50 protein-coding genes, 1 tRNA gene and 1 pseudogene (1 of these 52 running past the window's edge) are annotated in these 57,671 nt (G+C 63.0%); 44 read left to right on the forward strand and 8 right to left on the reverse strand.

Features of this window, described 5'->3' with window-relative positions:
- Positions 1-381: 381 nt before the first annotated feature.
- Positions 382-468: transfer RNA gene (locus HY896_00005), tRNA-Leu, on the reverse strand.
- A 114-nt stretch (positions 469-582) separates the two neighbouring features.
- On the opposite strand from HY896_00005, the gene HY896_00010 reads away from it, so the two are divergent.
- From HY896_00010 to queD, 6 genes are read left to right on the forward strand one after another with little or no spacing between them, the layout of a single operon-like run.
- Positions 583-2,823 carry a VacB/RNase II family 3'-5' exoribonuclease gene (locus tag HY896_00010; GenBank protein MBI5574730.1) on the forward strand — a complete coding sequence of 747 codons (2,241 nt, stop codon included), beginning with the start codon at positions 583-585 and terminating at the stop codon, positions 2,821-2,823.
- 23 nt (positions 2,824-2,846) lie between these two features.
- The gene (locus HY896_00015) at positions 2,847-3,866 is read left to right on the forward strand and encodes a response regulator (GenBank protein MBI5574731.1); all 1,020 of its coding nucleotides are present in this window, start codon (positions 2,847-2,849) and stop codon (positions 3,864-3,866) included.
- A 16-nt stretch (positions 3,867-3,882) separates the two neighbouring features.
- Positions 3,883-6,531 carry a valine--tRNA ligase gene (locus HY896_00020; GenBank protein ID MBI5574732.1) on the forward strand — a complete coding sequence of 883 codons (2,649 nt, stop codon included), beginning with the start codon at positions 3,883-3,885 and terminating at the stop codon, positions 6,529-6,531.
- Entirely contained in the window at positions 6,528-7,352 is an 825-nt protein-coding gene (gene nadC, locus HY896_00025; protein ID MBI5574733.1) for a carboxylating nicotinate-nucleotide diphosphorylase, read from the forward strand. Before HY896_00020 ends, nadC begins: the two co-directional genes overlap by 4 nt.
- Entirely contained in the window at positions 7,349-7,978 is a 630-nt protein-coding gene (locus tag HY896_00030; GenBank protein MBI5574734.1) for a hypothetical protein, read from the forward strand. Before nadC ends, HY896_00030 begins: the two co-directional genes overlap by 4 nt.
- Positions 7,975-8,358, forward strand: coding sequence for a 6-carboxytetrahydropterin synthase QueD (gene queD, locus HY896_00035; protein MBI5574735.1), 384 nt, complete (start codon positions 7,975-7,977; stop codon positions 8,356-8,358). The genes HY896_00030 and queD overlap by 4 nt, the downstream gene beginning before the upstream one ends.
- A gap of 10 nt (positions 8,359-8,368) precedes the next feature.
- Here the strand turns inward: queD and HY896_00040 are convergent, their stop codons facing one another.
- From HY896_00040 to HY896_00065, 6 genes are all read right to left on the reverse strand, one after another.
- Positions 8,369-8,569, reverse strand: coding sequence for a DUF1858 domain-containing protein (locus tag HY896_00040; GenBank protein MBI5574736.1), 201 nt, complete (start codon positions 8,567-8,569; stop codon positions 8,369-8,371).
- A gap of 45 nt (positions 8,570-8,614) precedes the next feature.
- Complete coding sequence (locus tag HY896_00045) at positions 8,615-9,448, reverse strand: menaquinone biosynthesis protein (GenBank protein ID MBI5574737.1); 834 nt, start codon at positions 9,446-9,448, stop codon at positions 8,615-8,617.
- Complete coding sequence (locus HY896_00050; GenBank protein ID MBI5574738.1) at positions 9,445-10,650, reverse strand: ABC transporter permease; 1,206 nt, start codon at positions 10,648-10,650, stop codon at positions 9,445-9,447. The genes HY896_00045 and HY896_00050 overlap by 4 nt, the downstream gene beginning before the upstream one ends.
- The gene (locus HY896_00055) at positions 10,647-11,354 is read right to left on the reverse strand and encodes an ABC transporter ATP-binding protein (protein MBI5574739.1); all 708 of its coding nucleotides are present in this window, start codon (positions 11,352-11,354) and stop codon (positions 10,647-10,649) included. The genes HY896_00050 and HY896_00055 overlap by 4 nt, the downstream gene beginning before the upstream one ends.
- Positions 11,355-11,523: 169 nt before the next feature.
- A complete protein-coding gene (locus HY896_00060) occupies positions 11,524-12,753 on the reverse strand; it encodes an efflux RND transporter periplasmic adaptor subunit (protein ID MBI5574740.1) in 1,230 nt (409 codons plus the stop codon).
- Positions 12,750-14,285, reverse strand: a complete 1,536-nt coding sequence (locus tag HY896_00065; GenBank protein MBI5574741.1) for a TolC family protein — start codon at positions 14,283-14,285, stop codon at positions 12,750-12,752. The genes HY896_00060 and HY896_00065 overlap by 4 nt, the downstream gene beginning before the upstream one ends.
- A gap of 108 nt (positions 14,286-14,393) precedes the next feature.
- On the opposite strand from HY896_00065, the gene HY896_00070 reads away from it, so the two are divergent.
- From HY896_00070 to HY896_00095, 6 genes are all read left to right on the forward strand, one after another.
- Positions 14,394-20,360: an alpha-2-macroglobulin gene (locus tag HY896_00070; protein MBI5574742.1), complete on the forward strand. Its 5,967-nt coding sequence runs from the start codon at positions 14,394-14,396 to the stop codon at positions 20,358-20,360.
- A gap of 38 nt (positions 20,361-20,398) precedes the next feature.
- Entirely contained in the window at positions 20,399-22,594 is a 2,196-nt protein-coding gene (gene pbpC / locus HY896_00075) for a penicillin-binding protein 1C (protein ID MBI5574743.1), read from the forward strand.
- Between the two features lie 121 nt (positions 22,595-22,715).
- Positions 22,716-23,798: a class II fructose-bisphosphate aldolase gene (locus HY896_00080; GenBank protein ID MBI5574744.1), complete on the forward strand. Its 1,083-nt coding sequence runs from the start codon at positions 22,716-22,718 to the stop codon at positions 23,796-23,798.
- A 22-nt stretch (positions 23,799-23,820) separates the two neighbouring features.
- On the forward strand, positions 23,821-24,372 hold the full coding sequence (gene rsmD / locus HY896_00085; protein ID MBI5574745.1) for a 16S rRNA (guanine(966)-N(2))-methyltransferase RsmD: 552 nt from the start codon (positions 23,821-23,823) through the stop codon (positions 24,370-24,372).
- A gap of 40 nt (positions 24,373-24,412) precedes the next feature.
- Positions 24,413-24,904: a pantetheine-phosphate adenylyltransferase gene (coaD, locus tag HY896_00090; GenBank protein MBI5574746.1), complete on the forward strand. Its 492-nt coding sequence runs from the start codon at positions 24,413-24,415 to the stop codon at positions 24,902-24,904.
- Between the two features lie 226 nt (positions 24,905-25,130).
- Positions 25,131-26,327 carry a pyridoxal phosphate-dependent aminotransferase gene (locus HY896_00095; protein MBI5574747.1) on the forward strand — a complete coding sequence of 399 codons (1,197 nt, stop codon included), beginning with the start codon at positions 25,131-25,133 and terminating at the stop codon, positions 26,325-26,327.
- A 251-nt stretch (positions 26,328-26,578) separates the two neighbouring features.
- Here the strand turns inward: HY896_00095 and HY896_00100 are convergent, their stop codons facing one another.
- The gene (locus tag HY896_00100; GenBank protein ID MBI5574748.1) at positions 26,579-26,998 is read right to left on the reverse strand and encodes an NUDIX hydrolase; all 420 of its coding nucleotides are present in this window, start codon (positions 26,996-26,998) and stop codon (positions 26,579-26,581) included.
- A gap of 71 nt (positions 26,999-27,069) precedes the next feature.
- Between HY896_00100 and HY896_00105 the strand changes: the two genes are divergently transcribed.
- The 32 genes and pseudogenes from HY896_00105 to pnp all read left to right on the forward strand — a co-directional run.
- Positions 27,070-27,744 carry a LysE family transporter gene (locus HY896_00105; GenBank protein ID MBI5574749.1) on the forward strand — a complete coding sequence of 225 codons (675 nt, stop codon included), beginning with the start codon at positions 27,070-27,072 and terminating at the stop codon, positions 27,742-27,744.
- A gap of 29 nt (positions 27,745-27,773) precedes the next feature.
- On the forward strand, positions 27,774-30,272 hold the full coding sequence (locus HY896_00110) for a nucleotidyltransferase (GenBank protein MBI5574750.1): 2,499 nt from the start codon (positions 27,774-27,776) through the stop codon (positions 30,270-30,272).
- On the forward strand, positions 30,269-30,916 hold the full coding sequence (locus HY896_00115) for an MBL fold metallo-hydrolase (GenBank protein ID MBI5574751.1): 648 nt from the start codon (positions 30,269-30,271) through the stop codon (positions 30,914-30,916). Before HY896_00110 ends, HY896_00115 begins: the two co-directional genes overlap by 4 nt.
- Positions 30,917-30,924: 8 nt before the next feature.
- Positions 30,925-32,121: a bifunctional phosphopantothenoylcysteine decarboxylase/phosphopantothenate--cysteine ligase CoaBC gene (coaBC, locus tag HY896_00120; GenBank protein ID MBI5574752.1), complete on the forward strand. Its 1,197-nt coding sequence runs from the start codon at positions 30,925-30,927 to the stop codon at positions 32,119-32,121.
- The gene (locus HY896_00125; GenBank protein ID MBI5574753.1) at positions 32,118-32,828 is read left to right on the forward strand and encodes a uracil-DNA glycosylase; all 711 of its coding nucleotides are present in this window, start codon (positions 32,118-32,120) and stop codon (positions 32,826-32,828) included. Before coaBC ends, HY896_00125 begins: the two co-directional genes overlap by 4 nt.
- A gap of 1 nt (position 32,829) precedes the next feature.
- Entirely contained in the window at positions 32,830-34,023 is a 1,194-nt protein-coding gene (locus tag HY896_00130; GenBank protein MBI5574754.1) for a class I SAM-dependent rRNA methyltransferase, read from the forward strand.
- Positions 34,020-35,339, forward strand: a complete 1,320-nt coding sequence (locus HY896_00135) for a nodulation protein NfeD (GenBank protein ID MBI5574755.1) — start codon at positions 34,020-34,022, stop codon at positions 35,337-35,339. Before HY896_00130 ends, HY896_00135 begins: the two co-directional genes overlap by 4 nt.
- 65 nt (positions 35,340-35,404) lie before the next feature.
- Positions 35,405-36,205 (forward strand): slipin family protein, encoded by an 801-nt coding sequence (locus HY896_00140; protein MBI5574756.1) that lies wholly within the window; start codon positions 35,405-35,407, stop codon positions 36,203-36,205.
- Positions 36,206-36,221: 16 nt separating this feature from the next.
- On the forward strand, positions 36,222-37,493 hold the full coding sequence (locus HY896_00145) for a SpoIID/LytB domain-containing protein (protein MBI5574757.1): 1,272 nt from the start codon (positions 36,222-36,224) through the stop codon (positions 37,491-37,493).
- A complete protein-coding gene (gene queA / locus HY896_00150; protein ID MBI5574758.1) occupies positions 37,490-38,542 on the forward strand; it encodes a tRNA preQ1(34) S-adenosylmethionine ribosyltransferase-isomerase QueA in 1,053 nt (350 codons plus the stop codon). Before HY896_00145 ends, queA begins: the two co-directional genes overlap by 4 nt.
- Positions 38,543-38,729: 187 nt before the next feature.
- A complete protein-coding gene (gene tgt, locus HY896_00155) occupies positions 38,730-39,839 on the forward strand; it encodes a tRNA guanosine(34) transglycosylase Tgt (GenBank protein ID MBI5574759.1) in 1,110 nt (369 codons plus the stop codon).
- 18 nt (positions 39,840-39,857) lie between these two features.
- Positions 39,858-40,202 (forward strand): preprotein translocase subunit YajC, encoded by a 345-nt coding sequence (gene yajC, locus HY896_00160; protein ID MBI5574760.1) that lies wholly within the window; start codon positions 39,858-39,860, stop codon positions 40,200-40,202.
- Between the two features lie 62 nt (positions 40,203-40,264).
- The gene (secD, locus tag HY896_00165) at positions 40,265-41,860 is read left to right on the forward strand and encodes a protein translocase subunit SecD (protein ID MBI5574761.1); all 1,596 of its coding nucleotides are present in this window, start codon (positions 40,265-40,267) and stop codon (positions 41,858-41,860) included.
- 27 nt (positions 41,861-41,887) lie between these two features.
- On the forward strand, positions 41,888-42,802 hold the full coding sequence (gene secF / locus HY896_00170; protein ID MBI5574762.1) for a protein translocase subunit SecF: 915 nt from the start codon (positions 41,888-41,890) through the stop codon (positions 42,800-42,802).
- A 3-nt stretch (positions 42,803-42,805) separates the two neighbouring features.
- Positions 42,806-44,560: a single-stranded-DNA-specific exonuclease RecJ gene (recJ, locus tag HY896_00175; protein ID MBI5574763.1), complete on the forward strand. Its 1,755-nt coding sequence runs from the start codon at positions 42,806-42,808 to the stop codon at positions 44,558-44,560.
- Between the two features lie 21 nt (positions 44,561-44,581).
- Positions 44,582-45,058, forward strand: coding sequence for a DUF2062 domain-containing protein (locus HY896_00180; protein MBI5574764.1), 477 nt, complete (start codon positions 44,582-44,584; stop codon positions 45,056-45,058).
- Positions 45,055-45,945 (forward strand): agmatinase, encoded by an 891-nt coding sequence (gene speB, locus HY896_00185; protein MBI5574765.1) that lies wholly within the window; start codon positions 45,055-45,057, stop codon positions 45,943-45,945. Before HY896_00180 ends, speB begins: the two co-directional genes overlap by 4 nt.
- Before the next feature lie 30 nt (positions 45,946-45,975).
- Positions 45,976-46,515: an arginine decarboxylase, pyruvoyl-dependent gene (locus HY896_00190; protein MBI5574766.1), complete on the forward strand. Its 540-nt coding sequence runs from the start codon at positions 45,976-45,978 to the stop codon at positions 46,513-46,515.
- 14 nt (positions 46,516-46,529) lie between these two features.
- Complete coding sequence (locus HY896_00195) at positions 46,530-47,522, forward strand: ketoacyl-ACP synthase III (GenBank protein ID MBI5574767.1); 993 nt, start codon at positions 46,530-46,532, stop codon at positions 47,520-47,522.
- Between the two features lie 29 nt (positions 47,523-47,551).
- A complete protein-coding gene (gene rimI / locus HY896_00200) occupies positions 47,552-48,010 on the forward strand; it encodes a ribosomal protein S18-alanine N-acetyltransferase (protein ID MBI5574768.1) in 459 nt (152 codons plus the stop codon).
- Entirely contained in the window at positions 48,003-48,833 is an 831-nt protein-coding gene (locus HY896_00205) for a dihydroorotate dehydrogenase electron transfer subunit (protein ID MBI5574769.1), read from the forward strand. The genes rimI and HY896_00205 overlap by 8 nt, the downstream gene beginning before the upstream one ends.
- Entirely contained in the window at positions 48,827-49,744 is a 918-nt protein-coding gene (locus HY896_00210; protein MBI5574770.1) for a dihydroorotate dehydrogenase, read from the forward strand. The genes HY896_00205 and HY896_00210 overlap by 7 nt, the downstream gene beginning before the upstream one ends.
- A 284-nt stretch (positions 49,745-50,028) precedes the next feature.
- Positions 50,029-50,517 (forward strand): ribosome maturation factor RimP, encoded by a 489-nt coding sequence (locus HY896_00215; GenBank protein MBI5574771.1) that lies wholly within the window; start codon positions 50,029-50,031, stop codon positions 50,515-50,517.
- Between the two features lie 2 nt (positions 50,518-50,519).
- Positions 50,520-51,545: pseudogene (gene nusA / locus HY896_00220) on the forward strand (transcription termination/antitermination protein NusA).
- A 241-nt stretch (positions 51,546-51,786) separates the two neighbouring features.
- On the forward strand, positions 51,787-52,089 hold the full coding sequence (locus HY896_00225; GenBank protein ID MBI5574772.1) for a YlxR family protein: 303 nt from the start codon (positions 51,787-51,789) through the stop codon (positions 52,087-52,089).
- On the forward strand, positions 52,089-54,620 hold the full coding sequence (infB, locus tag HY896_00230) for a translation initiation factor IF-2 (protein ID MBI5574773.1): 2,532 nt from the start codon (positions 52,089-52,091) through the stop codon (positions 54,618-54,620). Before HY896_00225 ends, infB begins: the two co-directional genes overlap by 1 nt.
- 48 nt (positions 54,621-54,668) lie before the next feature.
- Positions 54,669-54,965 carry a DUF503 domain-containing protein gene (locus HY896_00235; GenBank protein ID MBI5574774.1) on the forward strand — a complete coding sequence of 99 codons (297 nt, stop codon included), beginning with the start codon at positions 54,669-54,671 and terminating at the stop codon, positions 54,963-54,965.
- Position 54,966: 1 nt separating this feature from the next.
- Positions 54,967-55,332, forward strand: a complete 366-nt coding sequence (rbfA, locus tag HY896_00240) for a 30S ribosome-binding factor RbfA (protein ID MBI5574775.1) — start codon at positions 54,967-54,969, stop codon at positions 55,330-55,332.
- The gene (locus tag HY896_00245; GenBank protein MBI5574776.1) at positions 55,322-56,284 is read left to right on the forward strand and encodes a bifunctional oligoribonuclease/PAP phosphatase NrnA; all 963 of its coding nucleotides are present in this window, start codon (positions 55,322-55,324) and stop codon (positions 56,282-56,284) included. Before rbfA ends, HY896_00245 begins: the two co-directional genes overlap by 11 nt.
- On the forward strand, positions 56,281-57,171 hold the full coding sequence (gene truB / locus HY896_00250; protein MBI5574777.1) for a tRNA pseudouridine(55) synthase TruB: 891 nt from the start codon (positions 56,281-56,283) through the stop codon (positions 57,169-57,171). Before HY896_00245 ends, truB begins: the two co-directional genes overlap by 4 nt.
- 89 nt (positions 57,172-57,260) lie before the next feature.
- Positions 57,261-57,530: a 30S ribosomal protein S15 gene (gene rpsO, locus HY896_00255; protein MBI5574778.1), complete on the forward strand. Its 270-nt coding sequence runs from the start codon at positions 57,261-57,263 to the stop codon at positions 57,528-57,530.
- A 68-nt stretch (positions 57,531-57,598) separates the two neighbouring features.
- Positions 57,599-57,671, forward strand: partial view of a polyribonucleotide nucleotidyltransferase gene (gene pnp, locus HY896_00260; protein ID MBI5574779.1) — the 5' portion only. The gene runs 2,144 nt beyond the window's last position; only the first 73 of its 2,217 coding nucleotides appear in the window; the start codon lies at positions 57,599-57,601; the stop codon falls past the right edge of the window.

The following is a 57,671-nucleotide window of genomic DNA, read 5'->3' on the forward strand; positions in this document are numbered from 1 at the left end:
GCGTCGGTGATCGCAAGTAAATCTATCCGATCCTGGAACGAATGAAGAATCGGTGATGATCAGGGCAAGCGGCTCTTCCTCGCTATTCGCTCGGCGGCCCCTTGGAGTTCGACTCCCTGACGGGCACCAGAAAATAAAATAGGGAGCATCGGTGTTATCCGTGCTCCCTGTGGCTTTTCTGGTGCCGAAGAGGGGAGTCGACCGGCTCGCGCTCGGCCATCCATGGCCTCCGTCCGCCGGCGGCCGCGGGGCCTGACGCCGCCATCCATGGCGGCTCTTCCTCGCTATTCGCTCGGCGGCCCCTTGGAGTTCGACTCCCTGCAGGGCACCATGAAACGAAAAAGGGAGCGCAGGCAAACGCCGACGCTCCCGGATGTTTCATGGTGCCGAAGAGGGGAGTCGAACCCCTACACCCTTGCGGGCACTAGACCCTGAATCTAGCGCGTCTGCCAGTTCCGCCACTTCGGCACTTCACCGGATACGAGGAAATAGGATTATAGCAAAGCGCGCGCGGCAGGCAACACGGAAAGTGGTGGCGGAAATTGGCGGCGAAAAGGGTAGGATGAGTTCGAGGAGGACAGTGTGAGAGGCAGGGAATACTGGGAGGAATGGCTCCGCCGGAACGCCGACGCATTCCGCTCGAAGGCGGAAAGCATCCGGGACTGGTACCGGCTTGCGGGCGTATCGAAGGGTGAGCGGCGGATGTTCCGTGCCGCGATGAAGAGCGTGGGCGAAGCGGGAGGCAGGCGCGGAAAGGGAAGGCACGGGCCCCGAAGGCCGGGGGGCGAAGCCGCGCACCCGGAAACGCCGTACGCAGGCGCTGACAGACACCGCAGAGAAGAAAACGCCGGGCCGGTGCGGGAAGGACGGCTGCGGTTTACGCGGGAAGGGAGGCCGCTCGTCATTCCGGATTCCCGGGATGAGCCTGCAATCCGCATTCCCGGCCATGCGCTCTCCGGCGCCTGGCCGAAGGACCGCGTCCGCGTCCGGCTGGAACGGCGCAGGGGAGGCATGCCCCCGTCCGGACGCATCGTCCAGGTCGTGGAACGCGGGATCCGTCTCTTCGTGGGCCGTTATTCCCCGATCGGAGCGCGCGATTTCGTGAGGTTCCGCGACCGGGAGGCGGACCTGCACCTGCCGGTGACGGTCCCGGAAGACCTGGAACCACAGGCGAACGACCTCGTGCTGGCGGAAGTCGACCGGTATCCGCGCGGCGGGGAAGAGGGACACGCTCAGATCATCAGGGTTCTCGGCAAGGATTACGACATGGGTACGATCTTCCTCGCGGTCGTCTGCGCCAGGGACGTACCCGTCGAATTTTCCGATGGAGCGATAAATGAAGCAAAGGATATCCCTCATGTCGTACGTTTCCCCATTGCGCGGTTGAGGGATAGCGATGCGCACGAAACGGTTGAGCGTGTCGACCTTCGCGATTATCCTTTCGTGACCATCGACGGCGACGATGCGCGCGATTTCGACGACGCCGTCTGCCTGGTGCAGGAACACGGCCGTGCAAGGATCCTCGTGGCGATCGCCGACGTATCACGCTACGTTGCCTTGGGGTCCCGGCTCGACCGGGATGCCTTTGAGCGTGGCACCAGCGTATACTTTCCGGACCGTGCCGTACCGATGCTTCCCCCGGCCCTTTCGGAGGGCGTGTGCAGTCTGAAGCCGGGCGTGAACCGGCTGACGATGACGGTGGATATCCCGCTCGACGCGTACGGCCGCCCCGGACGCGCATCATTCTATCCCTCGGTGATTCGAAGCCGCGCACGTCTGACCTATGGAGAGGTGCATGCGTTCCTGACCGGCGGAGGAGCGGGCGCCGTCAAGGGAGCGATCCCGCCGGAAATCGGGAAAATGCTGAGGTCGATGGAGGCGGCGGCCGGACGCCTTACGCTTGCGCGCTCGGACCGCGGGGCGCTCGACTTCGACCTTCCCGAGGCGAAGATCGTCGTGGAGAACGATTTCCCGGCGAGGGTCGAGGCGTATCCACGATGGGAGGCGCACAGGCTCATCGAGGAGTTCATGCTGCTGGCGAACACGGCGGTTGCGGAATTCCTCTCCGAAAAGGGTTTCACGTTCCTGTCCCGCATTCACGAACCGCCGGCGGAGGACCGGATGGAAGAATTCGAGGACGCCGCGGCGAGGCTCCTGCGGCGCGCGAAGGTCACCGAGCGCAGGGACGTTTCATCCCGCCTCCAGGCGTGGACCGAGGCTGCCCGCGGCGGTAAATACGAAAGATACATCAACGTGCTTATGTTGCGCAGCCTCATGCTGGCCCGTTACGGGCCCGAGCAGGCGGGGCATTTCGGGCTTGCGCTCTCCCAATATACTCACTTCACATCGCCGATCAGGCGTTATCCGGACCTTGTCGTCCACCGCGTCCTCAAGGCGGCGCTTGGTGAAAAGAGTCTCTCGGCCTACGCGTCCGGTCTAAAGGAGAGCGCGGGCGAGATCGGACGGCACTTGAGCGCGCGCGAAAGGGCCGCGATGGACGCCGAGCGCGACGTCGAGCAGCGGGCCAAGGCGCTGCATCTTTCGAAAAGGACGGGAGAGACGTTCACCGGCGTCATCTCTTCTATCGTCGGTTACGGATTCTTCGTGGAACTTGCCGAATGCTTTGCGGAGGGGTTCGTCCACATATCGAGCCTGCGAGACGACGATTACCGCTATTCGGCGGAACGGGGTGAGTGGTTCGGGACCCTTCGGAAGACGCGATTCTCGCTGGGCGACCGCCTGCGCGTGCGGTTGCGCCGCGCCGACGTGGAACGTGGCGAAATCGATCTCGTTTACGTTGAAAAGCTGCCGGATACCGCCTAAAATGGAGCGGTTCGGGAGGGTCCATGGGAAAGAAAATACTTCTCGCCGAAGACAGCTCGACGATCCGTAAGGTATTCGAGCTGGCTTTTGCCCGGTCGGACATTTCCCTGACGATGGTCGAAAACGGGAACGACGCGGTGCGGCTTGCCCGCGAAACGGCCCCCGATCTCGTCGTGGCCGATGTGACGCTCCCGGATCGGGACGGCTTCCAGGTGGCCGAAGAACTCGGCGCGTCCGGTAAAGGATGCCGGTGCCCCGTGCTGATCCTTTCCGGTACGCTCTTTCCTTTCGATGAGGAAAAATTCAGGAAATGCGGCGCCCGCGGCGTTCTCTTCAAGCCGTTCGAGTCCCGGGAACTTGCCGAGAAGGTGCTGGAGATGCTGGAATTCGGTGAGGAAGAAGCCGCCGCCGCGAAGGAGAAGGCCGAGCCCCCTCCCGGCGAGCCGTGGGATTTCAGCGACGTCATGGAGGAAGTGGACAAGGAAGGCGGGGCTCCGGCCGAGGTCCCACAACACGTGGAAGATTTCCTTCCGGGTTCGCCGCGCGGCACGCAGGTGCCCCAGGGAGGGCTTTCCCTCGGAGAGTTCGACGTTTCCATCGAAGATATCGAAAAATCGCCCTCGGGGGAGCCGGCGGCGGACATCGAAGGGAATCCCTTGGCGGATGCCCCGCCCGCGGTCACCGACATCGAGACCGCTCTCGAAGCGGCGGAGGAGCTCGAGGAATTGGAGAACCTCGAAGAGGTGGACCTGCTCGATAAGGAAGCCGCCAAACCCGCGCCGCCCGAACCCGGCCCCGGGGCGGAGAGCGGGCCGAGAGCGCAATTTTCCGGCCGTGCCCAGGAAATCTTCGAGAAGGTGGCGGCGGAAGCGGTGGAGAAGGTGATGTGGGAGTTCATGGAGCGTTTCTCCGCGGAGTTTTCCCAAAGGATCCGGGAGTCCGTCGAAGCGGTGGCATGGGAGGTCATCCCCCCGACGGCGGAAGCGCTGATTCGCGAGGAAATCGCACGGATCCGCGAGCGGACCGAAAAAAAATCCTCCTGAAAGTCCTCTAAAGGAAATGGCAGGCAAGGAAACGGACAAGGCCTACGACCCGAAAGGGATCGAGGAAAAATGGTACGCCTTCTGGGTCGGGAAGGGGTTGTTTCACGCCGATCCCTCCCGGCCAGGGGATGCCTATACGATCGTCATCCCTCCTCCCAACGTAACCGGCTCCCTCCACATGGGGCATGCGCTGAACGTGACGCTACAGGACGTCCTGATACGCTACCGGATCATGACGGGATGCAACGCCCTGTGGCTGCCGGGGACCGACCATGCGGGGATCGCCACGCAGAACGTCGTGGAGCGGCTTCTCGCGAAAGAGGGGATCGGCAGGCAGGATCTCGGCAGGGAGGCGTTCGTCGAGCGGGTTTGGAAATGGAAGGAGGAGAGCGGCGGCGTCATCCTCCGGCAACTGAAGCGGCTGGGCGCCTCCTGCGACTGGGAGCGGGAGCGGTTCACGATGGACGAAGGCCTGTCGCGCGCCGTCCGCGAGGCCTTCACCCGCCTTTACAGGAAGGGGCTGATCTACCGGGGGCGCTACATCATCAACTGGTGCCCGCGCTGCCGCACGGCCCTTTCCGACCTCGAGGTTACCTACGAGGAAACGAAGGGGGCCCTTTACTACATAAGGTATCCGGAGATGTCCGGCCGCCGCAGCGTGGTGGTGGCGACGACACGCCCCGAGACGATGCTCGGCGACACGGCTGTCGCCGTGAACCCGAAGGATGAACGGTTCGAAGGGCGCGTCGGATCGACGCTCCGGCTTCCGCTCATGGGCCGCCCCATCCCGCTGATCGCCGACGAGATGGTGGACAGGGAGTTCGGGACGGGCGCGGTGAAAATCACTCCATCGCATGATCCCAACGACTTCGAGGTGGCGAAACGCCATGAGCTTCCTTCGGTGCGCGTCATCGACGAATCGGGGAAAATGACCCCGGAAGCGGGGGCCTTCGCGGGGATGGACCGGTTCGCCTGCCGCCAGGCGGTCGTGGACAAGCTTGGCGAGGAAGGGCTCCTGGAAAAGGTCGAGCCGTACCTCCACAATGTGGGACATTGCTACCGATGCCGCACGATCGTGGAGCCCGCCGAGAGCATCCAGTGGTTCGTCAGAACCAAGCCGTTGGCGGAACCGGCGATCCGCGCCGTGAAAACGGGGGAGACTCGAATCGTTCCGTCCCAGTGGGAGAAGACCTATTTCGAATGGATGGAAAACATCCGCGACTGGTGCATATCCCGCCAGATCTGGTGGGGACACCGGATCCCCGCCTGGCATTGCGCCGGCTGCGGACAGACGACCGTCGCGGCCGACGCTCCGGACAGATGCTCCTTCTGCGGGTCCGCGAGCCTCCGGCAGGAGGACGACGTGCTGGACACGTGGTTCTCCTCCGCGCTGTGGCCGTTTTCGACGCTTGGATGGCCGGACGAAACCGAAGACATGGCCCGCTACTACCCGACGTCCGCGCTCGTCACCGGGTTCGACATCCTCTTCTTCTGGGTCGCCCGGATGATGATGATGGGGATCGCGTTCACGGGGAAGGCGCCTTTCCGCGACGTCGTGATCCACGCCCTTGTGAGGGACGTCAAGGGCGAAAAGATGAGCAAGACGCGCGGAAACGTAATCGACCCGCTCGAGGTGATGGACCGCTACGGGACGGACGCCTTCCGTTTCACGCTGGTGGCGCTGGCCGCGCAGGGCCGCGACATCCGGATGTCCGACGACCGCGTGGAAGGGTACCGCAACTTCATGAACAAGATCTTCCAGGCGGCGAGGTTCGTGGGGATGCACGTCGACGGGGAGACGCCGCGGGAACTTCCGGCGGAGCTTTCCGTCGTGGACCGCTGGATCCTGTCGCGCCTCCAGCGCGCCGCCGACGGGATTCGCCGGGGGATCGAGGAGTACCGCTTCAACGACGCGGGCTCGGCGTTCTACCAGTTCACGTGGCACGAGTTCTGCGACTGGTACGTGGAGATGATCAAGCCGTCGCTGTCCCCGGATGCCGACCCGGCGGTGCGCCGCGACCAGCGCGCTGTCCTTCTCAGGGCGTTCGAAACGATCCTCGCCCTCGGGCACCCGTTCATCCCCTTCCTGACGGAGGAACTCTGGCACGCCCTGCCCGGGGAGCGGGACAGCATCCTGCGGCGGGGATACCCGGCGGCCGACACGTCGAGGATAGACGTCGACGTCGAAGAGGACATGGGAAAGCTGATGGAAGTCATCCGGGCCGTGCGCAACATCCGCAGCGAGCTTAACGTTCCTCCGGCCAGGAAAGTGGAAGTCCGGCTGAAGGGCCAGGTTGAGGAGCAGGCTTTCCTGCGAGAGCACGAGGAGATACTGCGGCGGCTCGCCCGCGCGGAGAAGATCGTCTACAAGGATCCCGAGTACATACCGGTGCAGGACGCGACCGCTGTCGTCAACGACATCGAAGTTTGCCTCCCGCTTGCGGGCCTTATCGACTTCGATCAGGAAGCTAAACGGCTCCGGAAGGAGATCGACAAGGCCGAGGCCGAGCGCGTCCTTGTGACGAAGAAGCTCGCGAACGAAAAGTTCACGGCGAGCGCACCGCAGGACATCGTCGAAGCCCACCGCGTCCGCAAGACAGATCTCGAGGAGAAGCTTTCCAAGCTGTCCAGGAACCTGGACCTGGTCACCCGCTACCTGTCATGATTCACCCGCTGGAGTACGAGGAGCTGGTCCGCATGGCGCTGCGGGAAGATGCGCCGTTCGGCGATCCTTTCGGCGAATCCCTGAAAGGCGAGGCGGCCGGAAACTTCATTGCGGGGGGAGTCGGCGTGTTCTGCGGAGGGCCGGTGGCCGTCGAGGTCTTCCGGCAAGTCGACCCTTCCGTGTCGGCGGCTTTCGTCGAGGAGGGGAAGCGCCTGCAGCCGGGCGAACGGGTCGGCGAGGCGCGCGGGCCTGCGGGGTCGCTGCTGCGCGGGGAACGCGTGGCGCTGAATTTTCTCCAGAAGCTCTCGGGCGTGGCGACCTGTACGGCCCGGTACGTTGAGAGGGCCGCCGCCTATGGCACTCGCATCCTCGACACACGCAAAACCACGCCCCTTTTTCGGGCGCTGGAAAAGTACGCAGTCCGCACCGGAGGGGGCGCAAACCACCGGTTTTCCCTTTCCGACGGAATCCTGATCAAGGAGAACGGGATCCGGGCGGCGGGAGGGATCGCCGAAGCGGTCGAGGCCGCACGCCGGGCCGTTCCGCACCTTGCCCGCGTGGAAGTGGAAGTGGAAACGCTGGAGGACGCGGAAACCGCGATCGCCGCCGGGGCGGACGCGATTCTCCTGGACAACATGCCGCCCGAGAAGGTTGGAGAAGCGGTTCGCCGTTTCGGCGGAAGCGTCTTCCTGGAAGCCTCCGGCGGAATCCGTCTGGAGAACGTGGAACTGTACGCGCGGACCGGTGTCGACGCCGTCTCCATAGGCGCGCTTACCCATTCCGCTCCTGCGCTCGACATATCCTTCGAGTTGCTTCCGTGAGAAGAACGCTCCTCTTCGCCGCGGTCTTCCTTGCGATCGCGGAGACCTGCATCGCGGCCCCTCCCGGTTACCGGCTGATCGAAGCGGCGGCCGCCTCCGTAAACGGCGAGGTTATCTTCCTGTCGGATGTCGAGAGAGAGGCCTGTTTCAGCCGGTGCGGCGCGGTCCCCGGCCAGCCGGCCGTGGAGCTCGCGTTTGCCGACGCCCGCCAACGGCTCGTCTCAGACACCCTGGTGCTGCAGGAGCAGAAAAAACTGGGCCTGGGGGGAGTGGACAACGCCGCGATCGCAGCTGCCGCCTCGGAAATCGAAGCAAGGATGAAACGATGCGCCTCCCCTTGCGCGGCGTCGGTTTCGGAAAAGGATGCCCGTGAGCTCGCGTCGCGAAGGCTTATGGTGCGTGACTTCCTGGAAAGGAGCGTCGCCGTCTTCATCGATGTGAACGAGGAAGAGGTGCAGCGGGAAATCGAAAGGAGGTCCCGCGCCGGCGCGCAACCCGGAGATCTTGCGCCGGAAAAGGTGCGCAAATCGCTCTATGAGGCGAAGGCCGCCGACGAGATCCGAAACTGGTTCGGCCGGGCCGCATCGAAATCCAGGATCGTATTATCCCCCCAGGTGGAGCGATGAAAAAGGAGCTGTACACACTTGCCGTCCGCTCATCGTTCGCGGCGGCACATCGGTTGCGGGACTACGAAGGGAACTGCGAACGCCTGCACGGCCACAACTGGCAGGTCGAGGCGCTCGTGGAGTCGGAGGAGCTGGACGCCAGGGGAATGGCGCTCGATTTCCGCGAGATGAAAGGCGCGCTGAACGACATCATTTCGCGGCTGGATCACAAGTATCTGAACGAAATCCCGCCGTTCGACGCGCAGAACCCGTCGTCCGAATCAATCGCCAAATACATATTCGATGAAATGGAACGGAAGATCCCCGGACCGGCCCGGCTCGCCCGCGTCATCGTGTGGGAATCCGACGACGCCCGCGCGGAGTTCTCCCGCCGGTCTTGAGGGCTTTTCCCTAAGCTTTTTCCTTCAGCGCGTCGTTCAAGCCCCTCAACAGCATTTCCAGGTTGATGCCGTGGACCTTGGCTCCGTGTTCGAGGTTCTCGAATTCGGAGAGCTGGCAGCCGGCGCAGTCTATCCCGAAACGCTCGAAGACGGGAATCGTCTGCGGGAATTTCCGCAGGACGTCCTCGATTTTCATGTCCTTGTGGATCATCGCGGTCCTCCCGGCGGGAATAGAATATTTTATCACGGCCGGATGTCAGGCCAATTCGAGGAATCGCAAGGGGGGGACGGAAGGTATCCTGCCGAATTTCTTCGCGAGCCGGTAGAACCGAAGGAGACCCTCCGCCTCCTCGTCCAGGTCGTAGGAAAGGTTCCGCCAGTATGCGGTGCGCAGTTCCTTCGGCATCCAGTCCGGGCCTATGCGGAGATGCTCGGGCCGGGTAAGGGACTCCCTCGCGATCCGCTTTGCGCTGAGCAGCGTCCGGGCGAAATTGCGCAAGGGCTCCATGCGGAGGGGAAGCGATTCCCTGGAAACGATCCAGAGCGCGAAGACGAACGGCAGGCCCGTTTCCCGGCGCCACCATTCCCCGAGGTCCGTCATGTGTTTCGCGGTGCCGTCGAGGCTTGCTCGGATCGCCTCGTCGCCGATGGCGAGATAAGCCGGGTATCGGCGCAAGGCCTCCCTCGGCGTGGAATGGGAGCGGACGAGGCGGTTCCGCTTGCCCAGGGACTCCCGCAGCAGGATCTCAAGTAGTGCGACGGAGGTGTCGGAGGCGCCCGAGACGGCGATAGGATCGTCGGGGAGTCTCTTCAACGGCCCGTTGGAGAGCAGCAGGATGCTCATCACCTTCGCGCGGGAAGAGATGGAGATGCCCGGGCACAGGAGATACCGCGCCGGGTGCTTCCCGTATTCGATCGAGGAGCAAGGGGAGATGTCGAGTCGCCCCGCCCGAAGCTTCCGGTTGAGCTCCGAGGGGGTTCCGGACACGAACCGCACCCCATCCAGCGAAAAGTGGGTGGTGAGGGCGTGGAAGATCGGGAGCAGGTTCGCGTAGGGGATGCGCCCCACGCGTAGCGTGCGATTCGTCATTCGTACCTCAAGGCTTCTATCGGGTGCAGCGCGGCAGCTTTCCGCGCGGGATAGACTCCGAAGAAGATACCGACGAACACGGAAAAGGTAAAGGCGAGAACGATCGACCAGGGGGGGATCGCCACCGGGAGCTTCGGCACCGCGATCCGGATAAGCCCCGCCCCCAGCGTTCCCGCGAGCACCCCGCCGATTCCGCCTGCCGCGGAGAGCGCGGTCGACTCGAGAAGGAACTGGAGGAGTATGTCCCGGTCCTTCGCGCCCACGGCCTTGCGGATCCCGATTTCGTTCGTCCGCTCCTTGACGGTCACCAGCATGATGTTCATGATGCCGATCCCGCCGACCAGCAGCGAGATGGCCGCGATCCCGCCGAGCACGTAGGTGAGCGTGTCGAGGATCGTGAACAGGGAGGAAAGCATCGCCGCCTGGTTGGTGATCGTGAAGTCCTCGTGCCGGTTGTGGTTCTTGAAGAGGAGCGAACGGGCGAGCTCCTTTCCGCTGTCGATGTCGTTCTTGTTCCTGACGGAGATGAGGATTTCCAGCAGCGCATCCGTGTCGAAGATGTCCATGGCGGTGCGGACCGGGATGAACACGATGTCGTCGATGTCGAATCCCAGGCTCACGCCTTTCCGCTCCATGATGCCCATAACCCGGAAGCGCGCGCCCGATATCTTTACGACTTGCCCGAGCGCATTGGCGTTGCCGAACAACTCCCGCTTCACCGTCCTGCCCAGCATGCATACGCGGCGCTTCGCCTCCACGTCGGAATCGGTGACGAAGTTGCCGACCTCCACGTGGATGTTCCTGACGTCGGAGAATTCCTTCGTCACCCCGAGGACGGTGACGTTGCGCGACCTCGACCCGTAACGGACCTCCGCGGCGCCGAAGACCACCGGGGCGACGCCTCCGAAGAGATATCCCTTCTTCTCAAGCACGTTCGAGTCGTCCAGCGTCAGCTTGTGCTTCGCCGCTCCGATCAGCGGCGGTCCTCCCTTCGTCTCGACCTTGCCCGGGGTGACGATCAGGATGTTCGCTCCAAGCCCGGCGAACTGCTCCTCCACGTAGTTTTTCGTCCCTTCACCGAGCGACACCAGGAGTATGACCGCCGCCACGCCGATGATCACCCCCAGCATCGTCAGGGCGGAACGAAGCCGGTTCGTCTTCAGGGCGTCGAACGCCACTGCGGCGAATTCGAGGTAGCTCATCCCCGGATCTCCCGGTATTCCTCGGAGGTCACCAGCCGCCCGTCGATGATGTAGACGATCTTTTTCGCGCTTCTCGCGATGGCGAGGTCGTGCGTGACGAGGACGATCGTCGAGCCTTCCCCGTTCAGGCGCGTCAGTATGGCAAGCAGTTCCTCGCCCGATTTGGAGTCCAGATTTCCGGTCGGCTCGTCGGCCAGAAGCAGCGAGGGGCGGTTCACGAGAGCCCTGGCGATCGCCACCTTCTGTTTCTGTCCGCCGGAAAGCTGATTCGAAAGATGCCCCTTCCGGTCCTCGATCCCGACGGACTTGAGCGCCTCCAGCGCCCGGGCCGCCCGCTCCTCGCGACCGACCCCCGCATAAAGGAGCGGAAGCTCCACGTTCCTCTGTGCAGTGTACCGGGGAAGCAGGTGGAACACCTGGAAGATGAAACCGATCTCGCGGTTGCGCAAGTCCGCAAGGGCTTCCGGCGAAAGGCTCGACACCGGCATTCCCTTGATCTCGTACACGCCCGTGGTCGGAACGTCCAGGCAGCCCAGGATGTTCATGAGGGTGGATTTCCCCGACCCGGACGGCCCCATTACGGCAAGGAAATCGCCGTGAAAGATATCCAGGTCGACGCCGTCGAGGCCCACGACCGGCTGCGCGCCGGCCTCGTAGATCTTGCCTACCTTACGGAGACGGAGAAGCGGCTCACCAGCCCGCATTTCTCACCACGCTTCTGCTGCGGCAGCGGATACGGCCACGTCTACTGCGTTGCGCTCGGTCGGCCTCCTCGACGTAGCGTAAACTACGCCTGCGTCGCCCTCCGTCGCGACGCCTTGTAGCCATGCCCGTCTCCACTGCCTCGCGACGAACCGTGGTAAGAAATGCGGGCTAGCGGCTGCGGATTCCAACACGGCTCCCGGGGGCCAGGTTCTTGATCTCGAGGGAAGTGATGACTGTATCCCCCGGAGAGATTCCGCCGAGAATCTCCGTCCATTCCCAGTTGGAGATCCCCGTCGTCACGTTCTTCCGTGCGACCTTCCCGTTTTCCGCGACGTAGACGAATTTCTGCCCTTCCCGCTCCATCACGGCGGAGGAGGGGGCGAGCAGCACGTTGTCCTTCCCGCCGGTCAGCACCTCCACATCGACGGACATCCCCAGGCGGAGCGGCTTGGGAGGGGACGGCGCGATCAGGCGGATCGTATTGGCGCGGGAAACTTCCTTCGAAACCTCGACGGTAGGCTTTATCTCCGAAACCTGCCCGGGGAACGACTCTCCGAGATAGGCGTCCGGATAGAGCCTCGCTTTTTGACCGACCTTGATCTTGGCCGATTCCGATTCGTCGATCGGCGCTTCGATGAAGATGTCTCCCGGATCGGCCAGGACGAAGAGGGGAGAGCCCGGGGTTTTGGTTTCTCCCACCTCGACGGTCTTTTTCGTCACTATTCCCGCATAGGGCGCCGATATGCGCAGCTTCGCCTTCCGGTCCGCAAGCGAGAGCGCTTTCGCCCTGGCGGATTCCACGCGGGCTTTCAGGGACCCGATTTCCCGCTCGATCGCCCGTACCGTCGCTTCGCCCGCCGCGGCGAACCTGGCCTCCTCTTCCGCGTTCGCGAGCAGCGTGTCGGCCTGTTCCATGTCCGATTTCGATAGAAACCCTCGCTTGAACAACGCGGAGGCGCGGACGTGGTCCTCCTTCGACTTGCGAAGGTTGTTGGCGGCGCGCCCCGTTTCCGCGCGGAACTTTCTTTCCGCCTCGTCCCGCTTCGCCTCCGCCTGCCGCAGCCCCTCCTGCGCGGAGAGGATGTCCGCCTGCGCGGAATCGACCTGCCGGTCCAGCTCCGGGTCCGACAGCAGGGCCAGCAGGTCGCCCTTGCGTGCCTGCGTCCCTTCGACTACCGGCACGCTCACCGCACGACCCCCGACTTCGGCGGAAAGGACCGATTCATGCCGCGATTTGACCGTGCCCGCGGAGACGGCGGTCACGTACTCCTCGATCGGTCCTTTCCTGGCTGCGAAGACGTCGACTTCGACCGGCGAAGAGAAACCGAAATAACCTGCGAAGATTGCCGCGACCAGCAGCGCGCTTCCGCCGATCAGCCACTTTTGACGGGTCTTCATCGAAGGGTTATCCCCTCCCGTTCCAGTATCGTCCCGACCGCCCGCCACAGGCGGGTTTGCGCAAGCCATGCGTCCGTCCGCGCGCGTGCTTCCGATAGAAGGGCTTCCGACCTGTCCTGCTGGAACCGCAGGACTTCGACTGTGGTCGACCTGCCGAGGGAAAGCTTCTCTTCTTCCGCCTCAAGCTTCTTCGATGCCGCCGTAACGGACGACCTGGCGGCGGCAATCCGCTCAAGCGCCGACTCGAGGTCCCGCCTCGCTTTCCGCACTTCCGACCGGATCTTCAGGATAAGCCCTTCCTCAAGAAGGCGCTGCTCGTCGAGCGTCGACCTTGCGCGAGCCCATTCCGCCTTTTCCCTGTCGAAACGCCAGGGAAGTTCCGACTTCAGGCCCACGAACCAGCTGTAGTATCTACCCGAGAACATCTGGTCGACGCTGTCCCCGTAGTTCCCGGTGAATGCGGCAGCCGAGGTGGGGAACAACGGGTTAGGGGTCGGTGTTCCGGAGAGGCCGGAAAGCCCGCCGGATACGGTCAGGTCGAGCGAGGGGAGGGTACGGTTCCGCGAGACGGCCTCCTGTAGTTCCGCCTGTTTCTTCCGCCCGGATTGCGCCGCGGCCTCGGGACGCCGCCGCATAGCCGCTTCCGCCGTTTCGCCGGCGGCCGGAGGAGCGACGTCTCCCTGCAGCGGCGCTGGAACAAGCTGCTCATCCCATTCATTCACCGAACGCATCCCGAGGACGGTTTTCAGTTCGTCGGCCGAGCCCTGCGCCGCGGCTTCCGCACGGATCAGCTCTTCCTTGCGGGCCGCGACCGCAGCTTCCGCAGGGAGCCGGTCGATGGGGGCCGCCGCACCGGATTCTATCCTCGCATCCGTTTGGAGCAAAAGCCGCTCCGCCAGCGCAAGGGCGGATCTGCGGACTTCCACCTCCCGGACGGCGGACGCGAAAGAAAGGAAAGCCGATCGGGCGGCCGCAACGATGTCCATCACCTTCGCCTTCCAGTCCTCCGTTTTCGCCGACGCCCCGGCGCGCGCGATCAGGAGAGGAGCTTCCGTCACCTGTCTTCCCCGGTTTTTAAGAAGCGGCTGCGTCGCCGAAAGGGTGAGCGCGGTGTTGTATTGCGGCGAGAGCAATGCGATCGATGTGCTGGATTCCTGCCGCTGGTTTTCGAACGCAAGAGAGAGCGCCGTGCCTGTGCGGAGCAGGTCCTTCACGCCCAGGTCGAACTTGTAGGCCCGCTGGTCGAGGGCGAGGCTGCCGTCGAGCGCGGAACCGGTGGGCGCAATCGACCGGGAGGCCGACAGGTCCCCGGTGAATTTCGGCAGGAATGCCGCCTCTTCGACCGGCACCCCGGCTTCTCCGATCTCCTTTTCCGCCCGCGCCACGGCGATGTCTATGTTGTTCTTAAGTGCGATCTCCACGCACTCGCGGATGGAAATGTACCTTGCAGCAGCACCTTCATGCCCGATAGACGCGGAAAAGGAAAATGCGATCACGATAAAAAGGACGGCGAAGAACACGAGTGGCTTCATCCCGATATATTGTTTCCGGACCGGATTCAAAACAAGGAGAAAATACGTAATTAAATATATAAAATTGCAGCATACGGGGATGGAAGTTACAACGTTCGAGGAGAGGCCATGAAACGGGTATGCCTTTTTTCAGCGGTGATCGGTGTCGTGATGCTCACATCACTTTCTATGGCCTGTTCACCCACGCATGCGCAGGCCGGCCCGCCCCCCACGGTGGAGAGGTTTTCTCCCGAGGGATACGCGGCGAAAGTCCGGCAGGCTACAGTCCGCTTCACCGAGCAGATGGTGCCGTTCGGCGATCCCAGGATATCCGATCCATTCGAAGTTTCATGCGCCGGAGGGATCGCGGGGCGGGGGCGCTGGGCCGACGATAAAAATTGGGCTTACGATTTCGATGAAGACCTTCCGGCCGGTGTAGTCTGCAACTTCACGCTTAAACCCGAATTGAAATCCCTTACGGGGAAATACGTGGCCGGGCAAAGAAACTTTTCATTCACAACGGGCGGACCGAAGATCGTTCAATCGCATCCGCGGGAAGGGAGCAACAGGATCGACGAGAACCAGGCGTTTATCCTCCTTCTGAGCGGAGAGGCGGCGGAGGAATCGATACTCCGGAACGTTTCATTCTCCGTTGAAGGAGTGAACGAAGCCGTAGGAGTGAGTATCGTCAAGGGAGACGATCGTAAGCGACTCATCGAATCCGGCCCCGCCAGGGGATTCATACATATCCTTCGTCCCAAGGCCGGCCGATCGACGGTGCTCGAATTCAACAGGAAGAAGGATATCGCCGAAGATCCGCGAATTGTCGTCCTGGCGGCGCGCCGGACGTTTCCTCCGGAGTCGAAAGTATTTCTACGTTGGGGAAGGGGCGTTCGGTCCGTCAGCGGCGTAGCCACGGAGGAAACGCAATCGCTCCCGTTCCAGGTACGTCCTCCATTTACCATCAAATTCAGTTGCGACCGTGAGAACAGGGATGCCGGTTGCATCCCGCTGATTCCGATGACGATCAGGTTCTCGGCTCCGGTCGCGAAGAAAACGGCGGAAAAGATCGTCATGCACGGAGGGAACGGCGTCGTTTACAAGCCGTATTTCCGGACTGATGCGGGAGACGAGGAATCCTTCGTGCATAACGTAACGTTTCGGGGGCCGTTTCCGGAGAAATCGAAATTCCTGATCGAGATTCCTTCCGATCTCGTGGATGACGCCGGGAGAATTCCTGAAAACCGGGCAAGATTTCCCCTGCAGGTGGAGACGAACGCATATCCGCCGCTCGCCAAGTTTCCGGGCGCATTCGGCATTGTCGAACTTAACGCCGACTCGGCGTTCCCCTTGACCCTGCGCAACATCGAAGCCGGGGCGAAATCGAGGATCCTCGGAGTCGAGGAGGGCAAGCCCGACCGGATCGACGGCCTTGAAGAAAAAACGCTCCGGAAGGTCATCGAATACGGCGAATGGATCAATACCTTCGTTCCCGAATCGCTGAAAAAGTCCGGAGAAAAAGATATCGGACTTATGAAAGGGAAAATGTTCAGGCTTCGAATGGGGCTCGAAGGACAGATCCTCCATTGGCTCCAGGCGACCGGCGGGGAGAATTGGGAACCCTGGATGAAAATGAAACATTCGGACCAGGATTTCAGGGGCGTCTCCATACTCGCCGGGCAGAAGGACGTGCAGGAATTCATCGTGCCTAAGCCCGGCGGAGAGAAGGCCTTCGAGGTGGTGGGAATTCCGTTTCGCAAGCCGGGTTTCTATGTAATCGAGATCGAAAGCGCCAACCTCGGAAGATCGCTCGTGGGGCTGGATGAAAAAATGTACGTTTCCGCTGCCGTTCTCGTTACGAACATGGCCGCGCACTTCAAGAAAGGGCGGGAGTCGTCCCTGGTCTGGGTTACAACCCTCGACAAGGGGGAGCCTGTCGCGGATGCCGAGGTGGCGGTGCATGACGTCGCATCGGGCAAGACCGTCTGGCAGGGAAAAACGGACACGCAGGGCACCGTCCTTATTCGGCAAACCCTTCCAAGATCAGGCCCTCGATCCGGTTTTCGGAATCGCCCGGAGTTTATCGTGACGGCCCGTAAGGGAGGCGACTATACTTTCGTGCTTTCGAACTGGGACAGGGGCATCGAACCGTTCCGTTTCGGTTTCCATTCCATGTATGCATACGACCCCTCGATCGCCCATACCGTATTCGATCGAAAGCTTTTCAGGGCAGGCGAGACGGTCCACATGAAACACTTCATGCGGCGCCATTCGCTGGATGGTCTGTTCAACATAGAGGAGAAGGGGCTGCCTAAAGCGGTCCTGATCCGTCACGCGGGAAGCCAACAGCGGTACGAGTTTCCTGTTTCATGGGCCCGGGACGGATCGGCCGAAACCGAATGGAACATCCCGAAGGAGGCGAAGCTCGGAGAATATTCCATTTCGCTTCTGCAGAGGGAACCGGGGAAGAAAGGGACGCGGACAGAAGTGGGAGGATACCGGGAGGGGGACGAGGATTATGCCTACCTGGGGCGGAAAGAGCGTAATACCGGTTCCTTCCGCGTCGAGGAATTCCACGTGCCCCTGATGAAAGGAACGGTGCATGCTCCCGGAGGCCCTGAAATCAACGCCCGCGAAATCGATCTGGACCTGTTCGTTTCGTACCTTTCCGGGGGAGGCGCGGGCGGCGCGCCCGTAAAGCTTAGAACGGTCGTTCAGCCCAAGAACGTCTCGTTCCCCGATTACGGCGATTTCATTTTCGCCAACGGCAAGGTTGTTGAAGGAATATCCAGGGACGTCCCGCGTTATTTTTACGGTGAAGCCGAGTATTGGGAAGATGAGGATGAAGCAGGCGCGGAAAAAGAGATTCCTCCCGACCGAAAGCCGCGGGTCCGTACGCAGGAATTGGTTCTCGATGCTTTCGGGGCGCTTCGGACGAAGGTTTCCGGCCTGCATAGGCACCCGGCGCCGAGGAACCTGATCGCCGAGCTCGAATACAGCGATCCGAACGGGGAGATCCAGGCCGTTTCCGCGCGCATTCCCTTATGGTCATCTCGCATCCTTCTGGGCATCAAGCCCGATTCATGGGCGGCGTCGAAAGACAGCTTCAAATTTCACGTGGCGGCGCTCGGCCTGTCGGGAAAGCCGTTGAAAGGCACAAGGGTTTCCGTCGACATGTACCAGCGCAAATCGTATTCGCATCGAAAGCGGCTGCTCGGGGGGATGTATGCTTACGATCACATCCGGGAAGTTCGCAGGATAGGGAATATTTGCGAGGGGATCACCGACGGAAAGGGATTGCTCATTTGCGAAACGAAGTCGCCAGTTTCAGGGAACGTGATTCTCCAGGCATCAGCATCGGATTCGGACAATAACGTGTCCTTCGCGATCCGCGACGTATGGGTGGCGGGCAAGGAAGAGTGGTGGTTCGACGTTTCCAACAGCGACAAGATGGATGTAATCCCTGAAAGGAAGCGATATGAGCCGGGCGAGACGGCGGTTTTCCAGGTCCGGATGCCGTTCCGCGAAGCAACGGCCTTGGTAACCGTGGAGCGCGAGGGAATCGCCGAAGTGTTCCTGAAGAAATTGTCGGGGAAAAGCCCTGTCATCGAAGTTCCCATAAAGCAATACCATGCCCCGAACGTTTACGTTTCCGTGCTTTGCGTGCGGGGACGGGTGGCGGGGGCGGCGCCGACGGCGACCGTAGACCTCGGAAAACCTGCCTTCAAGCTCGGCATGTCCGAAATCAATGTCGGCTGGAGGGCTCACGAGGTAAAGGTCGATGTGTCGACCGATCGGGAGGCATACCGTACCCGGGATAAAGCGAAGGTATCGATCCGGGCGAAAAGGGTTGCCGGAGGAGCATTGCCGAAAGGAACGGAAATCATCGTTGCGGCCGTGGATGAAGGATTGCTCGAGCTGTCAGATAACGGAAGCTGGAAACTTCTCGATGCGATGATGGGACGAAGGCCATACGAGCTGTCCACGTCGACGGCGCAGATGCAGATTGTCGGCAAGCGTCACTATGGCCTTAAAGCGCTTCCCCATGGCGGGGGAGGCGGAAGACAGGCCGCGCGGGAGTTTTTCGATACGCTTCTATACTGGAAGGCGCGCGTTCCGCTCGACGAGAATGGGGAGGCGCAGGTTGAGATCCCGCTTAACGATTCGATAACTTCATTCCGGATCGTAGCCGTGGCCAGCGGCGGGGCAGAATTTTTCGGCACCGGAGAAGCAACCATACGCACCACCAGGGAATTGGCGATCTTTTCGGGACTTCCCCCCTTGGTGCGCGAGGACGACCGGTTCCGCGCCGGGTTCACCGTGCGGAATTCGACTGAAAAGAAACTGGAAATACGGGCGGAAGCGAAATTATCTTCCGGCAAGGGATCCGAATCGCTGGCTCCCGTCATGTTGTCGCTGGGGCCCGGCCAGGCCCGAGAGGCGACATGGGAGGTTCGCGTTCCGATCGATGCCGGAACGCTTCGATGGGAAGTGTCGGCCTCCGCGGGCGAAGGGATAGGGGATTCGATCCGCGTGACGCAACGCGTTTTTTCCGCCGTCCCCGTACGGGCCTTCCAGGCGACGCTGATGCAGCTTGCCGCGCCGCTCGGGATGAAGGTCCGTTTGCCGGCCGATGCGATCCCCGGACGGGGTGGAATCGATGTGGCGCTGCGGTCCCGCCTTTCCGAAGGGATGGGCGGGGTGATCCGCTTTATGAGGGAATATTTTTATACGTGCCTCGAACAGAAAGTTTCCAGGGCGGTGGCGCTTCGGGATAGCGGCTTATGGAAGTCGGTCATGGCCGATTTGCCTTCCTACCTGGACCAGGATGGACTTGCGAAATATTTCCCCCTCATGCCCGAGGGAAGCGATGCGTTGACCGCCTATATTCTGTCGGTTGCGAGCGAGGCCGGGGGGGAGGTGCCCGAAGGATCGAAGAGGCGGATGATCGAGGGGCTGAAGGGTTTCATCGAAGGCCGCGTCATACGCTACGGCTCCCTGCCGACGGCCGACCTGTCGATCCGGAAGATGGCCGCCCTCGATGCGATTTCCCGATATGAAGAGGGAGAACCGTCACACCTCGATTCCATCACCGTCGCTCCCAACTTGTGGCCGACCTCCGGCGTCATCGACTGGCTGAACGTCCTGCACAATATCGAAGAAATCCCCGACCGCGAGAAGCGCCTTGCCGAGGCGGAACGGATCCTGCGGGCGCGTCTGAATTTCCAGGGGACGACGATGGGGTTCTCCACGGAGCGGAGCGATTATCTCTGGTGGCTCATGGTTTCGGGAGATGTCAACGCCGTGCGCGCGGTCCTTGCGCTCATGGAGAGCCCGGGGTGGAGCGAGGATATCCCGCGTATGGTCCGCGGCGCCTTGGGGCGTCAGCATATCGGCGCCTGGAGCACGACCGTCGCCAATGCCTGGGGAGTGCTTGCGATGGAGAAGTTCTCGAAGAAATACGAAGCGGAAGCCGTCGCGGGGGAGACCAGGGCGGAGCTTGAGCGAGTGACGCGCTCTTTGGATTGGGAGAAAACTCCCAAGGGGGCGAGCATGCTCCTGCCGTGGCCAAAGGGGGAGGGGACGCTTCAATTAAGCCACCGTGGGAAGGGGCGTCCATGGGCGACCGTCCAGAGCATGGCGTCCGTACCATTGAAGGAACCGTTCTCCAGCGGCTACACGGTGAAAAAGACTTTGGCGCCCGTTCAGCAGGCAGCGGCCGGCCGTTGGAGCCGGGGCGACGTCGTCCGGGTGACGCTCGAAATCGATGCGCAAGCCGATATGACCTGGGTCGTCGTGAACGATCCGATCCCCGCGGGCGGAACGATCCTCGGATCCGGCCTGGGACGCGACTCGCGCCTCTTGATACGAAAGGAGAAAAGGGAAGGGCTTGCATGGCCCGCATTCACCGAACGGGCTTTCGATGCCTTCCGCTCCTATTATGAGTTCGTGCCGAAAGGAAAATGGACCGTGGAGTACACGTTCCGCCTCAATAACGGGGGGACGTTTCTCCTTCCCCCAACCAGGGTGGAGGCGCTATACGCGCCGGAGATGTTCGGTGAAATCCCCAACCGGCCGTTCGCGGTGGCGCCTTGAGGGGAAGGGATCGCTGCGCTGGAAAGGGAAAGGATCCCATGAGCGAACAGGTGGGATATAATCGCCTCGCGAAAGCGGCTGTCTTGCTTGCGCTCGGCGTTTTTCTCTCGGGGCTTGCCGCTCAATCCTTCAAGTCGCTCCTTCCGGTGTCCGGCGCCTTGCCGTCGTTCCGCACGGTTCGGGAGTCCCATCGCCCGTCCGAGGGCGTTCTGCTCGACCGTCACGGCGTTCCGCTCCAGGAAGTGCGTTCGGATTTCCAACGCCGTATTCTTCCGTGGGTTTCCTTTTCGGATGTCTCACCTTCGTTGATCGCGGCGGTCCTTCGATCCGAGGACAAGCGGTTTTACGGGCACCCCGGCGTCGACGGTCTCGCGGTCGTTTCGGCGGCTGCCGGGAACCTGCTCCACGGTGGGAGACGGGGAGCGTCGACGATCACCATGCAACTTGTATCCCTTCTGGACGGAAGCGGAAAAAAACGAAAGGGGGCGGGCAGGATCCTTGCGAAAGTGCTCCAGGCGAGGTTGGCGCTCCGCCTCGAACGGGAGTGGACGAAAGACGAGATCCTCGAAGCGTACCTCAACCGGGTGACGTTCCGCGGAGAGCTTCAGGGGATCGCGGCCGCAACGCGCGGCATGTTCGACAAGGATCCGAGCGGCCTGGACGCGGCGGAATCGGCCGTCCTCGCTTCCCTGATCCGCTCGCCCAATGCTTCGCCGTTCTCCGTGGGCCGGAGAGCGGCGCTTCTCTGCTCCGCGCTCGGATGGACTGTGTCTGACGGTACCCTGGAATCCATCGCCCGGGAACGGCTTCATGCCCCTTTTTCGGTGAATTCCCGTCATGTCTTTGCCTTTCATGCGGCGCGAATCCTCGTTCCGGGCGCGGGAGAGAGGATCGTTTCCACGCTCGACCTCGAACTCCAAAGGAAGGCGGCGGTTGCGCTGTCCCAACAGGTCGGCATGCTATCCGCGCAGAACGTTCATGACGGGGCTGTGCTGGTGGCGGAGAACTCCACAGGCGATATCCTCGCGTATGTGGGCGGCACGGGCTCCTTCTCGCAAAGTCCCTTCGTGGACGGCGTACGGGCCAGACGGCAAGCTGGTTCTACGCTTAAGCCGTTCCTGTACGGGCTGGCCATCGAACAGCGGATATTGACAGCGGCGTCTCTCATGGACGATTCCCCCCTGGACGTTCCGACAGAGCGCGGGCTATATGTGCCCAGAAACTACGACCGGGAATTTCGGGGAACCGTCACCTTGCGGACAAGCCTTGCTTCCTCGCTGAACGTACCCGCCGTGCGGTCCATCCTCCTGCTGGGACCGGACGCCGTTGCACGCAGGCTTGCCGCGTTCGGGTTCGACCTGACGGGGGGAGGTGAAGATTACGGCGCCTCGCTGGCGCTGGGAAGCGCCGACGTGACTCTCTTCGAGCTTGTCAACTCGTACAGGGCGCTTGCCAACGGTGGTCGTTGGAGTCCGATGACACTGCGCCTTGAGGAAAAGCGCAGGAATTCAAGGAAGGCAATGAGCCCGGAGGCGGCATTCATTGTTTCCGACATCCTTTCCGATCGTGGAGCCCGCGGCGCGGCATTCGGGCTTGCCAGCCCTTTGTCGACTTCCTTCCGGGCGGCGGTAAAAACCGGAACCAGCAAGGACATGCGGGACAACTGGTGCGTCGGGTTCTCGGACCGTTACACGGTGGGGGTATGGGTTGGAAATTTCGGCGGCGCGCCGATGTGGGACGTCTCGGGTCTTTCTGGAGCCGCTCCAGTCTGGCGCGAGGTGATGGCCTTCCTCCACGAGGGGATTCCGGCGCGCCCGGCGGCGCCTCCTTCCGGGATAGTCTCACGGCGAGTAGAGTTCCCTGGAGGGATAGAGTCTGCCAGGGATGAGTGGTTCATCGCCGGGACCGAGCCGGTGCGCGATGTAAAATCTGCGATGGCTCTTCTTCCACCCCGGATCACTTACCCTTCAGAGGGGACGGTGGTCGCTCTGGATCCTGATATCCCCGTCGAACTGCAAAGGATCTTTTTCGATGCCCGGGGCGCAGATCGGGAAATGTCCTGGAGGCTGGACGGGCAAACCTTGGGCAAAGCCGGAGATCCGATTTCCTGGCGGCCCCAACAGGGGACGCATACACTGGAGATAATTTCTTCCGACGGGCACACGGCGGACAGTGTCCGCTTTCACATCCGTGGCCGCCTGCCGGAATCCGCCCGGAATACATCCATGAATTGACATATGCGATACGTTCAGGCAGCACGGATTACCGACACACTTTTGATTTGCCCTGATCCGCCTTGACGCGAGAGCCTGAAATTCCAATAATGATGGAGCTATTACCAATGGAGGTCGCTAAATGGATTTTACGGCGCTGAAAAAGTTCGTGCCGGCGAACGCAGCGGAGAGGATTCCCGCGGGCAACCCCGCCTGCCCCGTGAACGGCCGGGATGTCTTCAAGGCGCTTTCGCCGCACAAGGTCATCATGATGGCATGCAACATTCGGATTCCCCTGGTGATTCCGGGGATCATGAAGGCGGCGCAGGAGCTGGGAGCCGTGGTGGCGTTCGAGTTGGCTAAGACGGAAGGCAACATCGACGGCGGCTACACGGGGATGAACCCGGAAATATTCGTCGACACGATCCTTGCTTATGCAAAGAAGGTCGACTTCACCGTACCCTTCGTCATCCATGGGGACCACATAACGGTGAAGAATACGTCCGACAAGGAGATCGGGGACGCCCGGGCGCTGATCGCTGCGGAGCTTGCCGCCGGATACACGTCGTTCGCGATCGACGCCTCGTTCAACCAGATACCGGATAACGCGCGGATCACCGCGGAGCTGTCCGTTCCCATCTGCAAGCGGGGGCTGGGGCTGGAAGTGGAGGTGGGGGAGATAAAGTCCGCCGGCAGCCAGTCGAACCTCTCCACCGTGGCCGAGGCCGTGGAGTTGATGGATAGGCTCTCCGCCGCGGGAGTGTCGGCGGACCTGCTCGCGATCAACAACGGCTCCAAGCACGGCAACTACCTCGAGGGCGAGAAGATATTCATCGACCTCGAACGCACCGGGGAGATCCATGCCGCGGTGCACGGCCGGTTCGGAGTCGACATCGCGCAGCACGGGATCACCGGCACGCCGCTGCACCTGATCGGGAAGTTCGCCGACTATGGCATCCGCAAAGGGAACGTGGGGACGCAGTGGCAGAATGTCGCCCATGAGAACCTGCCTCCCGAATTGATGCTGAAGATGCGCGAATGGGCGAAGGCGGCCGGGAAGGACATCAAGTTCGCCACGAAGCAGTTCAAGAAGGAGATCGACGGCGTCCCGTCCCCGTTCGCCGGGAAGATCGAGCAGGCGGCCTTCCGGGAAGCCAGGGAGCTTTTCCTGGCGTTCCGCGCAGAGGGTACGGCAAAGATCGTCGCAGACAGCCTCGCGGGCTGACCGCCGCATCGCAGCGGTCGTCTTGCGGATCATCGCGGGTATATGGAGGGGCAGGCCCCTTCGGGCGCCCAGGGGGCTTGCCGTCCGCCCCACTTCCGACAGGGTGCGCGAGGCGATATTCGACCTTCTCGGGAATGATGTTTCCGGCGCGGCGGTGCTGGATCTGTTCGCGGGCAGCGGCGCCCTTGGGATCGAAGCGCTGTCCCGCGGCGCGTCGAGGGCCGTTTTCGTCGAGTCGGATCCCGCGGCGTTCGCGGTGCTGGAAAGGAACCTCGAAACACTCGGGGCGGCTGATGCGGAGACGCTCCGCATGGACTACCGGCAGGCGATTCGCCGCCTCCGGGCCCGGGCGATGAGGTTCCGCCTCGCGTTCCTCGATCCTCCTTACGGGAAGGGGCTGGCGGCCGAATCCGCGGCGGGGATCGGCCGGGCGGGGCTGGTGGAAGACGGAGGGACCGTCGTTGTCGAAGAGGCCTGCCGGGCGCCCGACGCCGTATTCCCTGCGGGATGGACTATCGAGACGGACCGGAAGTACGGAGACACGCGGGTGATGGTGTTCCGCGTCTCCGCCTGACGGCATTGCAGCGCTTGCAGCGAACGCGAAAGGAGATACAATGAGGACGATCGCGGTATACCCGGGCTCGTTCGATCCCCCGACCGTCGGCCACCTCGACATCATCGACCGGTCGTCGCGGGTCTTTTCGCGGGTGATCGTCGCCGTCGCAACGAACATACGGAAGAACGTCTGGTTCACCCCGGCGGAACGAATGGCCATGCTGCGCAAGCTCACGCGGGGCCATTCCAACGTGGAGATCGATTCCTTCGGGGGGCTGCTCGTGGACTACGCGAGGGAAAAGGGCGCGCACGTCGTGATGAGGGGCCTGCGGGCCATCTCCGACTTCGAATACGAGTTCCAGATGGCGCACATGAACAAGAAGCTGGCGTCCGAGGTGGACACCGTCTTCATGATGACGGGCGAGCGATATTCCTACATAAGCTCCAACATCGTCAAGGAGATCGCGAGCTTCGGCGGGAAAATCGACGACCTGGTCCATCCGCTGGTGAAGCGGGAGGTCCTGAAGAAAATCGAGAAACGCAGGAAATGAAGAACTTAGCCCGCTTTTCTCACCACGGTTCGTCGCGAGGCGGTGGAGACGGGTATGGATACAAGGCGTCGCGACCGAGGGCACCGCAGGCGTAGTTTACACTACGTCGAGGAGCCCGACCGAGCGCAACGCAGTAGACATGCCCGTATCCGCCGCCGTAGCAGAAGCGTGGTGAGAAATGCGGGTTAGTGCCGGACACCGCAACCGTGGAAAGGAGCGAATCATGATGAAACTGGCAGGCAGAGTGAAGAAGATCAAGCCCTCCCCGACGCTGGCGATCACGAGCAAGGCGAAGGCGATGAAGGCGCAGGGGATCGACGTGGTCGGCTTCGGCGCGGGCGAGCCGGATTTCGACACCCCGGTTCACATCAAGGAAGTCGCGAAGCAGGCGCTGGACGCGGGATACACGAAATACACCCCCGTTCCCGGCTCGCCGGAGCTGAAGGACGCGATCATCGCGAAATTGAAGCGCGACAACGGGCTCGAATACAAGCGCGAGAACATCATCGTGTCCCTGGGAGCCAAGCATTCCATCTACAACGTGGCGCAGGCCTTCTTCGACAAGGGCGACGAAATCATCGTCCCCGCCCCGTACTGGGTCTCATACCCGGACATCGCGCTCCTGGCGGGCGCCACGCCGGTGATCGTCGAGACGGCGCAGAAAAACGGCTTCCGGATGACCGCCGCGCAGCTCGACAAGGCCATAACGCCGAAGACCAAGTGCGTGGTCCTCAACAGCCCCTCCAACCCTACGGGATCGGCCTATTCGAAGGAGGACCTGGCGAAGCTTGCGAAAGTGATCGTCAAGCGGAACGTGACCGTCCTTTCCGACGAGATCTACGAAAAGCTCGTCTACGACGGGTTCGAATTCGCGAGCATCGCCTCGCTGGGCGAGGAAATCAAGAAGCGCACGATCGTCGTCAACGGCCTGTCGAAGGCGTTTTCGATGACGGGATGGCGGATCGGCTACGTCGCGGCGGACAAGGACCTGGTCGCGGCAATGAACAACATACAGAGCCAGAGCACGTCGAATCCCGTCTCCTTCTGCGACAAGGCTGCGATCACCGCGCTCAACGGCCCGCAGGACTTCATGAAGGAGTGGGTGGCCGAGTTCGACAAGCGGCGCCGCTACATCGTGGACAGGCTGAACAACATCCCCGGCGTCTCCTGCCTGCTTCCGCAGGGCGCATTTTACGTCTTCCCGAACTTCTCCAAGGTATACGGGAAGAAGACGCCGTCGGGGAAGAAGATCGAAAACTCGTCCGACCTGGCCGCGTACCTGCTGGAAGAGCACAAGGTCGCGTCGGTCCCGGGCGTTGCGTTCGGCGAGGACGCCTGCCAGCGCCTCTCTTATGCGACCTCGATGGCCAACATCGTAAAGGGCATCGACCGCATCGAGTCCGCCGTCAAGGCCCTCAAATAACCCGAGGGAAGAAAAAAAACGGGCAGGAATGTGGCCGGATGCCCTGTAGGCGAGCCGCCGAGACGGGGTGCCCCTGCGGGGGCGTCGAGCGACGAAGTGGGAGCCATGGATGGCGGAGCGAGGAGCTCGCGAGCCGCAGCCCGGCCATGGACGGCCGGGCAAGGCGTCCCCCGCGAGGGGTACCCCGTGAGGCGCACGAGCCAGCGGTGAGGTATCCGACTACGGCGGGGCCAATACCTTGACTTGTGAGGTTACAGCGGCCGCTCCCCGGTCTTCCTGAACCTGAAATAATCCGCCAGTATCTGCGCGTGGTCGAAGGCAATGGGTGAGGGCAGGTCGCGCTCCCCGAACAGGCGGGCCTCCGCGGCGTCGTCGCCTCCTAAAGGCAATCCTTCCGCTTTGGCGATGTAAACGGTCGATATCGTGTGCTTTCTTTTGTCGCGAGCGGGGTCCGAATAAACTCCCAGCAATGCGGTCAGCTTCACATGGAGCCCCGTCTCTTCCATCGCTTCCCGGACTGCTGCCTGAGGTGCCGTTTCTCCGGCGTCGATGAACCCTCCCGGGAGCGCCCATCCCGCCGGGGGATATTTTCGCCGAACCAGGATGATGCGGCCTCCTACTTCGATGATGACGTCTACTGTCGGAACGGGTGGGGATGGCGTCACGGGAATCACCTCGAATCGGGCAGCAAATGCTGCGATAGTGAACGGACGAACGCCGGATTTGTGCTATAAAATTTTATATGAATTTCGCCGATCCCGCCGCTATCTTCGTCTCCTCGTTCATCATCGGCCTCTCCGGCGCTATGATGCCCGGGCCGCTGCTCGTATGCACGGTACGTGACACCACCCGCCGCGGCTTCGTTGCCGCGCCGTTGCTGGTGCTTGGGCACGGCATCCTGGAACTGGCGCTCGTTGCGCTTCTGCTGTTGGGGATCGCGGAGTGGCTGAAAGGGGATATCGCAACCATCGTAATAGCCCTGGCAGGATGCGCGGCGCTGTTCCGGATGGCTTACGGGATGGCGCGGGAAGTCCGCACCCTGCGGTTCGATATCTCCGGCGGCACGGAGACGGAACCGGCTTACGGCGGGGCTCAGGCGTGGTGGCGTCCGGTCGCCGACGGAATCCTGGCCTCCATCAGCAATCCCTATTGGTCCCTGTGGTGGGTGACGATCGGCCTCGGCTATCTCGCCGTTTCCAGCGTGCATGGGATCTCCGGCGTCGTGTTCTTCTTCACCGGTCACATCCTCTCCGACGCCGCCTGGTTCATGTTCGTCGGATCCGCGGTCTCCGTGGGGCGAGGCAGGTTCACCGACCGTATCTACCGCGGTATCGTGGGCGTCTGCGCCGGTTTTCTCTTCTTCTTCGCCGTCTCGTTCGGGTACTTCGGAATGTCGAAGCTTCTCCGCATGTTGTGAGCCGGATTCCGTCGGAAGGAGGCCAGACCATGAAAGCTGTCGTGATGGCCGGTGGGTTCGGAACGAGGCTGCGCCCGCTCACGGAAAAGCTGCCCAAACCCATGGCTTACGTGGCGAACCGCCCGATGATGGAGCACGTGGTGCGGCTCCTCGGGAAAGAAGGGATCCACGACCTCGAGGTTCTGCTCTACTTCTACCCGGAAAAGATTATGGATCATTTCGGGGACGGCTCGAATTGGGGGATGAGGATCAATTACATCGGGGCGGAGGCCGACTACGGGACCGCGGGAGCGGTGAAACTGACCGAGGAGCGGATGGACGGCACGTTCCTTGTGATCAGCGCCGACATCATCACCGATTTCGACCTTTCGAAGGCTTTCGATTTCCACCGGGAGAACCGCGCCGCCGCGACGATGGTCCTCACGCGGGTGCCCAACCCCCTCCAGTACGGGATCGTCCTCACCGAGACGGACGGCAGGATCGTCCGGTTCCTCGAAAAGCCCTCCTGGGGGGAAGTGTTCTCGGACACGATCAACACGGGCATCTACATCCTCGAGCCCGAGGTGCTTTCGCTCATTCCCGCGAAGAAGAACTTCGATTTCAGCAAGAACCTGTTTCCCGCGATGCTTTCGCGCGGAGACCGCCTGTTCGGGTACATAGCCGAAGGGTACTGGAAGGACGTGGGGAACCTTTCCGAGTACCTGAACGTGCACCTGGACATCCTGGCGGGGAAGGCGGCGATCGAACTGGACGGCAAGAAAGTGGGGGCGGGAAACGTCTGGATCGGTGCTAACACCCACGTCGATTACACCGCCGAGCTGAAAAACGTCCTGCTCGGGGAAGGGTGCACGGTCGGGGGCGGAGTCGTGGCGGAAAACTCGATGCTGGGGGACGGGTGCATCGTGGAGGACGGCGCCGTCATCCAGTCGTCGGTCGTTTGGCCGCGGACGGTTATCCACAAGGGAGTGCGCCTGCTCGAGAACATCGTCGGCGCCGATTGCGAGATACGCGGCGGCGCGTTCCTCGCCGAGCGGGCGGTCGTGAGCGACCACTGCCGGATCGGGACCGGGGCTGTCGTGAAGGCGAACGTGAAGGTTTGGCCGCACAAGGTGGTGGAGGACGGCGCGGTCCTGTCTTCTTCGCTGATCTGGGGAGAGAAGTGGGCCCGATCCCTGTTCGGCGCATACGGCATCTACGGATTGGCCAACCTGGAGATCTCGCCGGAGTTCGCGGCCAAGCTGGGCGCCGCCTACGCCGCAACATTCGGCAGGAAGGTGGTCCTCTCCACCAGCCGGGACAGCCACAAGGCTTCGCGGATGATCAACCGGGCAATAATGACGGGGATGCTTTCCGTAGGCGTCGACGTCCACGACTACGGCGTGACGCCGCTTCCCGTGGTGCGGTTCCTCGCGCGCAGCCACCGGGACGAGCGAGGGGGCGTGCACACCCGGAAGAGCCCGTTCAACCCGAAGTTCATCGACCTCAAATTCTTCGACGACACGGGGCTGGACCTTTCGATGGGGATCGAGAAGAACATCGAATCCCTTTTCTTCCGGGAAGACTTCGTGCGCGCGGAAATCGAGGAGACCGGCCAGATCTCTTTCCCCGTGGGCGGGTTCGATACCTACGTCGACGGATTCGTGAAGTCCGTCGAAGCGAAGGCGATCCGGAGCCGTGGTTTCAACGTCGTCATCGACTATTCCTACGGCGGATCCGCGCTGATCTTCCCGCGCATCCTGGGGCAGTTGGGCGTGGAGACGGTGGCCCTGAACGCCATGCTGGACCCGAACAAGATCACCAGGACGCAGGAGGAGTTCGAAAAGGGCCTCCATCACCTGTCGGCCATCGCACGTTCGCTCTCCGCCGACTTCGGGGTTATGCTCGACACGGGAGGGGAGAAGATCTTCCTGATCGACGAGAAAGGCGCCGTCCTGCCGGACTGGGTGGCGATCCAGGTCTTCACCCTGCTTGTCTGCCGCCAGAGCCGAAAGGGGCTTGTGGGGGTTCCCGTGACCGCATCCCGGAACGTCGAAAAGATCGCGGGGAAGTTTGGTATGGACGTGGTTCGCACCAGGACCCTCCCGCGCTCCCAGATGGAAACGGCCGCGCGTGAAGGAGTGGTGTTCGTGGGAGACGGCAGCGGGGGATGCGTGTTCCCGAGGTTCCAGCCCGCTTTCGACGGGATGTTCGGGATCGTAAAGCTCATGGAACTGCTTGCCGGCGAGGACCGCGCTCTGTCCGACGTCCTCCGCGAGATCCCCCCCACGGCGTTCGTCCAGAAGAAGATCCCCTGCGCCTGGGAGAACAAGGGCGCACTGATGCGTTTCCTGGCGACCCATGCCAAGGGGAAGCCGAGCCAGTTCGTCGACGGTGTGAAGATTTTCCACGGGGAAGACTGGGTGCTCATCTACCCGAGCCAGGACGAGGCCTACTTCCACCTGTGCGTCGAAGCGGAAGCGCGGAAGACCGCCGAGGAGCTCGCCGCACATTACACCGAACTGTTCAACACCTGGAGCGCGAAACTGTGAAAGGAAGCGATCCGTTCCGGGTGCACGTATTGGAGGTCGGGCCGCTCGCCGTCAACTGCTACCTTCTCGAACACGTGCCGTCGCGGAAGGCGGCGGTGATCGACCCGGGCGACGACGGGCCTTCGATCCTCTCGCGGATCGGGGAGCTCGGGCTTGCGGTGGACAAGATCCTGCTGACGCACGGCCATTTCGACCACGTGGGCGCGGTGGCGATCCTGAAGGAAAAAACCGGAGCGGGGGTATATCTTCACGAGGCGGACGTTGCGAGGATGAAGTCCGCGAGGCGGCAGGGGCTCATGTTCGGACTGTGGGTGACGGACCCGCCTCCGCCCGACGTGCTCGTGGCCGACGGCGGCAGGGTCCCTTTCGCCGATGGGGAGCTAAGGGTGGCGCACACGCCTGGGCACACACCCGGTTGCGTATCCTACATAATGAAAAACATGGCATTCGTCGGAGACCTTATTTTCGCGGGGTCTATCGGCAGGACCGACCTGCCCGGGGGAGACTACGACACGTTGATCGCAGCGGTGAGAGAGAAGATCTTCGTTCTCCCCGACGACACGGTGCTGTTCCCGGGCCACGGGCCGGCGACGACCGTGGGCGAGGAGAAGCGGTCCAATCCATTTTTCACGGGGGGCTGGTAGCGATGGGCATTTTCTCCGGCAAGGAGATCGTCCTTGGAGTTACCGGCGGGATCGCCGCCTACAAGGCCTGCGAGATCGTCCGGGAGCTCCGCAAGGACTCGGCGAACGTGCATGTAATCCTCACGCAGTCGGGGGCGCAGTTCATAACCCCGCTGACGCTCCAGACGTTGTCGAAGAATCCGGTCGTCATGGACATGTTCAACCTGATCTCGGAGTCGGAGATCGGGCATATTTCGCTTGCGCAGAGGGCTCACCTGCTGATGATCGCTCCGGCCACGGCGAACATCATCGGAAAGGTACGCGGCGGAATCGCGGACGACATGCTGTCGACGGTGGTCATGGCGGCCACGGCTCCGGTGCTGTTCGCCCCGGCCATGAACACGCAGATGTACGCCTCCGCGGCGGTGCGGGAGAACATAGGGACGCTCAAGGACAGGGGATTCCACTTCGTGGAGCCGGACGAAGGAGAGCTCGCCTGCGGCACGGTGGGACCCGGACGGCTTGCCGATGTGGGAAAGATCCTGGAGATGGCGCGCATCGTCCTTACGGAAAAGCCCCTGGGGGGAAAGAGGGTGGTCGTCAGCGCCGGGCCGACGGCGGAATCCCTCGACCCGGTCCGCTTCGTCTCGAACCGCTCTTCGGGGAAGATGGGTTTCGCCATGGCGCGAGCCGCCTGCCGCATGGGCGCGCAGGTCACGCTGGTCTCGGGGCCGACGGCCCTGCCCGATCCTCCCTTTATTTCGACGGTACGGGTTCGCACGGCGGAGGAGATGTTCAAGGCCGTCTCCCGCGTTTCCGAAAACGCCGACGTCGTGGTGATGTGCGCGGCTGTCGCCGATTTCAAGGCGAAAAAGGCCGCCGGCGCGAAAATAAAAAAGGAGGATTTCGACTACAAGGTCGAGCTTTCCCCCACGGTGGACATCCTGGAGACGCTCGGAAAGAACAAGGGAAAGAAGATACTGGTCGGGTTCGCGGCGGAGACGGACGATCTCGCCCGCAACGCGCGGGAAAAGATGCGGCGAAAGAACCTGGACGCCATCGTCGCCAACGACGTTTCCCGGGCCGACATCGGGTTCGAATCGGACGACAACGAGGTGCGCATATTCTTCCCCGACGGAGAGATCCGCGAGCTGCCGCTGGCCACGAAGGACGGCATCGCGGCGGGAGTCTGGCTGGCTCTCAACGGGAAGATGTTCCGCAAATGAGCGGGAAAATTTCAGCGAAAATGGTTGCCGCGTACCTGAAGGAGATCGGCGTCGACTTCATCCCGAAACCTGTGAGGTTGGCTGCACCGGCAACGCACCCGGATGTGCTGCCTTCGGAATCGGCCGGCGCCCACGTGTCGAAAACCTCCCCGACGGGGGAGGCGCTGGATGACATCAGGAGGGAACTGCTGGAGTGCGGCAGGTGTCCGTTGTGCGACGGGCGCCGCAACCTGGTCTTCGGCGTGGGCGATCCGCACGCGCGGCTCATGTTCGTGGGCGAAGGGCCGGGCCAGGAAGAAGACAGGCAGGGGGAGCCTTTCGTCGGAGCCGCCGGCAGGAGGCTCAACCAGTGGATCGCCCGCCTGGGGCTCGCGCGCAAGGACGTGTATATCGCGAACATCGTCAAGTGCCGTCCGCCCGACAACCGCGCCCCGCTGCCGGCGGAAGCCGCCGCCTGCATCCCTTTCCTGAAGCGCCAGATCCGCGCGATCCGCCCTGATGTCCTTTGCGCGCTCGGCTCCGTCGCGATGCAGTACCTGCTCGACACGAACGAGAAGATCACGAGGGTTAGGGGGAAATGGAGGCAGTTCGAGGGTATTCCCGTGCTCCCCACGTACCACCCGGCTTACATACTGCGCAACCAGACGCGTGAGTCGGAGGTTTTCGCCGATTTCGACCTTCTCGCGGAACGCCTCGTCCTGAAGTGAAATGAGCACGGGTCTTTCCGAAGTCCGGCTGAGCAGGAAGGGAGAGGAGCGCCTCCGCGGGGGCCATCTCTGGATCTTCGGCGACGACCTTCGCGATCTTCCCGCGGGGCTGCCTGCCGGCGCGTGGGTGCGGGTCTTATCAAGGGCGGGGGAACCGTTGGGGACGGGAACGCTGAACCTTGCCAGCCGCATCGCGCTTCGGCTGGTTTCGCGGGGAGAGGCGGCTCCGGACAAGGCATTCTTCCGCGGGCGCTTTTCCGAAGCGTGGCGCAGGCGGGTCGAGGCGGGCATGGGAGGGGAAACGGCGCTCCGGCTGGTCTACTCGGAAGGGGATTTCCTGCCGGGGCTGATAGTCGACCGCTACGGCTCGCTTCTCAGCGTACAGATCCTCACGGCGGGTATGGAGTCCGCCCGCGCGGAAATCGTCGAAACGCTCGTGGAGTCGTTTCCCTGCCGGCTCGTCTACGAACGGTCCGAAGGAGGCGGCAGGAAGCGCGAGGGGCTTCCTGCGCGAAAAGGACCGATTTACGGGGGAGGCGATCCCCGCGAGGAAACCACGATGGACGGGCTGCGGTTCCTCGTGGATGCCGAGGGCGGGCCGAAAACAGGCTTCTTCCTCGACCAGCGGGAGAACCGGCGGATCGTGCGGGGGATGGCGGCGGGGAGGCGGGTACTGGACGGATTCTGCTCCACGGGCGGCTTCGGGATCTATGCGCTCGCGGGCGGCGCGAAGAGCGTCCTCGCGGTCGACGCCTCGGTTACCGCGGTGTCCGCCGCATGGGAGAACGCCAGGAGGAACGGATTGTCGGAGAGGTGGGAGGGAAAAGCGGCCGACCTGTTCGCGGAGCTGCGTGAGCTGGCATCCTCTTCGATGCGGTTCGACATGGTCGTGCTCGATCCTCCGTCGTTCGCAAGGTCGCGAGAGGAGAGGGAAGGGGCGGTCAGGGGATACAAGGACATCAACCGGCTGGGGATCTCGCTTCTTGCGCCCGGCGGGCTCCTCGCGACGGCTTCTTGCACCCAGCTTGTCGATATGGCGAAATGGAAGGAGGCGCTAAGGGCGGCCGCCGCGGATGCGGGTGCGGACCTGGAACTCGCGGCTTCGGGCGGACAGCCCGCCGACCACCCGATCCTGCTCGGCGTGCCGGAAACCGAATACCTTAAGTTCGCCGTGTACCGGAAGAGGTCCTCGTGAGGATTCGAAAAGACAGGCTGCTGTTCTTCGCCGCGCTCATCTTCCTTGCCGTCCTCGCGTCCGCGCGAATCGACGCCGGGACCGGTGCGCCGCGCGAGGCGGTAGTTGCGACGATCGCCGCATCCATCAATCCGGTCACCGCCGATTTCCTTTCCGCCGCCATCGAGAAGGCCGAGGAGACGAACGCCGCGATCCTCGTCGTCGAGCTCGACACTCCGGGCGGGCTCGACAGCGCGATGCGGCAGATGGTCCAGGAGATCATCAAGACGAAAATCCCGGTGGCCGTCTACGTATCTCCTTCCGGCGCGCGCGCCGCCTCCGCCGGCGTCCTCATCACCCTTGCGGCGGACGTCGCCGCCATGGCCCCCGGGACGAACATCGGCGCGGCCCATCCCGTGAGCGTGGGCGGCGGCGGGATGGACAACACGATGGCGAAGAAGGTCGAAAACGACGCAGCGGCCTACGCCCGCTCCCTGGCCGAGAAGAAGGGCCGCAACGCCGCCTGGGCCGAAAGCGCCGTCCGGGAGAGCACGTCCCTTACGGAGAGGGACGCCCTCGAAAAGAACGTCATCGACCTCGTCTCCCCTTCCTTATCCGACCTGCTGGCCCGGATCGACGGCAAGGAGATACTCAAGGGAGACGGGAAAATCGTCCTGCGCACGAAAGGGATCGCCGTTGCGCGTTTCCCCATGGGGCTACGGCACCGGATCCTTTCCTCGCTGGCCGATCCCAACATCGCATATATCCTGATGATGATCGGGATCTACGGGATCTTCTTCGAGCTCTCCAATCCCGGCGCGGTCTTTCCCGGAGTCGTTGGAGGGATATCACTGATCCTCGGCTTCTACTCCCTGCAGACCCTTTCGGCCGATTACGCCGGGTTCCTGCTCATCGCCCTGGCGATGCTCCTCTTCATACTGGAGATCAAGGTCCATTCATACGGCGCGCTGACCATCGGGGGGATCGTCGCATTGCTCCTGGGGAGCCTGATGCTGTTCCGCGCCTCCGCGGATCCCTGGCTTCGCATTTCCTGGGGCGTTCTCGCGGTCATGATCGGCGCTTCGATAGCCTTCTTCACTACGGTAGTCACCCTGGCGGTGCGGAGCCAGCTCCGCAAGCCCGTCACCGGGGCGGAAGGGCTGATCGGGGAAACGGGCGAGGCGCGCGCGGACTTCGCCGGGGAGGGGAAGGTGTTCGTCTCAGGGGAGTGGTGGAACGCCCGGTGCGGTGTTCCCCTGAAGAAGGGGGACAGGGTGACGGTCGTAGGACGGGAAGGAATGACCCTCCTCGTCGAACCGAAGGAGAAGGCGTCCTGACTTCCCTGGTCAAGGGTTTCGGATTGCTTGTATTCCACTTTTTTCGCAGGGAAGGAGAGTCCGGCATGGTTCCCTATATTGCGCTTCTCGTAATCGCGATCCTGTTCCTGTACAGCGCCATCAAGATCCTCAACGAGTACGAGCGAGGCGTGATCTTCCGCCTGGGCCGTGTCATCGGAGCGAAGGGCCCGGGGCTCATACTCCTGATTCCCGTCATCGACAAGATGGTCCGCGTGGACCTGCGCGTCGTGGCGATGGACGTCCCGGCGCAGGACGTCATCACAAGGGACAACGTCTCGATCAAGGTGAGCGCCGTTCTCTATTTCCGGGTTCTGGACCCGAACCGCGCGATCGTCAGCGTCGAGAACTACCTCTACGCCACCTCGCAGCTCGCCCAGACGACCTTGAGGTCCGTGTGCGGGCAGGCGGAGCTGGACGACCTCCTTTCCGAGCGGGAGAAAATCAATACGCACATCCAGGAGATCCTCGACAAGGACACGGAGCCATGGGGCATCAAGGTCGCCAAGGTGGAGATCAAGCACATCGACCTGCCGCAGGAGATGCAGCGGGCGATGGCGAAGCAGGCGGAGGCGGAGCGGGAGCGCCGCGCGAAAATCATCGGCGCGGAAGGGGAGTACCAGGCCGCCCAGAAACTGGCGGACGCGGCGCAGATCATCAGCATGCAGCCGCAGGCGCTGCAGTTGCGCTACCTGCAGACGCTGCGGGAGATCGCGGCGGAGAACAATTCGACGACGATCTTTCCCATACCGATAGACCTGTTTACCCCCTTCATGGAGGTTGCGAAGGCGATGAAGGGATCCGTCGCGCCGCCGTCCGGGGGGAGCAAACCGGAGGGAGGAGCTTGAGATAGCGCGAATCGAAATGGGGGAAACCGCACGTTCTTCGGGGAGCGCGGTTTGCGCAATCGCGCTCCTCCTTGTTTTCGCCGCCGTCGCGGCCCTGCTCGGCGGATGCGCGGCCGCACCGTCGCGGAGAGAAGCGCCGCCGCCCCCGCCTCCCGCCGCCGGGAGGGAGCATGTTCCGACGGCTCCGCCGCCCGCCGTGTCCCGACCCGTTCTTCCGCAACTGCGGGTCCCGGCGATAGCTGCCGGACGGCCGGTCCGGGTCCTCCTGGGAGAAGCGCGGATGGACATTGCGCTTGGTGGGGAATCCTTGCGCGCCTGGAACGCCGCCGGCGCTCCCGTTGCAGCAGCCGCGGGGAAGGTATCGCTTTCGGCCATAGGCGAGAAAATCCGGTGGGGGACGGAAAAGCTGCTCGACTCGCCGATCGACGTCGCGTCTCCTTCCGGCCTCCGGGTGGGAGGGAAGCAGCTCGTGTCGAGGATACGGGTGACGGCCCGCAAGGGGAACCTGTACGCCGTCGCGGTCGTGCCGCTGGAGGATTACGTGGCTGCGGTGTGCGGCAGGGAAGCCCCCCGGTCCTTCCATTCCGAAGCGCTTTCGGCCCTGGCGGTTTCGGTCCGCACATACGCGCTGCTGGCGATGGAGAAGCCGAGGGAACCCACACATGACGTGGTGGCCGGAGTGGAGGACCAGGTCTTCGACGGCATGGACGAAGTCGCACAGCCCTTCCGGGATGCGGCGGCGTCGACCCGCGGAGAAGTCCTCTCCTACGGAGGGGCGCTTGCACGCGCGGTGTTCCATTCCACCTGCGGCGGAAGGACCGAACATGCGAAGGATGCCTGGGGGTCGGACATTGCCTATCTCCGCTCCGTCGCCTGCGACGATTGCCTGGACAGCCCCGCGCGGAAATGGGACTACCGGATGACGGAGAAGGAGGGGAAAAGGATCGCACAGGCCCTCGGCGTGCGCGCCTGGAGCGAACTGAAGCTCGGGATCTCCGATCGGTCCTCCACCGGAAGGGCGAGCCGGATCCGTATCTCGTCCGGCGGAGTCTCCCGGGAAATTTCGGCGGCCGTGTTCCGCAGGACGGCGGGATATTCGCGGGTGAAAAGCCTCAAAATGGAGATCGTGCCGGTCGGAAGCGGCTGGGTGGTATCGGGCGAAGGTTACGGGCACGGCGTGGGGATGTGCCAGTGGGGCGCTGACGGCATGGCGAAGCGGGGGAAGACATACCGGGAAATCCTTGCGCGCTATTACCCCGGTACTCATCTTGCCGGAGGAGTTCCCTGAAAACGGAAGTCCTCGATTACTCCCTGCCTTCGGAGTTGATCGCCCAGGTCCCGCCCCCGCGCCGCCGCGACGCTCGCCTGATGGCGGTGAATCGCCGTACGGGAGAGATCGCGCATCTTCGGTTTCCGGATTTCCCGGGTTGCCTCCGGAACGGAGATCTGCTGGTCCTGAACGATACGAAAGTGATACGGGGAAGGCTTCGGGCGCGCAAGGAGACGGGGGCGGCGGTAGAGATATTCCTTCTTTCCCGTCTCGCGGCGCGAAACGCGAAAGAGGAGACATGGGATGCGCTGGCGCGGCCGTCCAAACGCCTTCGCGAAGGGATGGAATTCCGCGTTAGCGAGGAGCTTTCGGCGACGCTGCTGCGAAAATCGGGTGCGGGCCGGTGGGAAGTGAAGCTTTACGCCGATGGGCCGGTTACGGAAGCCGTGGACCGCGCGGGAGAGATCCCGCTGCCTCCATATATCCGGAGGAAGGCGGGGGATCCTCGTTCCGTTCAGGATGCGGAACGTTATCAGACCGTGTACGCGGCGCACCGGGGCTCCGTAGCGGCGCCCACGGCGGGGTTGCATTTCGACGGGGAGATGTTGTCCCGATGCGAAAGCGCCGGGGTTTCCACCGCCGCCGTCACGCTGTCGATAGGATACGGGACGTTCCAGGCGATCCGCACGGAAGAAGTGGAGGAACACGAGATCCATCCTGAAGGCTACCGGCTGCCGAAGGAAACGGCCGAGGCGGTTTCCGCGGCGCGGGAGAGGGGCGCCAGGATCGTCGCGGTGGGAACTACATCCGTGCGTGTCCTCGAGACATGCGCCGGCCCGGACGGGCAGTTGGCGCCGGCGGAGGGGACGACCCGTTTGTTCATAGCGCCCGGGTACCGGTTTCGCGCAGTTGACGCAATGCTTACGAACTTCCATCTTCCGCGTTCCAGCCTGCTGGCGCTCGTCATGGCGTTCGGAGGCGTGGACCTGATCCGGGAGGCCTACCGGAGGGCGGTGGCGGATCGGTACCGGTTTTTCAGCTACGGCGACGCGATGTTCCTCTGTTAGGGACGGTCATGAGCGATAACTGCGAAATCGGCTGCGCCGCCTCGGAGGGGGACTCCGTTCGTGGCTCGCCGGGTGGTCGTTCCCAATTCACCCGTCTGCGCTTTACCTCACTGCGCCCCCCTCCTGCGGCGGCTTCGCCGTCCCAAGCAGGGAACAATAAGACCGTCCCTGGTTTACCGAGGCACGCATGCCGATAGCTTTCGACATCGTAGCGCGCGATCACGGGACAGCAGCACGGGCCGGAACAGTGGCGACCGAACACGGGAGTTTTCAGACCCCGGCATTCATGCCGGTGGGCACGGCTGCGACTGTAAAGGGAGTGTGGCCGGACCAGCTCAGGGAGATGGGTTACGCGTGCATCCTTTCCAACACGTATCACCTGTACCTCCGCCCGGGGCACGAACGGATCCGGAAACTCGGCGGAGTCCACCGCTTCATGGGTTGGGACAGGACGCTGCTTACGGACAGCGGAGGCTACCAGGTGTTTTCGCTGAGCTCGCTCCGCAAGGTCGAGGACGAGGCGGTTACCTTCCGGTCCCATATCGACGGATCCCTGCATGCGCTGTCGCCGGAGAAGGCCGTCGAGGTGCAGGAAGCGCTCGGCTCGGATATCCGAATGGTCCTTGACGAGTGCGTGGAATATCCCTGCGGCCGCCGTGAGGTGGAGGACGCCGTTCGCCGCACAACCGTATGGGCGGAGCGCAGCCTTGCCGCGAGCCGCCGGGAAGATGGGGGGGTGTTCGGCATCGTGCAGGGGGGGATGTTCGGCGACCTTCGGAAACGGAGCGCGCAGGAAGTGTGCGCCCTGGAATTTCCCGGGTACGCCATCGGCGGGGTGAGCGTCGGCGAAGGGAAGGAGCTCCAGCGGGAGATGGTGGATTTCACCGCGCCGCTCCTGCCGGCGGAAAAGCCGCGGTACCTCATGGGCGTCGGGACGCCCGGCGATATCCTGTTCGCGGTCTCCCGCGGGATCGACATGTTCGACTGCGTGCTGCCGACCCGCAACGCCCGGAACGGGATGCTGTTCACATCGGCAGGGCCTGTCTCCATAAAGCAGGCGCGTTACGCCGAAGACCCCCTCCCGGCGGATGAAAATTGCCGCTGCCCGACCTGCCGCACCTTTTCCCGCGCCTATCTGCGGCACCTTTATCTGCAGAAGGAAATGCTCTCTTCCATGCTTCTCACGGTCCACAACCTGCACTTCTACTCCATGTGGATGGACAAGATACGAGAGGCAATTAGGGTTGGAAATTTCGGGGAATTTATGAAAGAATCACTCGGTTCAGGGGTTGAATAGACACCCTCGGAGGTAACGATGGCATTGTTTTCGGGAATTGCATACGCGATGGGTTCCAAGGGGGCCGGGGGCGCCGGAGGGGGCATGGAAGTCCTCGTCCTCCCCTTGCTGTTCTTCGGAATATTCTATCTTCTCGTGTTCCGTCCCCAGCAGAAGCAGGCGAAGAAACAGCGTGAGTTCCTCCAGAATCTCAAGGCGGGGGACCGTGTGGTGACGAGCGGCGGACTGCACGGCGAGGTCAAGGGGCTCACGGACACAACGGTCACCCTCGAAATCGCAGACAAGGTTAGAGTAAAGGTGACCCGCGCCGCGGTGACGGGGAAGAGCCAGGAAGCGGCGGCCCCGGAGGCCAAGACGAGTTAAGGCGATAGCAGGAGATCGGAACGGCGATATCCGCGTGAGCGGAAAGGAGCGACGGTTCGGACATGTGGAAGAGCATCCGGTGGAGAACGACACTTATCGCCGTGCTTACGGCGTTATCGATCGCGGTTGTGCTGCCGAGTCTGACTGACAACCTTCCCGAGACCTGGCGCAAGAAAACTCCGAAGATCCACCTGGGGCTCGACCTCCAGGGAGGGGTCTTCCTCCGCCTTGCGGTGGAGATCGACAAGGCGATCGAGAACGCCACGCTGCGGTACGCGGACGAGGCGCGCGCGATCTGCAGGGAAAAAGGGATCCCCGTGCTGGGGTCGCAGAAGGATGGGGCGGACGGCTTCGCGCTCAAGCTACCTCCCGGGGATTTCGCAGGGAGAGCGATCGCCTTGTTGAAGGAAGAGATGGGGTCGCTCGATTTCTCGCTCGGCGAAGTGCGGCCCGACGGCGCTTCCGTCACCGGGCGTATGAAGCCGGCCGAGGTGCAGAGCATTCGCGCGAACGCCGTTACGCAGGGTGTCGATACCATCCGGAACCGTATCGATCCGGAGGGAGTTCGCGAGGCCCAGGTGATTCCCGAGGGCGAGGACCGCATCGTCATCCAGCTTCCCGGCTTCAAGGAGCAGCAGCGGGCGATCGCCCTCGTAAGCCAGGTGGCCCTGCTGGAGTTCAAACTGGTGGATGACGGCGCCAGCGTCGACGAGGCGATGAAAGGGAACCTTCCCGAAGACGATCAGCTTCTATATCAAATTACCACCGACCGCCAGACCGGCAAGATTTCCAAGTCTCCCATGGTCGTCAAGAAGCGCGCGCTTCTCACGGGAGACAAGATCAAGGCGGCGAAGGTGCAGTTCGAATCCCGGCAGGGGGGCGCGGCCGTATCCGTGTCGTTCGACGCCCAGGGAACGAAGGACTTCGACCGGATCACCGCGGAGAACGTGAAACGCCGCCTGGCGATCATCCTGGACGGGACCATCAAGTCCGCCCCGGTCATCAATGAACGGATCTCGGGCGGAGAGGCGCAGATCACGGGGAACTTCACCGCCGAGGAGGCTTCCGACCTTGCAACCGTCCTGCGCTCCGGCAGCCTGAGGGCCCCGGTCAAGGTGATCCAGAACGTCACCGTCGGACCGTCGCTGGGCCAGGACTCCATCCAGAAGGGGATCCGTGCGGGCGTCATCGGAGCGCTCCTCGTCGTCCTGTTCATGGTCTTCTACTACCGGTTCGCGGGGCTGGTGGCCGATTTCGCGCTTGTCTTCAACATCCTTTTCCTGCTGGCGGGGATGGCGCTGCTCGAGGCGACCCTCACCCTTCCGGGGATCGCCGGCGTCATCCTGGCGATCGGGATGGCCGTGGATTCCAACGTGCTGATCTTCGAGCGCATCCGCGAGGAATTACGGACGAAGAAGCCGGTGCGCGCCTCGATCGACGCGGGGTACGACAAGGCGTTCTGGACGGTGGTCGATTCCCACGTGACCACGCTGATCACCGCGATGATCCTGTTCCAGTTCGGGACCGGCCCGATCAAGGGTTTCGCCGTGACGCTCTCCATGGGCGTGGCGATCAACCTCTTCACGGCGCTCGTCTGCACCAAGGTGGTTTTCGACTACCTGAACGCGAAGCGGCCGATGCAGGCGCTGAGCATCTGACAGGAAGGAAAAGGAACGCAATCGGCCATGAGGGAACTGATCAAGAACACCAACATCGATTTCATGGGGATCAAGAAATACGCCTTCATATTTTCGGGCGCGCTGGTGCTGCTGGGGCTGATAGGAACCGTGCAGATCTACAGGGGGCATGCGAACCTGGGGATCGACCTTGCGGGCGGAACTTCCATCCAGATGAGGTTCCAGAAGCCGATCGAGATGGACAAGGTGCGGGCCCTGCTGACGGGGATGGGGCACGGCGAAGCGAACCTCCAGGGAGTGCCGGGAGAGAACATACTGATCATAAAGGTGGGAGCGAAAGGCAAGGAGGAGAAGATGGTCTCCGAGCAGGTCATCGCCCTCCTGAAGGAGAAGCTCCCGGACAACCCGGTCACCGTGGAAAGCATCGCCGAGATCGGGCCGGCCATCGGAAAGAAACTTCGCTCGGACGCGATACTCGCGCTGGCCGTGTCCGCCATCGCCATTATCGTTTACCTCGCGTGGCGGTTCGAATTCAAGTTCGGCGTGGCGGCGGCCGTCGCCACGTTCCACGACGTGGCGGCGCTTACGGGGATCTTTTTCCTGCTCGGGAAGGAGATGGACCTTCTTTTCATCACCGCGTTGCTGACGATCGGCGGGTATTCGCTTACCGACACCGTCGTCGTCTTCGACCGGATCCGCGAGAACATACGCCTGCGAAAGAAACCTACCTTTTCGGAAACCATCAACCTGAGCGTGAACGAAGTGCTGAGCCGCACCGTGGTCACCTCCCTGACGGTGTTCCTCACCTGCGTCGCCCTTCTTTTCCTCGGCGGCATCGTCCTTCGCGAATTCGCGCTTGCCCTGACGATCGGCGTGGTCGTGGGGACCTATTCCTCCATCTTCGTCGCCAGCCCCATCGTGGCGATCTGGCGCGGCGAGAAGATGGTCGAGGTCAAAAGGTAAGGGGTGGAGGAACAACGCCCCCGTGAGTGGGCGCTCAGGGCCCCTGCCCCATCGCTCGTAAGGGAACTCTCCGGCCGGACGGGGTTGTCTCCGACTCTGGCCGCCATCATGGCCAACCGGGGAATCTCGTCCGACGGAGAAGCAGAACGCTTTCTTTCCGGCACGATTCAAGACCTTTCCGACCCATTCTTGATGGAAGACCTGAAGAAAGCGGCTTCGCGCCTTGTCGACGCCGGGACACGAAACGAGCCTGTCCTTATCTACGCCGATTACGACGCCGACGGCGCCACCGGCGCCACCTGCCTGTACCTTTTCCTGAAGGAGGCCTTTCCTTCCCTTCCCGTCCGGATCCACCAGAACCACAGGGTCCAGGAAGGGTACGGACTGCGTCCGGAACAACTCGCTGCGGCGGCGGCGGGAGGGACGCGGATCGTAGTGACTGTGGATTGCGGCATCTCCGATGTCGAGGCGATCCGGGCAGCCGAGGACATGGGGATAGACGTGATCGTCACCGACCATCATCTGCCCGGCTCCGAACTCCCCGCAGCATTCGCCGTTCTCAACCCGAAACGCCGCGACTGCCGCTTTCCCGAAAAAGAGCTCGCCGGGGTGGGGGTGGTGTTCACGCTGGTCCGCGGCATCCAGCGGATTCTTTCCTGCTGCGTCCCGTCCGGCGGCGAGGGGGATTCGCGCACACGGCCTTACCTGGATCTTGTCGCGGTGGGAACGGTAGCCGACATGGTGCCGATGCGAGGGGACAACCGCATCCTCGTGAAGGCCGGTCTCGAGGAGATACGAACGCGGCCGCGGCTTGGCGTGTCCGCCCTTCTCAAGGTGGCCGGCATCGAGCCGTGGACGGTGAACGAGTCCGACCTGGGGTTCAGGATCGGGCCGCGCCTGAACGCGGCGGGAAGGGTGGGGGAATCGCGGCGAAGCTCGGACCTTCTCGCCACTTCCGAGCCGGACCTGGCGCACCGCCTTGCCGCGGAGCTGAACGCCGACAATTCCCGGCGGCAGCGCGAAGAGGAGCGGATATTGCGGTCTGCTGAAGAAGCGCTCCGCTCGGGGCAGGGGGCTTCGACGCCGGGCGCCATCGTCCTTGCGGATCCCGAGTGGCATCTCGGCGTGCTCGGAATCGTTGCTTCCAAGCTTGCGGAGCGGCACTTCCTTCCAACCGTGCTGTTGCGTGTCGAGGGAGAGGATGCCAGGGGATCCTGCCGGAGCATCGAAGGGTTCCACCTGGTGGAGGCGCTTGCGGAGCTTTCGCACCTGCTTACCCGTTTCGGCGGGCACAGCCAGGCGGCGGGGCTGGCCCTTCCCGTCGCGAACCTGCCCTTGTTCCGCGAGGGCTTGAGCCGGATCGCCCACCGTGATGCGCGTTACTCGCCGCGCATCACGGTTGATGCGGAGGTGCGGCTGCGGGACATCTCCACTTCATTCATGGAAGAGCTCGACCGGATCCGTCCGTTCGGGGTTGGAAACGAAGAGCCGGTGCTTCTCTCACGGGGGGTCCGCGTCCTGCGCCGGAACCTGTTCGGCGCGGGAGGGCAGCATCTCAAGTTCGAGGTGTCGGGAGACGGCCGAAGATTCGAGGTTGTGGCGTTTCGCATGGCCGGGCTTTCCGTCGAGCAGGGAGACTGCCTTGACATACTGTTCTCGCCGCAGAGAGTCTACTTCCGGGGAAACAGGTCGGTCCGCCTCCTCCTCCGCGATGTCCGCCCCCATCGGCGCGACGCCGGGGAAGATTCCCCGAAATAGGACGGGCCGGAGATAGCTTAGTTGCCTGCCTGGAGGAAAATCCGGGAGAAGCTGCACGAAGCCCTTGCCGGCGAGACGGATGCGAAGGCGCTGGCGGCAGGTTTCGCGGTCGGGGTGTTCTTCAGCTTCACCCCGCTGGTATCCCTCCACACCGTCCTGGCGCTGATGGTGGCCTTCCTCTTCCGGCTCAGCAAGATCGCCGCGGCCGCGGGCGTGTGGGTGAACAACCCGTACACGATGCCTTTCGTTTTCTACGGCAGCTTCCGGCTTGGGGAATGGTTGCTCGGGAGGAAAGTCCCGCTGGCCTTCGACCGCTGGACGCTGGACGCCGTCCTCAAGGTGGCCGGACCCTGCATCGCGCCGCTGATGCTTGGAACCGCCATCGTCGGCCTTGCGGCGTCCGTCGCCGCCTATTTTATTGTCTACGGCATCGCCGTCAGGGTAAAATCTGCGCGGCACGAGCAGGAAGCGCAGCAGCGGAAGGAGGTTCAGTCGTGAAGCCATACTCTGTAAGTTTCGGGGGGATCCCCGACAAGTACTCCTCCTGGAAGAATTCGGCTTTCGCCGTCATACCGTTTCCGATCGACACCACGACCACATACGTCTCGGGCGCCCGGAACGGTCCCAGGGCGATCCTGGACGCCGCCTGCCACATGGAGCTCTTCGACGAGGAGAACAAGATCGAGCCGTACAGGGCCGGGATATTCACTGTCCCGGAAGTTCCGCTCGTGACCACCGGGCCGCTCCCCATGCTCAAGGACGTGGAGCGAAAGGTCAGGTCGGTCGTCAAGGCAGGGAAGTTTCCCGTTCTTCTCGGCGGGGAACACACGGGGACGGGAGCGGCGGTGGCGGCGCTGCGGAAGAAATACGGGGAGCTGACGGTCCTCCAGTTCGACGCCCACGCGGACCTGCGGGACCGCTACCTGGGGACCCAGTGGAACCACGCATGCGTCGGGAGGCGCATACTCGACGCCGGCGCGAAGCTCGTCCAGGTGGGGATCCGCAGCATGTCCGAGGAGGAAGACCGGTTCCTGAAGAAATCGGAAAACGTGAAGACCTTCTTCGCTTCCGAGGTGAAGTCCAACCTGGGCGACGTAACGAAGGGGATCGTCGGCGATCTCTCCGGGAACGTGTACGTCACGGTCGACCTGGACGTTTTCGACACCGGCATCATGCCGGCCGTGGGGACGCCGGAGCCCGGCGGACTGAACTGGTACGAGGCTATCGACATCCTCAGGGACGTCGTCCTGTCCGACTGCAACATCGTGGGATTCGACATCATGGAGCTGGCGCCGATACCCGGCATGGTGGCGCCGGATTTCCTGGCGGCCAAGCTGTGCTACCGCATGATGGGCTGGCTGTGCGCGAAGCGCGAAGAGCGCTGAAAGAACCGACCCCGAAAAGGAGAACCGTAGATGTTCGTACCCTCCAAGGTCTTTTTCACCAAGGGCGTCGGCCGGCACAGGGAACAGCTGACATCGTTCGAGCTCGCCCTGCGGGACGCCGGCATCGAGAAGTTCAATCTCGTGCAGGTGTCCAGCATATTCCCGCCGAAGTGCAAGATCGTCCGGAAAGAGGAAGGGCTGAAGCTCCTCTCCCCGGGCGAGATCGTATTCGTAGTCATGAGCCGGTGCCAGAGCGACGAACCCAGAAGGCTTATCGCCGCCTCGGTCGGCTGTGCGCTTCCCTCGGACCGCTCCGTGTACGGCTACCTTAGCGAGCACCATGCCTACGGTCAGACCGAGAAGGTGGCCGGCGACTACTCGGAAGACCTCGCGGCGGCCATGCTCGCCTCCACGCTGGGCATCGAGTTCGACGAGGAGAAAAGCTGGGACGAGAAGAAGGAGGTCTGGAAGATCAGCGGTAAAATATACAAGTCCTTCAACATCACGCAGTCGGCGATCGTGAAGGACGAATATACCACTGTCATCGCCGCCGCAGTCCTCGTCATCTGAATAAAGGGGGGGACATGAGAGGAGCGAGGATTCTCGGCACCGGGCGGGCGCTGCCTCCCCGCGTGGTAACGAACGCGGACCTGACGAAGCTCATGGACACCACGGACGAGTGGATCGTCCAGCGAACCGGGATCCGCGAACGGCGGTATGTCGACGAGGGGACCGGATCGGCGGCGCTGGGTACCGCCGCCGCCAGGGCGGCCATCGACGCGGCGGGACTCTCGCCTGCCGATATCGAATTCATCGTATTCGCGACCTTGACGCCCGACTATTTCTTCCCCGGGTCGGGGGTGTTCGTCCAGGAGCAACTGGGAATTCCCACGGTCGGCGCACTGGACGTGCGCACGCAATGCACCGGGTTCCTCTATGGACTTTCTGTGGCGGAGGCCTACGTCAAGGGCGGGTTTCACGACCATGTCCTGGTCATAGGCTCCGAGGTCCACAGCACGGGGCTGGACTTCAGCACCGCAGGCAGGGACGTGACGGTCATCTTCGGCGACGGCGCCGGTGCGGCGGTCGTCGGGCCGGCCGAACACGGGGATGGGATCCTTTCATCCCATTTGCATTCCGAAGGCAAATACGCCAGGGAACTGATGCTTGAAGCCCCTGCGTCCGTAGAGAACCCCCGCATCTCCCACGAGATGCTGGACGCCGGCCGGCATTATCCGAAGATGAACGGGCGGTACGTTTTCACGCACGCGGTGAGAAGATTTCCGGAAGTGATCCGGGAAGCGCTCGCGGCGAACGGCAGGTCAATCGGGGACTTGTCCATCGTGATCCCACACCAGGCAAATCTGCGGATCACCCAGGCGGTTGCGGGTGCGCTCGGAGTCCCGGTGGAAAAGGTGTTTTCCAACATCGAGAAGTACGGAAACACCACTGCGGCATCGATACCGATCGCCCTCGACGAGTGCGTCGGACAGGGAAAGATCCGGAAAGGGGACCTGGTCTGCCTTGCGGCCTTCGGGTCGGGGTTCACCTGGGCGTCGACGCTGATCCGCTGGTAGCACGCGGGCCGAAAGAGGTTTATCGCGTATTGGTCAGTATCCGGGAGATGGGGCAGTCGGACCTCGACGCCGTGATGGCCATCGAGGAGGTTTCTTTCCCCACGCCCTGGTCCCGGCAGTTGTTTATCGAGGAGATCGGCCGCTCGTTTTCGGATGCGCTCGTCGCCGTTTCCGCGGAGTGCGGGGAAGTTCTCGGTTATTCGGTCTGCTGGACCGTCGCGGAAGAATCCCACCTGTTGAACATCGCGGTCCGTCCCGATGCGCGCGGGCGGGGGGTGGGAAGATCTCTCCTGCGGGAAAACATCCGCAGGGGCGCAAAGGCGGGCGCCGTGCTGATACACCTGGAGGTCAGGGCGGGAAACCGCGCCGCCCTCCGTTTGTACGCGCGGGACGGATTCTCCTTCCGGGGGATCAGGAGAGGGTACTACACGGACACGGGGGAGGACGCCATTCTGTTATCGAGAGCGTTGGGGGAATCGGATGCATAGCACTTATGGCGGGATGCAGTTCGTTGCAGGCAGCATCTTGCGGAACGAGGCCCACGGGGAGCTCTTCTACCGCCTGGAAGTTTCCATCCCGGGACCGGTGGAATTCACCCCCGGCCAGTTCGCCATGGTTTCCGGCTGGCCCGGGAACGATCCGCTTCTTCCGAGGCCGCTTGCGATCTTCCGGTCCGGCATCGCGCCGAAAGGGAAATTCTCCGTCGACTTTGTTTACAAGGTCGTCGGCAGGGGGACCGCGCTGCTTTCAGGCATGCATCCAGGGGAAAGCCTCTCGCTCACGATCCCGTTGGGCAGGGGGTTCGACCTGAAGAAGGGTGGCCGCACTTACTGGCTCGTAGGCGGAGGCGTCGGCTTTTCTTCGGTCTTCCCGGCTGCGGTCGCGCTCGCGCGCAACAAGGCGGAATTCGAGATGTTCCTGGGCGGCCGCACGCGCCGGCAGCTCCCGCCGAGGGAGCTCACGCCCGCCGGGTCTTCGCCCGGACATATCCACCTGTGCACGGAAGACGGCACCGCCGGGTTTCATGGAAGAGTCACCGACGCCGTCCGTGAGCGGATGGCGTCCCTCTCCGGCGACGCGGCTTCACGGCTGACGATCCTTGCGTGCGGCCCGCGCGACATGCTCAAGGAGCTTGCGCGCGCGGCGGCCGAACGCGGCACGGAAATGCAGGCGGCGCTGGAAAACCACATGGCATGCGGGTTCGGCGTCTGCTGGGGCTGCGTCGTCGCGCTGCGCGAGGGGGAAGGCGTCGCCTACCGCCGGGTCTGCAAGGATGGGCCGGTGTTCGACTACCGGGAGGTCGTATGGTGAAACCGGACCTGTCCGTATCCATTGGGTCGCTCAGGGTGAAAAATCCCGTGATGAGCGCGTCGGGCACCTTCGGATACGGCCTCGAATACTCCCCTTTTTACGACATCTCGCGGCTCGGGGCTATCGTGGTGAAGGGCTTGTCCCTCGCGCCGACCGCCGGGAACCCGCCCGGCCGCATCGTCGAAACGTCCTCCGGCATGCTGAACGCCATCGGGCTCCAGAACATAGGCGTCGAGAGGTTCGTGAAGGACGTCGTTCCGCGGCTCGAAGACGCCGGGGCCACGTTCGTCGCGAACATCTACGGGAAGACGCCCGAGGAATACGAAGAAGTTTCCCGGCGTCTTTCGGAGGTATCCTCGCTTGCCGCAATCGAAGTCAACGCTTCCTGTCCCAACGTGAAGGAGGGAGGGATGGCGTTCGGTTCCACACCGGAGGGCATATCGCGCCTCACCGGGCGGGTTCGGGAGGCCACGGGGAAGCCGCTCTGGGTGAAGCTCAGCCCCAACGTGGCGGATATCGCCTCCATCGCGGCAGCGGCCGAGGCTTCCGGGGCGGACGCCGTCTCTCTCATAAATACGATCATCGGGATGGCGGTGGACCACAGGACCCGCAAGACCAAACTGGCGAACGTGACAGGCGGGCTGTCGGGGCCGGCGATAAAGCCCGTGGCGCTGCGGATGGTGTGGGAGACGTGCAAGAGAGTGAAGATCCCCGTTATAGGGATCGGGGGGATACAAACCGCCGCGGATGCGTTGGAATTCCTCCTGGTGGGTGCTTCGGCGGTCCAGGTCGGGACGGCGAACTTCCGGAACCCGAAAGCGTGCATGGAGATCCTGGAAGGGATCGAGACGTTCCTGCGCGAGGAGCGGCTGGCCGGTATCGGTGAGTACCGGGGGACGCTGGCCAGGTAGGGGAGCGGATCTTAAGAAATGACTTGTCGGCGCTTTCCTAATCCTTGTATAATCAGGTTTCGGGCTGAAGCTGACGGTTTGCAGGGCGGAATGTATGGGCGCCCGCAGCTTGGCCAGAATGGTGTGATGTATTATTGAAAGTGGGCTTAGCCCACTTTTTTTTTCGCAGCCATGGAGGGCTGCGTGCCGCGGAGGCCATGGAGGGCCGGGAGCGGCCTGCAGCCATGGAGGGCTGCGTGCCTCGGAGGCCATGGAGGGCCGGGAGAGGCCGATGTGAGTCCTTCGTGAAAACGGACATCGAAAAGATAGAGGCCCTGGTCGCCGAGGTGGCCGGGGAAGAATTGGTGGAAGTCTTCGACCTCAACGTCATGAGGGAAGGCCCGCGGACGGTGATCCGCGTCTTTCTCGACCGCGAGGGAGGGATCCGGATGGGCGACTGCGAATCGTTCAGCCGCAAGATGAGCGCGGTGCTCGACGTGAACGACCCGATGCCGGGTCCATACGTCCTCGAGGTTTCATCGCCGGGTCTCGACAGGAAGCTGGTCAAGCCGGCACATTTCGCCGCGGCGGAAGGAAAGCGCCTGCGCGTGGCGCTGACGGAGCCGATCGAAGGCAGCAGGAACTACACGGGGACGCTCGTGAGGGCGAACGAGGACGGATTCGAACTCGAGCGGGAAGGAAAGACCTTCCTGTTTCCTTACACCGCCGTGCGCAAGGCGAACCTGGACATTTCCCAGGAGGAACTTTTCGGGAAGGGAAAGAAAAAGAGATGATCCTGGATATCGGGCAGATCATTACGCAGCTGGGCAAGGAAAAGGGGATAGACAAGACCGTCATCGTCGACGCGATAAAGGAAGCGCTCGAGATCGCCGCCCGGAAGAAGTACGGCTTGAACAAGAAGCTGGAAGCCACCTACGACCCGGAGACAGGGGAATTCGAGATCCTCGAGTTCCGGACCGTCGTGGAGAGCGTAAAGGACCCGGAAGCGGAAATTTCCCTCACAGACGCCCGCGAATACGACCCGGAAGCCGCCTACGACGACAACATCGGCTTCCGGATGAGCACGCGCGACCTCGGCCGAATAGCTGCGCAGACCGCCCGCCAGATCATCATGCAGAAGGTGAAGGACGCCGAGCGGGAGGTCATCTATAACGAGTTCATCGGCCGCAAAAGCGAGATCATAAACGGGATCGTGCAGCGCTACGAGAGGGACTGCCTGGTCATCGACCTCGGCAAGACCGAGGCTGTCATGCCGCTTTCGGAGCAGATACCGCGGGAGCGGTACCGCCAGGGCGACCGGATCCGGGCGTACATAAAAGACGTTTCCAAAACTCCAAGGGGACCGGAGATACTACTTTCGCGCTCCGACCCGCGGGTGATCCTCAAGCTGTTCGAACAGGAGGTCCCCGAGGTGTACGAAGGGGTCGTTTCCATCCTGAGCGTAGCGCGAGAGCCCGGATTCCGCACGAAGATCGCCGTCCGTTCCAAGGACCGCGACGTGGACCCGGTGGGGGCATGCGTGGGTATGAAGGGATCCCGCGTGCAGAGCGTGGTCCAGGAGCTGCGCGGCGAGCGGATCGACATCATCGCGTGGGACGAAGACCCCGCGAAGTTCGTCTGCAACGCGCTTCAGCCGGCGGAAATCATCCGTGTCCTTGTCAACGAGTCGGAAAAGAGCATGGAAGTGATCGTTCCGGAGGAGCAGCTCCTGCTGGCGATCGGAAAGAAGGGGCAGAACGTAAAACTGGCCTCGAAGCTGGTGGGGTGGCACATCGAGGTCCGGGCGGAAGGCCAGGTCGAGGACGCGCTGAAGCGGGCCGAGGGGCTCTTCGCGCCGAAGAAGGCCCCGGAAGGGGACGCGCCGGCAGCCCCGCAGACAGAGGCTGGTACCGCGCCGGATTCGGGAGAGGGTGCCGGCGAAACCCCGCAAGCGGAAACGGCGCCTGCGGAAACGGCGCCTGCGGAGGCCGGACCGTCACCGGATCCGCCCGAAGCGGCGGCGTCTACCGCCGGGGAGGCCGAGGCGGAAAAGACGGGGGGCGATGCCTCCTGAGGCGGTCGGTACCCCGCAACGGACGTGCGTCCAATGCGGGTGCGCGGGTGAGAAGCGGAACCTGTTGAGGATCGCTGGACGGCCGGGGGCGGCCTGGGACCCCGACCCGGAAGGAGTGAGGCCGGGACGGGGAATATACCTCTGCCGGAAAGCGGAGTGCATCGAAGGTTTCGCACGGCGGATCGGAACTCCCAAAGGGGCAGCGCGGTGGAAGATGGGAGCTTCCGGGACGGCATTGGGAGAGAAAATCACCGCCTGGTGGCGGGAGAAGCAAAAGGGCAGGGAGGGTTGATGGAGAAAGTCAGGGTCCGCGATCTGGCAAGGGACCTCGGTATGGAGACGAGTCGGGAAATTCTCCTGTTCCTCGAACGGATCGGGCACAAGGGGAAATCGGCATCCAGCAACATCGAGGGCGACGTCATCGACCGGGTGAAGAATCACTTCCGGAAATCCGCACCCCCCCCTCCTCCGAAGCAAACGCTCGTAGTGACGCGGGCCGACGGGACGCTGGAGAGGCGCTCCAGCAAGGTGGTCCTGCGCCGCGGCGCACCCGTCGTCGAAAAGGCGCCCGTTCCCGAAGAACCTGCGGCGCCCGCAGCCGGTCTTCCCGCGCCGGCTCATCCTGCGTCGACCGCAGCACCCGCCCATCCGGCTGCGACCGTTGAACCGGCACCCGGAGAGGCAGCTGAAGCCGCCGGCACACCGGCGACTGAAGTCGCCGCTCCCGTTGCGGAAGCGCCCGTTCCCGAAGCGGAAGCCGCTCCTGCGGCGGATGCGGCGGTCAGGGTCGTGGAGAAGACTCCCGCGGAGAAAGCCGCCGAGGAACGGAAGGAAAAGGAAAAGAAGTGGAAGAAGGCCAAGCCCCACGAGAAGAAGGTGCAGAAGGGGGTCCTCAAGAGGACGATCATACAGGAGATCGTCGAGGAGCCCGAGCCCCCCAAGGCTGCGGAAAAGCCGGCCGCCGAAGCGGAACCCGTGGTTGTCCGCCAATTCCAGCCGACGCGGGCGCAGAAAAGGAGGGGAAAACCCGTCAGGGAGAAAAAAGCCCCCTCCACCCTCCCGCCGAAGGCAAGCAAGCGGGTGTTCAAGATCGAGGAAGTCATCACCGTCGGGGATCTCGCCCACCGAATGGGGATCAAGGCCTCCGACGTCATCAAGAAGCTGATCGAAATGGGAATGCCGACGACGCTCAACCAGCTTCTCGACGCCGACACGGCCAAGCTCCTCGCACAGGAGTACGGATATGAAGTGGAGAACGTCGCTCCCGAGGTGGAAGGGTTGATCGACCAGGAGACGGACCGCGAGGAGGACCTCGTCGCACGCCCGCCGGTGGTCACCATCATGGGGCACGTGGACCACGGCAAGACCACGCTCCTGGACGCGATCCGCAGCAGCGACGTCATCTCCACGGAAGCCGGCGGGATCACGCAGCACATCGGCGCGTACGAGGTGGAGCACGGGGCTCGGAAACTGGTCCTCCTGGACACTCCGGGGCACGAGGCGTTCACGTCGATGCGCGCACGGGGCGCGTCGGTCACCGATATCGTCGTGCTGGTCGTCGCCGCCGACGACGGGGTGATGCCGCAGACCGTCGAGGCGATCGACCACGCCAAGGCCGCCGTGGTTCCCATTGTCGTCGCCGTGAACAAGATCGACAAGCCGGGGGCGCAGCCCGACCGCATCCGGCAGCAGCTCTCGGAGCACGGGCTGGTGCCCGAGGAGTGGGGTGGCCAGACGCTGTACGCCAACATCTCCGCGAAACGGAAGACGGGCATCGAGGGCCTGCTCGAGTTGGTCCTCCTTCAGGCCGATATCCTCGAGCTCAAGGCCAATCCCGTGAAGATGGCGCGGGGGACGGTCATCGAGTCGCGCCTGGAAAAGGGGCGGGGACCGGTTGCCACCGTCCTTGTCCAGGAGGGGACCCTGCATGTCGGCGACGCCATCGTGACAGGGACCCATTTCGGGAGAGTCCGCGCGCTGTCCAACCACAAGGGGAAGCGGTTCCTGGAGGTCCCGCCCGGAACCCCGGCGGAGATCCAGGGGCTGGACGGCCTCCCCGGCGCGGGGCAGAAGTTCGCGGTGCTGAAGGACGAGCGGACGGCGCGCCAGATCGCGATGCACCGCCAGGAAAAAGACCGGGAGAAAACGGTGGCCCGGCCCCGGTTCAGCCTTGAAGATCTCCACCGCCAGATAGAGGCGGGAGACCTCAAGGAGCTGAACATCGTCATCAAGGCGGACGTCCAGGGGTCGATGGAGGCGCTCCAGTTCTCTCTCGGTAAGCTTTCCGGCGAGAAGGTGAAGGTTGTCGTCATCCACTCCGGCGTAGGGGGGATCTCGGAATCCGACGTCATGCTCGCCTCGGCCTCCACCGCCGTTGTCATCGGTTTCAACGTCCGCCCGGAGTCCAAGGCGGCGGACCTCGCCGAGCGGGAGAGGGTGGACGTTCGTCTCTACACCGTCATCTACGACGTCGTGGAGGACATCAAGAAGGCCATGGAAGGACTGCTTTCGCCGACCTTCCGCGAGGCATCCCAGGGCCGCGCCGAAGTCCGCAACACCTTCCACATTTCCAAGATCGGGACGATCGCCGGCTGCTACGTCCTGTCCGGCAAAATCACCCGGAACTCCAACATCCGCCTCCTGCGGGACAGCGTGGTGGTGTACGAAGGGAAGCTGTCGTCGCTCAAGCGTTTCAAGGACGATGTGCGCGAGGTTCTCGAAGGGTACGAGTGCGGCGTCGGCATCGAGGGGTACAACGACATCCAGGTCGGCGACCAGATCGAGGCCTTCGTTATGGAGAAGGTCGCGGGAACGCTCGCGTAGAGGATATCCGGGTACGACGCCGTCTTCCGTTCGGAAGGGTAGGAAACCATGCTCGTCGCGGTGCTGGTGGCGGATCTCCTCTTCCCGGACGCAGCCTCCCTCAAGGACAAGCGCCGTCGGCTTTCGGGGCTGACCGGCAAAATACGCGCGGGGTTTCCCGTCTCCGTCGCCGAGGTGGGTTTCCAGGACCTGTGGCAGCGCGGACGGATCGGGGTGGCGCTCGTCACAACCGACGCTCGACTCGCCCAATCGATGATGGACAGGATCTGCGGCCTCGTGGGGCAGGACGGCGAAGTGGAACTCGTTGCTCGAAGGATCGAGTTCCAGAAGATCGAGGAGGACTAATATGAGGGGCCGCAGCGACCGACCCGCACGGGTGGCCGAACGCATCCGGGAAGAAGTCTCCTTGATCCTCCAGAACCGTGTGAAGGACCCCGGTATGGGGGTTGTGACGGTCACCGACGTGACGGTCACCCCCGATCTCAAGTCCGCGCGCATCCACTATTCGGTCCTTGGAGGGGACGAGGAGCGCCTTGCCGTCCGCGACGCGCTTCGGCGGTCCAAGGGCTTCATCCGGAAGGAATTGGGATGTTCCCTGCAGTTGAGGTACTCTCCGGAAATTTTTTTCATTTACGACAACTCGTTCGAAAAGGGCGCAAAGATCGACCGTCTGCTCAGGGAGATCGGTACGGAGGGCCCCGGTGAGGAATGACATCAGGGAAATATGCCGCGTCTTCCGCGAGAAGGACCGCTTCCTGATCGCGTGCCACGAGAACCCCGAGGGCGACGCGATCGGATCCGAGTTGGCGCTTGCGATGGCGCTCCGCAAAATGGGCAAAACCGCGACCGTGCTCAACGCCGATCCCGTGCCCGGCAACCTTCTCTTCCTTCCCGGGGCGGAAAGCGTCGTGCGGAACGAGGACGGTTCCAGTTACGACGTCGCGGTCGTCGTGGATTGCGGTTCCCCGGAGCGGACCGGGCGCGTACAGGACGAATTGCGCAAGCCCCCCCTCATGGTGAATATCGACCACCACAGGACGAATGGATGCAACGGAGATTATTGCCTGATCGATCCCGATGCGGCGGCGACCGGCATGCTGATCTTCCGCATCCTCGACTCCATGAGCGCCGAGATCGACTACGACGTCGCCGTGAACATCTACGTGGCCATCCTGACCGATACCGGTTCCTTCCACTATTCCAACACCTCTCCCGAGGCGTTCCACATCGCGGGCGAAATGGTGCGCCGGGGGATCGACCCGTGGGATGTGGCGGAGAAAGTGTACGAGAGCCGGAGCGCGGACCTGTTGCGCCTGCTCGGGCGGGTTCTCGACTCCCTCGAGATACGGGCAGGCGGCAAAGTGGCCGCCATCACGACCATGAAGAAGGACCTTGCCGATTTTTCCACGACCAAGGATGCGCTCGAGGGGTTCATCAACTATCCACGCTCGGTGATCGGGGCGGAAGTGGCCGTTTCGTTCCGCGAGGAAGGGGAAGCGGAGTTCAGGGTAAGCTTCCGGTCCAAGGGGCGTGTCGACGTTTCAGCGATCGCCCAGTCCTTCGGCGGCGGCGGACACAAGAACGCCGCGGGGTGCACCGTCCCGGGCACCCTCGCCGAGGTGAAGGGGAAAGTCTTCGGGTCATTGGAGGCGGTGCTCGGGTGACCGACGGCGTGATCGTCCTCGACAAGCCCGCAGGCATCACCTCCTTCCGCGCGGTGGAGAAGGTGGGCAGGGCGCTGCGGCAAAAGAAATGCGGGCATGCGGGCACGCTCGACCCGATGGCGACCGGGGTGCTTGTCGTCTGCGCGGGCAGGGCCACGAAGATCGCGGGCTATATAGCCTCGCAGGACAAGGAATACGAAACCACGTTCCGGTTCGGCGCGGCCACCGACACCGGGGACGCCGCCGGAAAGGAAATCGAATCCCGGCCGGGAGCATTCGCGACGCGGGAATCGGTGGAGGCCGCCGTTTCCTCTCTCGTCGGGACGTGGGACCAGGTTCCGCCAGCCTTCTCAGCCGTCAAGGTATCCGGCACCAGGGCTTACGTGATGGCCCGCCAGGGGAAGGAAGTGACGCTTGCCCCGCGGCAGGTGACGGTCTCGGAGGCCAGGCTCCTTTCCTGGTCCCCGGAGGGCTTTACGATATTCCTGAAGTGCACGAAAGGTTTTTACGTGCGTGCGATTCCGAGGGACATGGGACCCGTCCTGGGCGTCCCGATGACCGTTTCTTATCTGCGCCGCCTGCGGTGCGGGCCGTTCCGGATCGAAGAGTCGGTAACGCTCGCCGAACTCATCGAGGAAGGGAAGCGCGGAGAGGCCGCAGCCAGGCTGGTGCCTATCGGGAAGGCTCTCGCGGGTTTCCCGCAGTGGGAGATATCGGCGGAGGCCGTCGCGGCCGTCCGGCACGGCAGTTCGCCCGGGCCCTGGCTTGCGGGCCGGGACCCGGGGCCGGGAACGGGCGCGGTCCTGCTGACCCACGGGAATGAGGGCCCCGTCGCCCTCGTGGAGCGGCAGACGGGCGGGCAGTGGCGAATCCTGCGGGGCATATGAATTTACTTCCAATACGGGATATGGTATAAAAAAACGTACATAAATCATCATGATATTCTGATCCGGCGAAAGGGGAAGGGCGAAGCGAGATGAGCCTGGAAACTGAAAAAAAGAAAGAGTTGATCGGCAAGTTCAAGGTGCACGAATCGGACACCGGCTCGCCGGAGGTCCAGATCGCCCTCCTCACGGAGCGGATCAACGAGATCACCGACCACCTGAAGACCCACAACAAGGACTTCAACTCCCGGCGTGGGCTGTTGAAACTGGTCGGCCAGAGGCGTCGGCTCCTCGATTATCTGAAATCGAAGGAATCGCTGCGGTACAAAGCCGTGGTGGAAGCGCTGGGCCTGCGCAAGTAAAACGGGAACGGCAAGACAACCCACCGAATATCTGCCGCACCGGCGGCACCAGAAGGGAAATAGATAAATTGGGACACGTGTACGAAAAGGAAGTATCGGAAAGATTACTATCGATCGAAACGGGAGTCGTGGCAAAGCAGG

This window comes from Deltaproteobacteria bacterium (assembly GCA_016218975.1).
In the GTDB taxonomy this organism is placed as follows: domain Bacteria; phylum Desulfobacterota; class Deferrimicrobia; order Deferrimicrobiales; family Deferrimicrobiaceae; genus JAENIX01.

What these genes read in the sequence shown, in the direction of transcription:
- HY896_00015 (MBI5574731.1), top strand. Translation starts at nt 2,847, where the DNA reads ATGGGAAAGAAAATACTTCTCGCCGAAGACAGCTCGACGATCCGTAAG.
- HY896_00020 (MBI5574732.1), top strand. Translation starts at nt 3,883, where the DNA reads ATGGCAGGCAAGGAAACGGACAAGGCCTACGACCCGAAAGGGATCGAG.
- nadC (MBI5574733.1), top strand. Translation starts at nt 6,528, where the DNA reads ATGATTCACCCGCTGGAGTACGAGGAGCTGGTCCGCATGGCGCTGCGG.
- queD (MBI5574735.1), top strand. Translation starts at nt 7,975, where the DNA reads ATGAAAAAGGAGCTGTACACACTTGCCGTCCGCTCATCGTTCGCGGCG.
- HY896_00040 (MBI5574736.1), bottom strand. Translation starts at nt 8,569, where the DNA reads ATGATCCACAAGGACATGAAAATCGAGGACGTCCTGCGGAAATTCCCG.
- HY896_00045 (MBI5574737.1), bottom strand. Translation starts at nt 9,448, where the DNA reads ATGACGAATCGCACGCTACGCGTGGGGCGCATCCCCTACGCGAACCTG.
- HY896_00050 (MBI5574738.1), bottom strand. Translation starts at nt 10,650, where the DNA reads ATGAGCTACCTCGAATTCGCCGCAGTGGCGTTCGACGCCCTGAAGACG.
- HY896_00055 (MBI5574739.1), bottom strand. Translation starts at nt 11,354, where the DNA reads ATGCGGGCTGGTGAGCCGCTTCTCCGTCTCCGTAAGGTAGGCAAGATC.
- HY896_00060 (MBI5574740.1), bottom strand. Translation starts at nt 12,753, where the DNA reads ATGAAGACCCGTCAAAAGTGGCTGATCGGCGGAAGCGCGCTGCTGGTC.
- HY896_00065 (MBI5574741.1), bottom strand. Translation starts at nt 14,285, where the DNA reads ATGAAGCCACTCGTGTTCTTCGCCGTCCTTTTTATCGTGATCGCATTT.
- HY896_00070 (MBI5574742.1), top strand. Translation starts at nt 14,394, where the DNA reads ATGAAACGGGTATGCCTTTTTTCAGCGGTGATCGGTGTCGTGATGCTC.
- pbpC (MBI5574743.1), top strand. Translation starts at nt 20,399, where the DNA reads ATGAGCGAACAGGTGGGATATAATCGCCTCGCGAAAGCGGCTGTCTTG.
- HY896_00080 (MBI5574744.1), top strand. Translation starts at nt 22,716, where the DNA reads ATGGATTTTACGGCGCTGAAAAAGTTCGTGCCGGCGAACGCAGCGGAG.
- coaD (MBI5574746.1), top strand. Translation starts at nt 24,413, where the DNA reads ATGAGGACGATCGCGGTATACCCGGGCTCGTTCGATCCCCCGACCGTC.
- HY896_00095 (MBI5574747.1), top strand. Translation starts at nt 25,131, where the DNA reads ATGAAACTGGCAGGCAGAGTGAAGAAGATCAAGCCCTCCCCGACGCTG.
- HY896_00105 (MBI5574749.1), top strand. Translation starts at nt 27,070, where the DNA reads ATGAATTTCGCCGATCCCGCCGCTATCTTCGTCTCCTCGTTCATCATC.
- HY896_00110 (MBI5574750.1), top strand. Translation starts at nt 27,774, where the DNA reads ATGAAAGCTGTCGTGATGGCCGGTGGGTTCGGAACGAGGCTGCGCCCG.
- HY896_00125 (MBI5574753.1), top strand. Translation starts at nt 32,118, where the DNA reads ATGAGCGGGAAAATTTCAGCGAAAATGGTTGCCGCGTACCTGAAGGAG.
- HY896_00130 (MBI5574754.1), top strand. Translation starts at nt 32,830, where the DNA reads ATGAGCACGGGTCTTTCCGAAGTCCGGCTGAGCAGGAAGGGAGAGGAG.
- HY896_00140 (MBI5574756.1), top strand. Translation starts at nt 35,405, where the DNA reads ATGGTTCCCTATATTGCGCTTCTCGTAATCGCGATCCTGTTCCTGTAC.
- HY896_00145 (MBI5574757.1), top strand. Translation starts at nt 36,222, where the DNA reads ATGGGGGAAACCGCACGTTCTTCGGGGAGCGCGGTTTGCGCAATCGCG.
- tgt (MBI5574759.1), top strand. Translation starts at nt 38,730, where the DNA reads ATGCCGATAGCTTTCGACATCGTAGCGCGCGATCACGGGACAGCAGCA.
- yajC (MBI5574760.1), top strand. Translation starts at nt 39,858, where the DNA reads ATGGCATTGTTTTCGGGAATTGCATACGCGATGGGTTCCAAGGGGGCC.
- secD (MBI5574761.1), top strand. Translation starts at nt 40,265, where the DNA reads ATGTGGAAGAGCATCCGGTGGAGAACGACACTTATCGCCGTGCTTACG.
- secF (MBI5574762.1), top strand. Translation starts at nt 41,888, where the DNA reads ATGAGGGAACTGATCAAGAACACCAACATCGATTTCATGGGGATCAAG.
- HY896_00190 (MBI5574766.1), top strand. Translation starts at nt 45,976, where the DNA reads ATGTTCGTACCCTCCAAGGTCTTTTTCACCAAGGGCGTCGGCCGGCAC.
- HY896_00195 (MBI5574767.1), top strand. Translation starts at nt 46,530, where the DNA reads ATGAGAGGAGCGAGGATTCTCGGCACCGGGCGGGCGCTGCCTCCCCGC.
- HY896_00205 (MBI5574769.1), top strand. Translation starts at nt 48,003, where the DNA reads ATGCATAGCACTTATGGCGGGATGCAGTTCGTTGCAGGCAGCATCTTG.
- HY896_00210 (MBI5574770.1), top strand. Translation starts at nt 48,827, where the DNA reads ATGGTGAAACCGGACCTGTCCGTATCCATTGGGTCGCTCAGGGTGAAA.
- HY896_00225 (MBI5574772.1), top strand. Translation starts at nt 51,787, where the DNA reads ATGCCTCCTGAGGCGGTCGGTACCCCGCAACGGACGTGCGTCCAATGC.
- infB (MBI5574773.1), top strand. Translation starts at nt 52,089, where the DNA reads ATGGAGAAAGTCAGGGTCCGCGATCTGGCAAGGGACCTCGGTATGGAG.
- HY896_00235 (MBI5574774.1), top strand. Translation starts at nt 54,669, where the DNA reads ATGCTCGTCGCGGTGCTGGTGGCGGATCTCCTCTTCCCGGACGCAGCC.
- rbfA (MBI5574775.1), top strand. Translation starts at nt 54,967, where the DNA reads ATGAGGGGCCGCAGCGACCGACCCGCACGGGTGGCCGAACGCATCCGG.
- rpsO (MBI5574778.1), top strand. Translation starts at nt 57,261, where the DNA reads ATGAGCCTGGAAACTGAAAAAAAGAAAGAGTTGATCGGCAAGTTCAAG.